Genomic DNA, 57,671 nt, shown 5'->3' with positions numbered 1-57,671 from the left:
TTCTCCTCAAATTCACCTTGAAAAACTGCCAGCAGGTTTTCTCCATAATCATTACTCACTGTTTCCAGGTTTTGTTACAAGCTTATTGCCATCTTCTATAATACCTAAATATGTTGCATTACCGGTTATAATCACCGGGTCCGGTGGAGGGTTTTGGCCTGTAGTATTGGAGAAGAGATCTCTGAAACCCCAAAGGGCCCTTGCATTATAACCATCTGCTTCTACAATATCATGCGCGACATAAAGATAATATCCATCATATCTCAGATACTTACCATAATCATTTAAGTCATTGTATTTATCTGCAAAGTGTCCTTCTATACCGACATATAGTTCCCCTACCCATTTCTGTTCCTCTTCATTCCAGGCCCATCCTGTGGCATCTACATATCCGTTTAATGCAACGAACTGGTTTGCATATGTAAAGGAATCGGTATATACCTCGTTCACATCTTCAGCATTCATAAATTTAAATCCATCTTGTGGAAATAATGGCGACGAATAATAGAGTTGGTTTGGCCGGTCATCACTAGTATAAGATTCTATAATATGCCTGTTTACTCGTATATTGGGTTTGACACTATGTCCAACAGTACCGAAGTTTTTATGAATTGTAGTCCAATTCAAAACATATTCATTATTAACAAAGGAACCCGTAGTTTCTAAGAGTGTCGCTCGTCCTTCTATTCCCCAGGTTGTACCGTCGTCATTGTAATCTTTGTAAATAATAGCTGTCCTTTCATGATATATATCATGGGCGCCACGATCCAGTTTTACAATTTTATAACAAATTTCTACAATAAAATATCCATAATTTTTAGTACCTATTTGCAACGTTTGTATAAGTCTAGGGTTATTCGGGTCACTGTTATCAATTCTAACGTCTTTCTGAGTTTGATCCAAAATACTAGTGAAATCCAAATCCCATGATTCTACTCCTTTATATTGTAAGAAAAATATATTCTTTTCTGTATAATCAGAGAAATTGATATTATTAATACTCTTCTGTGACGGATATGTATGCAAATTTCCGTCAGGACTGATGTAAAAACCTATGTAATCATTTTTCAGATAGTTTATCTTTTTTCCATCTACGGTTTCCACACCTGCAGTTACACCGCCGGGATTATAGTTCATAGCACCTACATAGGCATGCACCGGCATTGGCAACATAGTAAGCATCATAGCTACACACAGCAGCATACATAAAAGTCTTTTCATACTTTTTGATTTCATTTTCTTATCTCCTCTCCTTTCAATATTTTCCCTTTTGCATTTCATTTTCTGTTTCTAATTTGAAAAACTTCTGTGAGCTTGTCCAAGATGTCTGCTACACCTAGTAGAAGATGGAAATCAAGCTCCTAATTGCGGCCAGGTAGATGTCTTTCTCCACTTCAACATATCCAGCGATCCATTCAAAGGGTTTTATCAGGCTGCCCCGCGGCAGGATGGGAATTGGCTTTTCATCGGCTATAAGAAGACAATCTGCATCATTATGAGGTTGTGCAATACCACCGATTTCCCCGATTATTGTAAAATTTTCATCAGGGTAAAGTTTTTTCATTTCCTTTACTGTCCGGTAAGGAAGTTTGATTCCGCTGTGAGGCTCTCGATAAAATTTCAGAGTCTCAGTCTGTGGGTAGATCCGATATAACATCGTAATCACCTCTCATATATTATAAAGAAAAAGTATGGAAAAATATAATAAATTGCGAAAATAACCTTTATTTTGGCGAAATTAGATAGAGAAAAGTACCTGTAAAATTGTAGAAGCCAGCAAAAGCAATTATTGCTTTACTGGCTTCTTATGCTAATAAACCATGTCTTTTGGTCTTTTTACAGACAAACACTTCAGTATACCTATGCTATTTTTAATTGACATAAAAAACCTGCAAATAGTTTGCAGAGTATATAATTATATTAATTCCAGGACAGCCTCTCCACCATTATCTAATATATTAGGAAAAGCCACCATAAGAGTGAAAATCCTCCCGTTATGTTCTGTTTTCATAAATCCACCATTAGATTCTACTATCCTTCTAATATTTTTCATTCCAAATCCATGAGACTTTTCACTTTTTGTTGTGATACAGCTTCCATCTTGAATATTAATAAAGCCATTATAGGAATTCTCAATTTTTATAAGAAATTGGTCATTTATTGCTCTTGCCTCTATGGACACAAACCGTTCTTGCTGACTATCTATCTTATTACATGCTTCCATAGCATTCTCTACCGCATTACCCAAAACAATGCAAAGATCACTGTCGCTTATAGGCAGCCTCTTTGGAATGCTGCAATTACAATTAAACTGAATATGTCCTTTCTTTGCCATTAAAGAGTAATATCCCAAAATAGAATTAGCTACAGCGTTATCGCAGAATACTGGAAGGGGTTCTGTTTCCGTAATTTCATCGTATTCGTGCAAAAAGCGTTTTAATTCATCGTAACGACCATCCTCAGAAAGCATCTTGATTACACCGATAAAGTGGCGGATATCGTATTTTATCTGGCGAATCTCATTCATCTGCTCACTTAATGCATTATAATACTCTTTTTGTATAGCAATCTGACTCTTCGCCTGCATAAGCTGGAAAGACGATACTACATAGTCATTATATATACTCCCTATTCGGAATGCATATACTAAGCATAGTATTATCATGTACACGGAAAGGGATATTATCAGAGCCAGTGACATATTGAAATAAATATTGCCGTTTATATAATAGCAGTCGATAATCAATCCTGAAATAGCAAGGATAGTCCCCCAGTAAACCAAAATACCGTGCTTTTTTAGATTATGCCGTCCATAATATACCTTAAAAAAGCAATGAAACTCTATGGCAAAAGCAGAGACAGGCAGTAGGATAGTCAGATAGCGATTATAGATACCATAAGGAGTAAAATAATACACCAGATATATGATAGTATAATAAAGTAGAAATCCATACTTCTCCTTACGCAAAAAAGCAACTCCAAACTGCTCCTGAACCAAAAAAATCATTAGCAGTTTCAGCAGAAATGTGGCAAGGAACATCAAATCATTGGTAGCTTCATAAGAAAGATTAAAAAATATCTTCTTCTGCCAGAAGCTGTAGAACTCAGTGGTCAACATGAGACGCATGAGTACTAAAAATGCTATAGCGGGAAGCCAAGCTGAATATACTCCTTTACGTGAAAACAGCATGTATATGACAATCAATACAAAAAATGAAAACAAAACTGTTCCAAAAAGAATAAATCTAATGTTGGTTCTGTCACTGTTTTCCTTTATGGTTTGATCATGATCCTTTAAAACTGGAGCCATATAAAGTCCAGAAAATCGTGTGCTTGCCACCTCAATAACCAATTCGTGATCTTCACCTGGTGACAGTGTAACAGGGTAAATCTTAGCTTTTGGAACTGTATTTATTTCTTCAACATCCTTTGATACAGTACCACTCTCAGCAGTCATAATTCCATCAATAAATACGCGATAGGCGCAACCAAAATCCGGCAAGTAAACTGTTATAGGCTTGGGATACTCCAACCCTTTCAAAGTAAGCCGATAACTTCCGAAACCTTCAGCGGGCAGCCATTCTCCGTCAATTCTGTACTTTGACCAATAATCGGGAACTCTTATAAAAAAATCCTGCTTATACTCTTGCTGAAGGTCAGTGACAATCAGACGATTCCAAAAAAATTCCCAGTTCCCGTCAAGAATTATTGCTCTATCAGGAGAAAGCTTTTTTAAATCTATACTTCCGTCAATTGCCTCAGGAGCATCGGTAAAGAAATGATAAAAAACAGTATAAACAACAGGTATATGAGTAAGTAATATTACAAAGACCAGTCCTAAAATCAGATTAGCTTTTATATACTTTGACTCTTTCATTTCAAAAATCCTCTTCCCATATGAGAGAATAAGTAAGCATAGTATTTTTCTTTTGCATCCTTTAAGCGCTTTTTTGATATGCTAATCATAACCTGTCCGATGCTGAAATGTGTCTCGCCCATTTTAGTGATATGAGCAGCATTTACAATAAAACTCTGGTGACACCTTATGAATGCTTCCTCTGGCAACTCTTGTTCTATTTCATCAAGCTTGCCATAGCACTGCACATTACTTCCATCTGACATATGAAACAATATAAGCTTGTCCTGACTTTCTATGAACTGGATATCACGCCAATCAATGCTGTATATGGTGGACTTATATTTGATACTGATTTTATATCTGCTTTGACTATTAATCTCATCTACAGCACGATCTAACACACAATATAGTCTTTTTATGTCTATGGGTTTTAATATATAATTGAAGGCAAATACCTCATATGCCTGCTGAAAATAATCCTTGCTCAATGAAATGAAAATAATCTTGATGTCCTTTTTCATTCTGCTTATTCTCTGAGCAATTTCCACACCATCTACTCCAGGCATATAAATGTCCAAAAAAAGAATATCTACAGATATTTTGGAACCTAGAAAGTCTTTAATCAGCTTTTCCCCTCTTGTATAGATGCTAATCTCAAAGGTATTGTCATAGTTGTAAAGGGCTTTTGTCAGGAGCAGCGCATCCTCTGAGTTATCATCGCAGATGGCAATCTTAATTGCCATAAGACCATCTCCTCATAATATGAGTAATCAACTCTGCAAATTCCCCATATAGTAGCCTGTATTATGGGGAGATTCAGTTGTTATGGTATTAATGATAAATTAAAATAAGCAAAAGTGCTTATTTTAACAATATTGCATAAAATAATGTATCCTTCAATAAAGTATAACAATATAATACTTCTAATATTTACATTATCAAGCAATTAAATGCCAAAATCAAGCATATCTTTAGTCCTATTATTTATGGTTTCAGTATGTTTACTTTCAAAAAACTCCCAAATCAAAAACTAGTTTAACAATGTAATATTGCTCATAATATTAAAGCTCACAAAAATTACAATCTAGTGAAGAATTTTGAAAAAATATCTATAGTATGCTTTTAATAAATTTTTCTGCATTCCTGAAATCTTTATCATTAGGATGTCCTTGTGATAACTTCCCAAAAACATCAAAAATCTTTTTATCGCTAAAGTCGCTTGCTGTAAAGCTTCCCTTGCAAGCAAAGCTTCCCTTGTTTATTGCTCCCTTTGATTCTAACAATCTAATCAATTTACTGTTATAAAGTTTCATTCCAACTCCACTAGTTGAAAACACAAATACATTTTTATCTTTCAAATCCAAGCTTTCAACCAGCTTAAATAATTTTGGTGACAGATTTTCTTTGTATACCCCTGAACCAAAGCCTATAAGATCATAATCACTGACGTTAACATTCACTGCATTTTTTATATCTATTAATTCAAAGCCATATTTTTCAGCAAACATCTGTGCAATCTTTTCAGTATTTTTTCTATATGTGGAATGATAAATGATCAAGGTTTTCATAAATAGCTTTCCTTCCTTTATTTCTATAGTAAATTGAGTCTAAATATTTGTGATTTTAGTAATTGGTTGACTTAAATTACAATAAGCTTCTTACCATATGGTCATATGTTTACTATATTATGTTTTATCACAAAAAATACTTCCAAGCAAATAATCTGTTTATTAAACTATTTACCTTGGAAGTATTATATCAAGATAATTTATTTCTATGATTATTGATCCATACAACCGCCATCTATTACAAGTTGTGTTCCAATAATATAACTACACCAGGATGTACAGAGTTAACATGGATATTATCATAGACATATGTGATGGTGTCTTTCTTTGTCATGACAGTACCGCATCTTTAGCAGCAGTATTGAAAACTTGATCAGTTAGCTTATGATCACCTGTAATATCTGCATTATATATTAACATTCCAATGTGTCTTCATTTCTCATTCACTACCCTTAACATCTGAATACAACTTTCTTCACTTGAAACATCATGCTGGAATGGGTTGTAAATAAAAATCTTTTCTTTGTGAGCGTTTTTAAGTGTTTTCAACTATTAACTAATATTTTTGCGTAACTTTCTTAAGGATCTGCTAAAGCCCAGGTATGGCAAAAATGTAAAAACAAAGCAAGTACTTATGGCTATCAACACTATTGATTCAATAAATCCTAGGTCAATCATTCTCATAATTATAAGCCATGCAGCAAGCAAAATTCCAAAAACACTGGCCCATTTACCGCTCTGCTTTTGATTCCTGAGAAGTACTTCTTCTTCTGAAGCTTTATCACTGAAAATAGGAACTGTTCCTTCCTTTGCTCTGAAAATCTGATAACCAGGTCCAATAACTACAGGATGCCAACCGCTTGCTTCATAATAGGACAGCATATCCTTATCTATTGTCAGCTCCATGTTTAAAGCATAATCATAATCGCATGGATCACCTTTCTCAAAACGATAGAGCAATCCCTTCATTCCAACTAAATGCCATCCTTTTTTACTCATGTCTTTCAAAAGCTTCATATCGTGTTCAGGCATCATTGCTAGACCACTGCACATTTTATATTTAGCCATGATTTTTACCTCCCAACCACTTTTCTGCAATAGATATCAGATTCTTACGATAATCAAAGTTATTCTTTAATATTTTTCTTCCCTCTTCGGTTATCTCATAGATTATCTTTGAATCCTCTTCACCAACATCCATAATCCATCCAGCATCCTTTAGCTTTTTAAGTGTAGTATACATAGTTGCAGGACCAATCACTATAATACCATCTGTCATATCCATAACTTCCTGCATTATCCTATATCCATGTATTGGTTTAAGTGTTGCTAAAAGTATTAGAAAAATACTATCAGTCAATTCTCCCGTTTCATAAGGACTTATCTTTGCCATAATACACCTCTATATATCAATGATTGATATATTTATTATATCAATCATTGATATATAAATCAACAAAAAATAATGCATAAAATGGATATTGTATAGTAGATCCTTTTAGTGCATTATTTTTTAACTAAAATTCAAAGCATCTTATATTTAACACTTACTAACAGTCTAATTTCACTTTTGTATACTCTTAATCCAGCTCAATGGCTCCGGTATAAAGCTGATAATATCTTCCTCCCATCTTAATAAGTTCATCATGAGTACCTTGCTCTATAATTTCCCCATGTTCTAGCACTATAATCTGATCAGCATTTCGAACAGTAGATAACCTATGGGCGATTACAAAGGTAGTTCTGTTTTTCATTAGCTGGTCCATACCACGTTCAATATGCTTTTCTGTCCTTGTGTCTACAGAGCTGGTTGCTTCATCCAGTATCAGAATAGGTGCTTTTGATATAGCTGCACGTGCAATATTCAAAAGCTGACGCTCACCCTGGCTCAAATTAGCGCCATCTCCTTCCAATACAGTATCATATCCCTGGGGCAGTCTTTCGATAAAGGAATGGGCACATGCTATCTTAGCAGCTGTAATAACTTCTTCATCGGTAGCATCTGGGCGCCCATATCTAATATTCTCTCTTACTGTACCAGAGAATAAATGGGTATCCTGAAGTACCATCGCTATATTTCTTCTTAAAGAATCCTTTTTGATATTCTTAATATTGATACCATCTATCAATATTTCTCCCTCTTCAATTTCATAAAACCTGTTTATGAGATTAGTAATGGTTGTCTTTCCTGCACCTGTAGATCCAACAAATGCGATTTTTTGTCCGGGTTTTGCCTTTACATTGATATTTTTTAACACGGTCTTACCAGGAACATAACCAAAGGTAACATTTTTCAACGTCACTTCCCCTTTTATTAATTGTGCTCCTTCCACCCTATTTCCTTCAGCACATATTTCTATTGCATCTTCCTGATCTGATGTTTCAGGAGCCTCATCCATCACTTCAAATACTCTTTCTGCTCCTGCTAACGCAGAGAAAATTGTGTTCATCTGCATTGATAGTTCACTGATAGGTCTTGAAAACTGTCTTGAATAGTTGGTGAAAATTGTAAGACCACCGATATCAAAATTCTTGGTCAGGCACAGAATGCCACCGATGGTTGCAGATAGTGCATAACTTATTTGGCTTAAATTTCCCATGACAGGCCCCATAATACCACCGAAAAATTGTGCTTTCATTTGCTTGTTACGCAAATCATCGCTTAAAAATTCAAATTCGCCCATGGCTGTTTCTTCATGGCAGAATACCTTTATTACCTTCTGGCCTGTAACAGTTTCCTCAATATATCCATTAACTGCACCAAGAGCTTGCTGTTGACCTATAAAATATTTTCGGCTTTGCTTTCCTATCATGCCTCCTGCGTATACCAATAAAGGCACTGTTACAATAGTTACTAACGCCAGTATCCAATTTGTAACAAACATCAGTGTTATAGTACCAATCAAGGTAAGAACACCTGAAAAAATCTGGGACATGGTATTATTGAGCATTTCCCCAACGGAGTCCAGGTCATTTGTAAAACGGCTCATGACATCACCATGGGTATGCGTATCATGATATTTAACAGGAAGCTTCTGAATCTTGCCAAATAAATCTTCCCTGATTTTGATGAGTGCCTTTTGGGATACACCTATCATGATTCTCTGTTGTAGGTAAGAACATAATACTCCTATCATATAAATACATGCCATTATAAGAATACCAACTACAAGATTGTTTATTTTCTCTTCTGCAGTTCTGTCTGCAGCCACCAAATTATTAATTATAGGTCTTAAAACATAACTTCCAGCTAAACTGGCCAAGCTGCTGACTAATACACAAGAGAAAACAAACAGTATCTTAACCTTATCCCGTCCAATATAAGCTAACAATCTATTTATGGTGGCATATGCGTTTTTTGGTTTGCCACCGCCTATGGAGCCACGTGGTCCTCCTGGACCTTTAGATCCCGGCCCTTTAGGTAATCCTGGCCTTCCAATTATATTAGCATTGCTTTCCTTTTTGCTTCCATATCTTCGCAATAACTCTTCTTTTCTTTTTTCACTTATATAACTCATTATGCTGTCACCTTCTTATCCATCTGTGAGTAATAAATCTCATTATATGCTTCACATTTTTGCATCAGGTCTCCGTGAGTACCCACGCCCACAATCTTTCCATCATCTATAACGATAATCTTATCTGCATCAATTACGGAAGAAATTCTTTGTGCAATGATGATTTTGGTTGTATCTTTCAGCTCTGTTTTCAAACTTTCTCTAATTTTTGCTTCTGTTGCCGTATCAACTGCACTGGTGCTATCATCAAGAATCAGAATCTTTGGTTTCTTCAACAGAGTTCTAGCTATACATAGCCTTTGCTTCTGTCCGCCAGAAACATTGACACCGCCTTGGCCAAGCTCTGTCTCATACCCTTCTGCAAAAGAAGAGATAAATCCTTGGGCTTGTGCACTTTCTGCACATTTAAATACCTCATCATCACTGGCATTTTCGTCGCCCCATTTGAGATTATCTTTAATGGTACCGGAAAACAGAACATTTTTCTGGAGCACAATACCTACTCCGTTACGAAGGTTCTTGAGCGCATAATCTTTTACATTGACACCATCAACCAGCACTTCTCCACGGTCTACATCATATAATCGGGGAATTAGCTGCACAAGAGTAGATTTGCCAGATCCTGTTGAACCGATGATGCCAACGGTCTCTCCTGGATTGATCACAAGGTTTACATTCTCCAAAACCCATTTTTCATTGTTTTTGTAGTATTTAAAATACACTTCCTTAAACTCAACTTTTCCATATTGAACAGTAATATCCTTGTGTAAAGCTTTTTCATCTGTAAGGTCAATGTCCGTGCAAAGAACTTCATTGATACGTTTTGCAGATGCAAGAGCTCTGGAACTGTTTAAAATTATCATTGAAACCATTATAAGAGATATGAGAATCTGTGCAACGTAGTTTATAAATGCAGTGAGAACACCGGTAGTCATATTGCCTGCAACTACCTGATTTCCACCAAACCACACTACAGCCAGTGTTGTCACATTCATGGCAAACATCATAAGAGGCATAGTAAATATGACAACCTTCATTGCATTTACAGTGCTTTCTTTTAAATCCTTATTGGCTTTTGAAAACTTATCTTGTTCATAGTCCTCTCTAACAAATGATTTTACAACCCTGATGTTAATTAAATTTTCCTGCGTGACAGTATTAAGCGCATCCAGCTTCTTCTGCATTGTTTTAAATCTAGGAAAAGCTACTTTCAAAATGAAGTAAATCGCAAGAGCTAACAAAGGTATTACACACAAAATAACCAATGCCAGTTTTGAATTGAGTGAAAAGGCCATAATAAGGGCACCGATAAGCATTCCAGGTGCTCTTAAGGCCAACCTTAACATCATTTGAATCATGTTTTGCACTTGAGTGATATCATTTGTCAAACGTGTAATCAAAGAACCTGTATTATATTGGTCAATATTGGTAAAGGAAAATTCCTGGATTTTATTGAACAAATCTTTTCTCAAATCGTTTGCAAATCCAGAAGATGCCTTGATGGCAAAATATGCTCCTCCAACACCACCTGCCATCATGCCCAGTGCTGTTATTACCATGGTTACACCCATTGCTATTATATAATAAATACCTCTGCCACCATTTACTCCATAATCTATGATATTGCTCAATAAAAGAGGCATCACAACTTCACCGATAACCTCTACAATCATAAGAATGGGACCTATGATAAATGCAGACAAATATGGTTTTGCGTATTTCCAATAACGTCTCATTGCATTATTTCCTTTCTTTTTTCGATTTTAATTCATCTTCCATACTATTCAAGTTGTCATTCAGCTTTTGCAAAAGAAGAAACAATGTAAGCTTCTCCTCTTCCGTAAATCCCTCAAATACCCTTCCGTCTACCGAATCAAAGATTTGTTTGCTTTGTTCCACAACCTTCTTTCCTTTCTCAGTGATGGTAATCTTGTTGAGCCGGTTATCAACTTCATCCATTTCTTTCTTGATGTATCCTCCCTTTTCTAATTTTTTCAAGGATACAGCTATGGTTGCTGCAGATACATCCATTGACTTAACAATATGGTTTTGTGAGGCATTCTGGTTATGAAATATTTCCATCAATAAACGATGCTGGGCCTGGTAGACACCGGTCTCATCAAGATAATTTTGCATTATTTTCTTGTGCTTAATAGCAAAATTAATTAGTTGATATATAATTTTCCTATCCTCGATATTATTCATACAGTCATTATCCATATTTTCACCGCCTTTATATTTATATTTTTATTAGCTCATTAATCATTAACATCATAATTATTAGCTAGTTAAATATTTTCCATTATATCACTTTATATTAACGAATGTCAATGCTGGTTATGCTCTATCCTTGCAGAATAAAAACAATGAATAAATGAGAAAAATATAGAGAGATTTAAAGCTCAATATTTGCTTTATAATCTCCCTGTACATGAAATTATTATATTATGATTTGGCAATAAGTATGATGTAAAAACTTGTACCGATACAATCAATCAATGTTGCTATACTTTAAATCTGGCTACCAAGGCGCTTAATTTCTCAGCCATTTCCGCCTGAGACTGAGCTGTACTAGCCACTTCCTCCAAGGCCTTAGTTGATTCTAGCGAGCTGTCGCTTATCTCTGCAGAAGATGCGGTTGCCTCCTCAACAGTTGCAGATACTTCTTCAATTGCTCTTCCTATTTCTTCAATTGAGGCAGCAATCTGAGAAGCAACAGCAGCGAATTCATTAGTCAAGCTTTTTACAAAAAGAGCGTCTTCAGCATACTGTTCACCAGTTTTCTCCAGCATGTCATAGTCAGGTGTGACCTTCTCATCGATAAACTTCAGTATCTCCTCAGTATTGGCAGAAAGCTTCAAAACAGCAGCATTAACTTGCTTTATTACCTTATGAATTTCTCCTGCAGTGCTAACGGAGTGTTCGGCCAACTTTCGAACTTCATCGGCAACTACTGCAAAACCACGTCCATGCTCACCAGCACGAGCCGCCTCTATGGCAGCATTTAAAGCCAATAGGTTGGTTTGCTCTGCTATTTCCGTAATGACATCCGCCATTTTATTAATTTCCCCTACAACCCCTACCTCATCAATAGCCAGTTTAATTTCCCGCTCTTTTATATTATAGATGTTAATGGCTGTTTCCTTGGATAAACGAGCCGAATCCTTCATCTCTTCTGCCCTTTTCATAATTTCTTCTACTTTTTTCTCTCCATCAATGGCTTCTTCCTCCATCTTACTGGCCTTTTTTCTGATACTAGAACTAGCTGTTGCTACCTCTTCTACAGAAGCACTTATTTCTTCCATTCCTGATGCAACTTGCTGGATCGAGCTAGTTATGTTTTCACCTTGTGCACTGACTTCTTCCACAGTAGCAGAGAGTTCTTCGCTTGATGCGCTGGTTTCCTCTACTGATTTTGATACATCTATAAGCATAGCATGAATTCTGTAGCTCATTTCATTAAAAGCCTTGGCCAACATTCCCATTTCATCTTTACGATGTAATATCTTATCTGCTATTTCATGAGTAAAATCACCTTCTGCCATAAGGTGAGCTTCTGCTACTAAGACTCTAATTGGTTTAGCAACCATCCTCGTTAATAGAATTGTACAAGTCAAACAAATTATAAAAGCAATAATTAGCAATAGAACAGCTGTATTTCTTGAACTATTGAATTTTGCCAAATTAGAAGCCATTATATCCACAGCAGCCTGATCATTTACTTCTTTCATCTGAGTCAAAATACTGGCAATTTCTTCTCGCATATCCATTGCTCTCTGATCATTTATCTCCACAGCCAAATCAAAGTTGCTATTTCTTGAAGCTTCTATAATCTCATCTCTTACAGTACGATAATTAGTATTGACTGCTGTCAACTTGTTTAGAAGCTCCTGTTCCTTTGGCAAAAGATCGAGTTCCATATATTGCTTAACATATACACTATTCTCTTCCAGTAATTTATTCAGATCTTCCACTGCTTCATCAACTACAGCTTCATCCTGTAGAACTGCTGTCTTATAGATAATTCTTTGAATTTCCGTTGTTGCTTTTTCATGATTTACTTGAATCTTGCCCAATATCATATTGGCATGAAAGTAATTATCATAAAAATCCTCTAAGCTTTTATGCAGCTCATTGGCAGTATACAGTCCATTAATGCCTACTATTATTGTAATGATTAGGATTACAGCAAATGAAGATAAAAGCTTGGTTCTGGTTTTTAGATTGTTAATAAAACCCATTTCCACATCTCCTTTTAAACATTTCTTTTGAGCCCAGCTTTTTCTTAACCTGACTTAAGGATCTAAAAAAAAGAAACCTCTATGCATTAGTCTCATAGAGGTTTCATGCTGCCGATTGTATAGAATATGTAACTTAAGCCTTTGTCATAAAATTCTAGGCTTTTGTCAAGCTTTCTATTTTATATTTATCTTTATTTGCATTATAACCTATTTCCATCTTTACCACAACATTTTTCGCTAATTTTTCCTTACTTTTTACATTTTGTAATATTTTTAATTCTGATTCCATTCCTTTACTTGCTGTCTGAGCCAACCTACCCAATCATCCATTCCTTCACCTGTCTTAGCTGAAAGGGGGAATATCTTCAGCTTAGGGTTACGCATATATGCATATTCCTTAACCTTGTCTATATCAAAATCAAAATAAGGCATTACATCAATTTTATTTATAATAAGAACATCGCAAACGGTAAAAATCAGCGGATATTTCAGGGGTTTATCATGTCCCTCAGGAACTGATAGAATCATGGCATTCTTCACCGCACCAGTATCGAACTCAGCAGGGCACACCAAATTACCCACATTTTCCAACAAAACCAGGTCTAAATCCTTTGTGCCTATTTCCCTCAATCCCTGTTGAGTCATGCCAGCATCCAAATGGCACATACCACCAGTATGGAGTTGAATGGACTTGACTCCAGTGGTGGCAATTTTCTCTGCATCTACAGCGGAGTCAATATCAGCCTCCATAACACCAATTCTCATATCATCCTTAAGTGCTTCTATGGTACGTATTAGTACTGAGGTTTTTCCACTTCCAGGCGATGACATAAGGTTAAGGAGAAAAGTTTTCTCCTTCTTTAGTTCTTCTCGGAGACGATCCGCTTCCTTGTTGTTATCTGCAAAAATACTTTCCTTAACTTCAATGATTCTGACTTTTTCCATATGTTATCCCTCCACTTAACAGGCAACTATTTCTTTAAGGTTAATTTCATTTCCCTGCACAAGATAAGTCCGCTCACTGCCACAATGGGGACAGATTCGACCATGTTGCACAGTTTCATATATATTTTCACAGCTTTCACAATAAGTCAATGCAGTTATCTTTTCGATAAGAAGCTCTGCATCTTTCATTAGTTCTTTCTTCTTAACTGCCCATTTCCAACAGTCAGCAAGCTCCTTGGGTATCACACCGGATACCTCTCCCAACTCTAAAGATACTTTAGAAACTGAAGTGACTTTATTGTCTTCAGCAACCCTTTCCACGACTTTAATTATATAAAAGGCGATTCCCAACTCATGCATTTTTCTTTCCTTTCTTTCTGCTGAACTTAATCTTCAATCCTCGTTTAATCATATATGGCAGAATCACTTTCAGCTTATCTTCACTTCTAACCATTTTGCTGCACTCTGGACGCTCACGATAAAGGTGGATGGCGTCAAAAACACATTTTGTAGTACATATACCACAGCCTATGCATTTGTTTGGATCGACCACTGATGCGCCACAACCAAGGCAACGGGCTGTTTCTTTTTTCACCTGTTCTTCCGTGAAGCCAATACGATCATCTCGGAAGGTCTTTGCTAAAGCTTCGTTATAACCGATTCGCTGTCTTGGCGAATTGTCAAAATTGGCAGTATCTATCACAATATTATTCTTATCCAGCTCAATAAACTGACGACGATTGCGGCCAATTGTCAAGCTGGTATTGGGCTGTACAAAGCGGTGCAAGGATATGGCACCTTCCTTGCCGGCAGCAATGGCATCTATGGCGAATTTTGGTCCTGTATAGGCATCTCCTCCGACAAAGATGTCCGGCTCAGCAGTCTGATAAGTCACAGGATCGGCCTTGATGGTTCCGTTGGGATTAAACTCAACCTTCGTACCATCTAGCAATTTACCCCAATCTGCTTTCTGACCGATACAGTAGAAAACCATATCGCATTCCACAGTTTCGGTGATGTTTTCATCGAAAGAAGGAGCAAATCTTCCATCTTTATCTTTCACAGACAAGCACTTTTTAAATGTAATACCTGTTGTTTTGCCGTTATTGGATAGAATTTCAACAGGCCCCCATCCAGCCCGAATGATGATGCCTTCTTTCTCACATTCAGTACGGTCTTCCTCACCGCATGGCATCTCATCATAAGCCTCAAGGCAATACATGCTGACGCTTTCAGCGTTGCATCGGAGGGCAGTCCGAGCTACATCACAGGCAACATTGCCACCTCCTATGACAACAACTTTGCCACTAAGTTTAGTATTACCTTCTAAATTGACCTTTCGCATGAAATCTATACCCGATACAACTCCTTCACTATTTGAACCAGGAATGTTTAGTTTGCCACCGCTCTGAAGCCCAACAGCTATGTAGAAACCTTTATAACCTTGACGACGCAACTCGTCAATGGTGATATCCTTGCCAACTTCAACGCCGCATTTAAACTCAACGCCCATTTCACGAAGAATATCAATTTCTGCTTCAACCACGTCTTTCTCCAATCGGAATGACGGTATTCCGTTCATAAGCATGCCGCCTGGTCTGGATTCCTTCTCAAACACCGTAGGTTTATAGCCCTTTTCTGCAAGGAAGAATGCACAGGTCATACCTGCAGGACCTCCTCCAATAATGGCGATTTTTTCTTCAAAACTGCCTCCAACCTTAGGTATGATAGGCTCAGGTATATATCGAGTCTTGGCATCCAAATCTTGCTGAGCAATAAATCGTTTTACTTCATCGATGGCAACAGCCTGATCTACCGTACCGCGGGTACATGCATCCTCACATCGTCTGTTGCAGATTCGACCACAAACTGCTGGGAAAGGATTTTCTCTCTTTATCAGTTGCAATGCATCACGGTATCTACCCTGTGCCGCCAGTTTCAGATAGCCTTGAACTGCAATATGGGCTGGGCAAGCAGTCTTGCAGGGAGATGTACCTGTATCATAACAATTGATGCGGTTTTTATCTCTATAATCGATACTCCATTTTTCCGGTCCCCATGGCGTATCATCTGGAAGCTCAACTCGTGGGTATTCAATAGGACCATCCTTTGTGCAGAGTTTCTGTCCGAGTTTTACGGCACCGGCAGGACAATGCTCCACACAACGACCACAAGCTACACACTTCTCACTCTCAACTCTTGCAACATAAGCACTGCGGCTCAAATTGGGAGTATTAAAAAGCTGGGAAGTACGCAAAGCGTTGCATACATTAACATTGCAATTGCATATGGCAAAAATCTTGTTTTCTCCGTCTATGTTGGTAATCTGATGGACAAAACCGTTATCCTCCGCCTGTTTGAGGATATCTAACACTTCATCATAAGTTATGTACTGACCACGGTCTGTCTCCACTATGTAGTCCGCCATATCCCCAACAGCAATACACCAGCTTTCTACATCGTCACCACAGCCTTCACCCAGCTTGGCTCGGCTTGCACGACAGGAACACATGCTTTTAGCGTACTTGCCCTCATACTTCTTCAACCAGTAGGAAATATGTTCCACGCTTACGGATTGGTTTTCCGTCTCAATGGCTTTTTCCACCGGTATGACATGCATTCCGATGCCAGCACCTCCTGGAGGTACCATTGGCGTAACCTTCTCCAAGGGAAGGAATGTCATGCGTTCAAAAAAAGCAGTAACCTCAGGATGCTCTTCAATTTGTGATTTGCGCATATTAAAAAATTCTGCACTGCCAGGAACAAATCGTGGAAGCACATACTGCTTTTCATGCCTAGGATTTTCCCAATTGTACTCTATAAGGCCAATGTACGCCATTTCTTGCAGTATCTTCTCCAAATATTCTTCATCCTTGCCTGTCAGCTTTACAAGTTCCTTCAGTGTTTTAGGCTTACGTACTCCCATTTTTAAAGCAACATCTGCCATCTCATCGGTAACCAAACCGGCAAGACCCCAGTACTCCGGGTCATCTCCTGTGACGCCTTTCAACTTTGCAGGAAGGCGATCAGTGATCATTTTTCCCAGCTTAATTATCTTTTCTCGAGGCGCATCAGTACGTGGAATCTCAAAGGACAGTTTGCTCTCATCCAATGGCATGTTAGACTTGGTCTGCTTACTCACAATTACCCACCCTTTCTTTAAGTTATCTATATTACAGACGCATTGTTGCGTCAGGAAATCAATTTTATGTGATCATCTTTCAAATAGAATTTACATTGTTTGCTTTTCAAGGTTAGCCAGATAGTCATCAATACCCGTAGCCAACAAATTATATGCGCCTTCGCAATCACGGGCCTCGATGAATCCTATGAACCGTTCCAATCGCTCAATGGCAAAGGAAGTACCATACATCCTTAGATACTTGACCCAAAACGCGATGGAAACATCGTGAACAGTATTCATGAACAGCGTAAGTACACTTTTTCCACTTAAAATACATATTTCACGATGCCAGAGAAAAAAGCGTTCTGCCAACTCTTCCACTCCCATATTATCAGAACAATCCCTGATGTCTTCAGTAATAGATCTCAAGTGTGCAATATCATCTTCACTTCTGCAAAGGCATAATGCCCGTAATGCCATTCCTTCAATGGCAAGGCGAAGATCCAGAATAGCTTCCACAACATCCCGGCCTAATTCATCTCCGTTAAGGTTAACAATAGCATTAAGAGTTTCAATATTTCCTGTTTTCATATAATCAGCTACAAAAATGCCTGATTTCGGCTTGATATAAACCAATCCCATGGCAGCCAATTGTTCAAAACCGTTATGGACTACCGTTTTTCCCATTCCCATTTCAGCTGCCAATTCACGCTCTGATGGCAGTTTATCACCTGGATTCCATTTTCCAGAAAGGATTTCTCTGGTGATCCTTTTTACAAAAACTTCTTTATGTGTAGGCACAGGCTTTTTTTTAACAGATTTCATAAAACCCTTCCTCTTTAGTTTATTTAAATCTTCATCTGGTCCGACCAGTTTTGATATAATTTTAACAATTTTCATTTTAATATGTCAATACCATATAGGGTTCTTATGAAAGCATTTTTAGCAATCAAGGAAGTCTTTCTTGAAATGCTTTTAACGGAGAGGCTGTTGCACAACTGATAAATAGTTAGTTGGGCAGCAGCCTTCTTAATTTATCCAAAAACAAAAAACACGAGTCCCGAAGAACCCGTAAATTCAATATAATTAATTTATGCTACCCACAAAACTATACAATAAAAATTATGCAGAATTTAATAAGTGTTATCAATTGTTTTACCATTAAACTTTGAAATGCTTATTCCTGAGGATGATTCAGTACGACTGCTAAGCCACATATTGGAGGGATTAAATTACGATAAGTTATACAGGGCATACTCATCCATCAGAAGAAATTCCGCAGTTGAACCTAAAATCCTATTCAAAGTTCTAACCTATGCATACATGAACAACATCTATTCCAACAGAAAAATTGAAAACTCCTTCAAAATAGACATTAACTTTATGTGGCTCTTAGCTGGTCGTAAGGCTCCAGATCACTCTACAATTGCAAGATCTCACAATGTTTTGAAATAACATTATGCTTTGTAATGGAAGCTTAAACATTTTTTTTGCAGGGTATATAATAACCAAAAGTAAAGGTGTTCTTTCCATCTTCTTTAACATTTGCATACTTATGGAATGAGTAGTATTCCATTGAAATCCCAACAATTGAATAATCCGGCACATACCCATTGGCTCTCATTATCTTCTCTGTCTTAACATGGGCTCCTTTATGCAATTCAGGAGTATTTCCTTCAATCCAACCAATTCCCATTAAGCAATCGGGAATGTCACGATAAGAAAATCCATCTGGAACATTAGCATTAGGCTCGGCAAATATCCCCGCAATATAAACAAACTCTTTTGTCTGTGGATTGTAGTCACCCATCCATCCAATGGTATCTCCCAATGGGGATACTCTCTGAGGAAGATTTTGAAGAAAATCATTTGTACCATCGGTCAACATCCTTTCCCATAAATCTGGAACAGGATTCTTCCTTCCTACAATTACTTCTTTGCCTATAAACCTAACTGCTTTAAAATTTTGCACTTCAAAACTAATTTTTTCACTCACAGCCAATCCTCCTTTTTATACAAGTTCAATAAATCACTAAGAACACAAAGGCTTGTTTTATTAAGCTTCATTATTTTTTCAATCCCAACTCAACCAGTTTGATATAGTGTGGAATATCATCCTTTATCGGAGTAAAATAAAAGGGAGCATTGCAACAACCACATCTCCAATAGGTATTGCCATCAATTGTATACTCCTGCCCGAATTTGCATGTGCCATTAAGCTTATTCTTGCATCCGTTGTCTCCTCTTAGAAATATTTGCTTCACTGTATCAGGACAATGTTTGAGGTACTCTAAACACGCTGAAGCATTTCTTATACGAAGATATAGAATAAGCTTTGTCTTCCATGACAGCATCAAATAATGATATGGACCATTGTTTCTCATTACACTTTCCTTATCATAATAAGCATACCCAGGCCCTTCATTCCATATTTTAGGTTGTGCATAATATCCAATTTCTCTCAGTATAGCATCCATTTCATATATGAATTCCTGTTCTTTCTTGGTATGCATTTTATCAGCAACTATATCTATACCGACTCCGTAATTTGCAGTATTCATATCATCCTGAAACAGCTTATAGTGGCAGGAAAAAAAATCATTAAGTCTGTTGGTTATACGAGCTTTATCTGCCATGAGTTTTAAAACAGGCATGACATTTTTATTATCAGGGTAGAACATTGAAATGTTTTGATTTGACAATTTATAATTTTTCAATCCCTCAAAAAAGAATCCATAATCATTAAATCTTTCAAAAAGGACATTAGTATTTTTTACCTTATTAACTGCTTTAAAGTCATTTATATCTATAATAAATTCTCCATTATTAAAACTTCCTGAAATCAACAGGTTATATAACAGATTAAATGGGCGATATGGAGCATTTCTTGATTCTCTTGCTTGTACAGTAAAGTTATTGTAATTATCTATTTCATAAAGCGGCACTCCAAAGATTTGTGGAGCCTTGGCAATATCCCCATATATACTGATATACATGTTCCATATTTCTCTAAATGAAGTTTCAAAGTCCATCTTTGAAATATCTTCTAAAAAACTTTCATGAACCTTAAAGCTCTCAGGCAATCGAACAACCTCATCCTGCCTTACCTTTGCCCATTCCTCCACCCAAAAAATATTCTCCATTTATTTATCTGCCCCTTTATTAAAATAATTCCATACCGTTAGTTTAAGTCAATGATACTCCTATTACACAAAATAAAATCATTAGTAATTCATTACTTTTTAAAAAATTTCCTCTTATTATAATATAATACTTATATTACCACAAGAGGTATACTTAAGCAATAAAATATAATGCCAAGGGTAGTTCATGAGCACAATCATGATAAAATACTCTTATATAATTTCTACAATCTTTATAATCTTTGCTTAGCAGACAAAACCTTGTCGTATAGATTCTATATCTGGAGACATTTCTCTTGACATTAGTCATTTAACAGCCCAACTTATGCTCAATCTCTATAATAGAAACCTCATTGTCTCCTATTATTTCAACTGAAACCCTATCAATTATAGTTGCAAATGATGCATTCATATTCTTTACTTCATCATATGCCATATCTAATTCCTGCTTAGTTTGAAATTTTCCTACCGTCATGTGGGGTATGTAAGGATAATCAAACTTTTTCATAGCTATAAGCATTTCTTGTATCTGTTTTATATCATCCATGCCTTTAACTATGTTTAAGAACAAATAATTGCCAAACTTATCTTCTTGTTTTGTAAACCCCTGCAATTGAACCTCAAAGGGCTTAACATTTTTCAAAGCAGTATCTAACCATTTTTCTATTTCATTAGTACCAAAATCACTTTTAAAAGGAAAAATTAAAGTTATATGAGGTAACACTTTATCTGCCAAAGGATCATACTTTGTCCTTATTTCATTTATGATATCAATATTACTGAATTTAGGAAAAAGCATAATTGTCCTTTCTTTCATAATAATCACTCCATGTCTAAATCAACTTACAAGGATGATATACTTCACCACAGGTAGGACATTTATATTCCGTATTTTGTTTTTTATAAGAATACCTAGGAACCAATATGGCTTTGTTGCATTTGGGACAAACCACTTCCTGAGATCTAATCAGTTTTATTGCAAGTTCCCTTGTCAAATTTGTATTATTGGACATTTTACTATCACCCTATCTCAAAAAATATTTAATCATCTTAAGCCCATTCTTCACATTAGGATATCTCAGTGGAATATCAAAACGGGTTGTCTGTTTCAAAATGCTCTTCTTATGAGAAAAAGCATCAAAGCTTCCCTTTCCATGATAAGATCCTATACCACTGTTTCCTATTCCTCCAAAGGGTAAATAGGGAGATACTAAATGATATACTGTATCGTTGATACAACCTCCTCCAAAGGAAACATTTTTCAAAATCTCTTTTTCCAATGTGGGACTTTCTGTAAATAAATACAGCGCCAATGGGTTCGGATGATTTTGAATACCGTTAATAACATCATAAATATTAACATATTCAAGTATAGGAAGAATTGGCCCGAATATTTCTTCCTTCATGATGGCATTTTTCCAAGTAATTTTTGTCATAACTGTTGGCTCTATCACCAGATGTTCCCTATCACTTGCTCCACCAATTAAAATCTCCCCCTCATCCAGAAAAGCAGCCAACCTATTGAAATGCTTCTCACTTACTATGTGAGTATAATTTTGATTGTTCATCGGATTCTCTCCATAAAGTTCTCTAATAGCTTCCTTTAACTCCTTCAAAAACTCATCTCGAATATTACTATGCAAATAGACATAATCCGGCGCTACACAGGTTTGACCCGCATTTAAAAACTTTCCCCATGCAATTCGCTTAGCAGCCAGCTTAATATTCGCATCTTCATGCACAATACAAGGACTCTTGCCCCCAAGTTCTAATGTAACAGGAGTTAAATGCTTTGCAGCTGCTTCCATTACTATTTTCCCAACAGATATGCCTCCGGTAAAAAAGATAGTATCATATTCTTCCTTCAAAAGAGCCTGGCTTGCTTCAACACCGCCTTGAACTACCACAATATATTCTTCAGGATAAAGTTCATTAATTAACTTCCCCAAAGCTTCAGAAGTTCTAGGGGTTAACTCTGACGGTTTAAGTATGGCACAATTTCCTGCAGCAATTGCTCCTATAAGAGGAGCAATCACCAGTTGAAATGGATAATTCCAAGGGGCAATAATCAATGCCACTCCATAAGGCTCGGGATAAATGTAGCCTGATGAACCAAAAAGCTTAAGAGGTGTTGTCACACGTTGAGGTCTAATCCACGATTTAATATGCTTTAAAGCAAAGCGAATTTCCTCTAAGACAACACCTATTTCAGTGGAATAAGCTTCGAACTCAGACTTATTTAAATCTGCTTTAAGGGCATCAATAAACATGCCTTCATTTTTCATAATTCCAGCCCTTAGTTCCTTCAATGCATTTATGCGATAATTTACATCTTTAGTTTTTCCCGTATAAAAGAAATTTTTTTGCTTAGTGACAAGAGCATGATAATTTTCCATAGTTACTCCTCCTAGATCTGCGAATATCATATATCTGCTCATTTTTGCTCTAGCTCAACTAGTTTGATATAGCGGGAACATTTTTTATCTTACAAAAATATGTTAAATCACATCAAATTCATTAGTAGCCAGTTATTTTTCACAAAAAATTTCCTTATGATAATATCATCCTTATATTATCATAAGGAATATGGCTGAGCAATATTTTATAGCGTCAACATAAGCATAGTTAAGCACTTATTCATGATAATATCCTCTTATGTAATCTATATTAGTAAAGCTATACATTCGAATAACAGAAAAACTCCAAGCTATGCCTTCACAAATCAGTTGAAGAACATCACCTTTTCAAGAAAAACATGAAAATGCTCCATATTACTCAAGTAAATATCACTGACCCTTTTAATCTCCTCAATATCATCTATGCTGGAAGCATCATATACTCCAACGGTTCTAAAGCCTGCACTTTTTGCAGTCTGGATTGCATACAGCGCATCTTCAAAAACCCATATATCCTTTGGCAGTATTCCCATATATTCTGCTGCAGCAAGATAAATATCTGGTTTTACTTTACCGACACCTATTTCCGTAGATGTAAATATTTTTTGAAAATAGCTCATTACATTAAGCCTATCCAGCGCTGTTTCAAATACCATTCTGTCACAGGATGTTGCTGCTACTATTTTTATGCCATACTGATGCATGCCCTTTAGAAACTGCTTTACCCCTTCCTTAAGTTTGACTTGATGAGAATAGAAATCCATGATGGTATGGTTCACAGCTTCAACAATTTCATCTTCATTCATATCCAAACAGTACCTATCCTTCATATATTTAGCGCCTTCTGACATGCTCATGCTAAATAGAATCTTATCAACTCCAGATTCTGCTTGTATACCTAAACTGTTCAAAAACATTTCCCCCGCCTTTTCCCATACGATCATAGAATCCAATATAACTCCATCCAAATCAAAAATTGCACCTTTAATCATATCTTCACCTATTTTCATTGCAAATCTTTATGCGCTTTTGGAGCATAGAGTTTCCATGCCCTTACCAGATCGTCCGCTGCCTGTTTAGGATCATCAGCCTCAGCCACAGCTGACACCACGAAGAATCCATCTACTCCTGTTTTTGCAAGTTGAGGTATATCGATAAGTTTTACTCCACCACCTACTACAACGGGAATTGGGCTAAGTTTAGCAATCTTTGAAATTTCCTCAAAACTTCGGGTGATTACTTTCCCATCTAAGTCAAGACCGCAATCTGGTTTCGTACTTGTTTCATGCAAAGGTCCGATTCCAAAATAATCTATCTGAGAAACATCCACTGTTTTGATATATTCAAGCATTTCATGGGTTCTTGCTGATAATCCGACAATTGAATTTTCTCCTAAATACTCTCGGCATACTTCTACCGGAATATCCTCTTGCCCAACGTGTATTCCATCTACTTTTATCCCCTGTTTTCTGGCGGCCAAAACAACATCGAGACGGTCGTTTACCAGCAGTGTTACTTCTTCAGACTTTCCTGCTCCCGCAATTGCTTCAGAAGCTTGTTGGGTAAGTTTAATCATTTCCTTAGCAGAAGCAACTTTGGAACGAATTTGAATACATGTAAATCCAACTTCAATGGCATCTTTAATGATTGTCATAACAGGTCTTCCTTTAGTATTCTCGGGACCCACAACCAGGTATGCCGATATATCCAATTTTTCTCTGATGCTCATTATTTTTCCCTCCTCGAGTAGTTTATGCTCGGTTTAAGCTTCTTCTATTTCAAATGGATTGTTAGCGATATCCTCTGCACTTGCTTTATATAGCTCGTTCAAGAAGTGAACCTGGAAACTTCCGGGACCCTCAACCTTTTTTTCAGCTCGGCTTCCTGCCAAATTAAACACCGCAGTACCAGTTAGGGCTGCAATAAAAGGGGATGCAGCAGTCGCATAGACCGCTATGACTCCACCTAATGCACAGCCTGCCCCGGTTATTTTCTCCATAAAGTGAGAACCTCCATGAGATAAGACTACAACAGAACCATCAGTAATTAAATCCGTTTCGCCTGACACAGCAACAGCTCCACCTGTCCATCTAGCCAGTGCAATAGCCGCATTCCTTGCAGCGCTTACTGAATCCATAGAATCAACACCACGTACATTGGATAGTTTCGTACCACCATCTAATCCCCACAAACCAGCCAATGCTAAAATTTCCGAAGCGTTTCCTCTGATTACAGTGGGTTTATATTCTTTAAACTGTCTTAACAATTGAGTTCTAAGAGAACCAATACCCACTGCCACTGGGTCCAGTACCCATGGTTTCTTCATTTCTTGCAATATTTTTGCGGTATGGGGTAAAGTGTCCTCATAAACAGGTAATAGTGTACCCACATTTATATAGGTTGCTCCACCGTTTTTAGCCAGAAATTCACCTTCATCAGGCAGATAAACCATAGCGGCAGAACCTCCAACAGCAAGCTGTGCATTAGCCACAAAGTTTATAGTTACTGTGTTTGTTATGGATCCTGCCATCGGGTTTTCTTTTCTCACTGTTTCAACTGCCTGAATCATACTGTTTTGAATGTCCATTTTGCTAATCATCTAACGTTCATCCTTTCATTGATATTTCAGGACCTTCCTAAAGGTTAGGTTTTGCCTTTGACACAATAAAAGCTCTTTCTCAACCTGTCCGTTTTTTGACAAAAAAAGCACTCTCCCCTGATAAGGAAAGCGCTTGTTTATTATTCCAGATAAAATTATTATTCTGATAATAAAATTACTCTTGATAATAAAAATTGCTTCCCTACACCAGTGTTAACTGACAGGTTCAAAGGGTTAGGTTTTACCTTCTCAACTCTCGCGAGTTCCCCCACAATTTTACTTATAAGTTACCATTTATAACCTTTTGTGTCAAGTGCTATCTGAGCATTTATTTTTTCATCTTCTTCTCATTAAATAGCTGACTGAGTAATTATGCTAAAGCATATTATTTCCTACAAGTTAATAAATCTTTTATAAGCTTGTTTCCTTTTTTAGCCTATACGATGCCCATAAAAAACTCATAAGGCACATGACTGCAAGAAAAAGAATTACAAAGATAATATGCCACTTATCAATGTTTCCTTGTATAATCAGAGCTCGTAAGACATTGATAATATGGGAGAAGGGATTTAGATTCACTACCATTGATAAAACTCCGTATAATGTATTTGCCGGAAACAATGCAGTGCTCAGAAAAAAGATTGGTAGTACAATGGCATTCATCACAGTTTCATAAATCACTTCATTTGGAAGGCATAGGCTAATTCCATAGGTCAATCCGGCCAGAAAAAAGGCTGTCATAAAAACAATCAGAACTGCAAAAAACAATCCTATAAATCCCGAAGCAATTTTTACCGAAAAGAACAGGCTGACAATACACATAATTGCAACTTCAAGAAAAGTGCATAAAACACCTTCCAATATTTGGCCCAGCACAATGGAGCTTCTTTGAACAGGAGCTATCAATAACCTATAAAAGCTTCCATCCATCTTCATAATATAATTCATAATGCCACTGCTGCTGCAAGCTCCGAAGCTTACCAGTACAATAAGCCCCGGTAGAATAAATGCCGTATAGTTTTCAATTCCTATGTCCCGCATTGCCTGTCCTGCAACGGCACTGTATAAGATCAACCAAAGCATTGGCTGTAAAATCGTAATCACAATGGTAATGGCATTATGAAATCGCCACTTTATATTGCGCTTAAGTATAGTAAAAATGCTCATTGACAGACCTCCCTTTCATTTTCCCTTGTTAACCTGATGAAAACATCTTCCAAAGTTGGCTGTATCATTTCTATGCCCAGAAAAGAAATACCGTTATCCAATAGCCAACGGTTTACCCTTTCTAAATCTGCATAGCTATTTTTTGAATCAGTTATGATCTTATCATTATATAAATCTGCTTCTTTTAGGGAAATGACATTTTTTAATCTCCCAAAGCAACTTTTTGCTTCTTCTTTTGACCCAAAACTGATTTTAAGCTTATTCTGTTGTAAATATTCCCTGAGATCATGAGGTATGCCTTGAATGACCTCTTTTCCGTTTTTTATTATGCATATGGTATCGCTTAACCGGTCAGCTTCCTCTAGATAGTGGGTCGTCAAAAAAACTGTTGTTCCAAAATCCTCTCTTATTTTTCTAATCATATCCCACATGGCCATTCGTGATTGAACATCCATGCCAATAGTAGGTTCATCTAAAAACAGTACTTTCGGATTTGACATCATGTATAGCGCAATATCAAGGCGCCTTTTTATTCCACCGGAATAAGATGAAACAGGGTATTTTAAATATTGCTCCAATCCGAAGCAGAAAATCAATGCTTCCATGCGTTTTTTCGCTTCCTCTTTTGGCACTTTGTAGAGGTTGCTTTGAAACATCATGTTCTCTGTAAGGGATAAGCGTGTATCAATGGACGTCCGCTGTGCTACCCAGGAAATCAGAGTACGGATTTCAGTCGCTTCATGGCAGGCATCTTTTCCAAAAATGATTACACTGCCGGATGTTGGGCGAAGATATGTAGTCAACACATTGATAAGAGTTGATTTTCCCGCGCCGTTCTGGCCTAAGAGAGAGAATATTTCTCCCTTGTTTACAGTTAAACTTAGACCATCTAACGCCTGCACACCATTTCTATACCTTTTTACGAGTTTTTCAACATGAATGGCCACCGTTTCATATTTCATTATGTTAAGCCTCCTTTTCTCTTTTCATAGCAATCCATACTTGAGAGTGTCCTTTTTTTGCTCTTTCCTTATTTATGGGATAGACTTCAATATCCGGCAGCTCAGCATAAGTATACCCGGAAAAAGGGAGCCATTCTGTAAGAAAGCGCTTGAAAATACTTTGTACAGACTCTTTGAAAGACCCATCAGACTCAAAGATTACCCATGTGGATGCCGGAATTTCAAATTCAAACATTTCTTCAGGAACAGATTTATCTGTTGCAGCTGCAATATAATAATAGATTTCACCTGGACCTTGGTATGCTGTAATTCCCAATATGCCTTCCGGAGATTGATTTGACATGTTGCATATTTCTGTAAATTTGCTGCTTTGTACTGTGCTGTTCCAAAAATGCGGAACAAGCTTTTGATTCTCTTCCATATTCTCCGTTAGGGGGATACGTATGCCAACAAATCGCATTGCCTTCCTTTCTTCAATTCGATATGACATAGCATTACCTCCTGTAACTGTGACTAAAAATTTAATAGGGGGATAAGCATTTAACACAACTCCTTGCAATTTTGCAGAAGCAGGAGGAACTCCATGAATACTCTGAAACGCTCTGTTAAATGATGTAGGAGAGGTATAGCCATATTTTAATGCAACATCCAAAACCTTTGTATTGGTGGATTGCAATTCAAAGGCAGCTTGTGTCATTCTACGGCGACGAATATATTCAGACAATGAAATGCCGGCCACATAAGAAAACATCCTTTGAAAATAATAGGTTGAGCAACATGCAATCTCAGCAGCTTTTTCATAGGAAATCTCACCATCTAAGTTGCTTTCAATATAATCTATGGCTTTACTTAAATTCCTCAACCACTCCATTTATCCACCTCCTTGTATAAATCATAGGATAAATAATTAATTTATTCCTCGCTTTTGTTGTTCTCTTTTGTAAACTTCACTTTACTCCAATATAATTTTTATATCAACAAGGTATAATAGCTATATACGGATGCCATAGTGAAAATCACTATGAATCAAATAAGAAAGACTTCCTTTGGAAGCATTTAAAACAACCAGTGAAGCCTTTCTTGAAAACCATTACAAAAGTTCATATTAAGTTGAAATTGTACTTACTATTTTCCCCTCAAAAATACTAATAAAATTTCTTTAAAATATGCTTGACTTTAATTAGCTGGTCTATGGGTTACAAAAAGGACTTAATCCTCGCGATTAAATCCCTTTTACATCTATAACTTTATATGCATTACTCATATTATGTTGTTTTATTGTTTTTTCGCCTTTTTTGCCGTCCTGCCTATTACTACACCATTTTCATCTTTAAAAAATTGAATGACGGCTTGCTCCATGTCATCCTCATCTACCCCTACTGTTTTCCATGTGCCCGTCTCTCCATCTTTGAACAGAAAATCCAATGATACTTCCATCTTGATGCCATTGTACTCATAACAAGCCAATCCATTATTGTTATATGTTACTTCCTTTATGGATTCCGGTATTACAGTGACGTCAGCAAAATCGTTATCCGTGTTCATAAGGGCTTCACTACTTGTTCTGGACTTAGGCACAGGATTTAATACTTCCTTTAGATATTGCTCAGCTTTCTCATGGTCTGCTTTTTTCGCATCAAGGGGCAATTCAAAAAGCGCACTGGCTTCTTTATTATTTGGATTCAGTGTGATTTCACCGGTTTCTTCATTGTAGCTTACAGTTTCATTGTTGATGAAACCTCCAGCGCCTACATAGAGATAAACCCCTCTGTCGGCAAACATCTCAATGCTGTCACATTCAGTTATTGTGTAAATAACTCCGTCAACGACACTCTGGTAGGCTCCTCCATTCATGGTGAATATATTCACCAACCATGGTTTTTGCCCTTTTATAAGAGGAGAGACAAGAAATGATGGTTCATTGTAGTTTTCATCACTCATTTTAGGTATTGGGCTTCCATCTTTTCTTTCAATTGAAACCACAACATAGGTTCTGTCAGGTTGGATATCACGTGCAGAATTTTTAAAATCGCTTAAGTTTTTGCCTGAAGTGATCCCCAACAATGTAAAGGTATAATCTCCAGATGTTATAGATTTATTTATATGAACTGCATTCTCACTATCGAAAGCTTTTGCAAGTGTCTTGTCTCCGAGATTTTCGGCAACCTGTTTAGGAGTAAGAAGCTTCCAAGCAGCGAAAGCTGAGCCTGACATTATGAATATAACGGCAGCAACAAGGGCAACTGTTATTCTTTTACGTACTGGTTTCATAGTTTTACTCTCCTTTATTCTATACTTAATCTCCTGATTTAAAGCTTCACTAGGTTCATCTGTGGAAGAAAGAGCCTGCTTTAACAATTGATCTATTTCTTCATATTTATTCATATGGATTACCCTCCAAGACATTTCTTAAATTTTTTCGGGCCTTATGGAGTCTGCTTTTTACAGTGCCCTTGGGAATTCTAAGGGCCAATGCTATATCTTCAATTGACATTTCAGCTGTATAGTACATGTAAAGTGGTATCCTAAGCTTGTCATCAAGTTTATCCGCTGCATTTCGTATTAGTGCACAGTGTTCTCTTAAAATGACAACTTCCTCTGGTGTTGATGTATTTGTGCTCATGATGCTGTTGACCATTTCTTCATTCAATTCTCCCTCAGGAGCTATTCTTTGCCGTCTGGCATATTTACGGCGATTGTTTTTCCACAATCCAACTGCAACGGAAATGAGAAATCCTTTCGGATTATTGCTTTTATCAATTTTATTACACATTTCCATAGCCTTTAAAAAAGTTTCCTGATACAGGTCATCAGCGTTATGCTTGTCTTTCGCAAGCCTAAGGCAGAATCCATAAACAGCTTTCCCATACAGCGTCACAAGGCTATCAATATCTATATTGTCCAATGTTTTTCTCCTCTCCGCATGGCGCAAGCTTTATAGCATTTATTATGCAATATTGCATATCCTCTCAATTACTTAGAATAGCTATTCCATTAATATATTGTCGCTTATTGGCCATCTGGTTCATTTTGGTATCAAAAATATCTATACTCATTTTAGATGCTTACCAAAACTGCTTTTTACACTCAATAGACATACATGGTTTACAAGAGTTTTGCTTTACCACAAAAAATCGACCTCCATATGTTTCTATAGACATATTTGAAGGTTAAAATTAAGTTATCTGACTTTTTCTAGATTTATATGCAATTATGATTTTTAAAGCTTCTATATGCAAATGGCAATAATGCCATACTTGCTAAAACAGCAAAAGATAGGATGAGTACATAAGGTTGTATGATCAGTCCAAGGAATTCTATAGAAAATATATTTATTATATTCTCAAGTTTAAACATCCTTGCAGGAACAAGATTGGATAAATGGTATATCCACGGTACATCTTCAGATATGTTCACAAATCCAGGTAAAACAGTAATTACCGTCATAATTACAACAACCATAAATGGAGATCTAAACTTTGCTGATAACAGCATTGTCAATGCAGATGACAATATGCTTGCAAATAAAATTAAAATTGAATACATCAACGCAATCTTTCCCATGGTATATGGAACTATTGACAATGGCAAAAAAAGCTGAATTGGAGAATTGCTGCCATCCCATCCGAAAAAAATCATCGTTGTAACAAAAGATACTATTGTAAGCACTATGCATAATAAAACAGTAAAGGATATGCCTGTAAATAATTTTGCATGTATGATTTTATTTTTGCCATATTTTGATGATAATATAAGACTATCCGCCCTATCTGTGTATTCACCTGCAAACAACGGTGCAATGCAGACTGAGCAAATAAAACAGATTATTAAAGCCGTTACATACATTTGTGAAAAAAGCCTTGTATATCCGCCTGCATAGGAATAAATAAACGGAGTTTTAACTTTTCTGCTCAAATTTAAAGAGTTCGCTTTTTCTGCAGAGTTCATTGCAGTATTATTTATAATTTTTTCAACCATGCTTTGTCGTACTGTGTAGAAATCATCAAGGCTTTCTTTGCTTATTGAGAACATTTCCCTAAAATTATCTATATTATATACTTTTCTAATCATATATTGAATTTCGCTATATGGGCGGGCATATTGCTGATACTCATCAGTATCCGTAAATCTTCCCTCAACGATTGGTATGTGGGAATATGCTTCTATTGTTTCTGAAAGCAAATCGCTATTTATTTCTCTGCCAGACAACCCTCTTGCATATTCCCTGTCTTTCTTCATACCCTCATAATTGCTTTCGTAAACCTCTCCTCTTATGTAGTAGTTTCCCATTAAAGGTCCAACACAACTAAAGGCCGTTAACAAAATACCCAGTATCAATATAATGACAGTACTGCGTTTTTTTAAAATTTTTCTGTATTCAAACTTCACTAATTCGCAAAAACTATTCATCCCTGTTTACCCCCTCATTAAAATAATATAGATATAAATCTTCTAGCACTGCCGGCACAGCCACTGCACCTTCACATGGTGACTTGTCTGCTACTAGACGCAAAAATGTTTTATCCGACTCTTCTCGTATATTGATAATAGGATAATTGGCAATCAGATAATCTGTCATCTTACTGTCCACTGAACATTCATACACTTTCCCTTCTATTACACTAATGATTTCATCAAGGCTACCCTGATGAATGATCTGTCCGTCTTTCATTATCAAAATAGTTGATGCAATATATTCGACATCTGAAACAATATGGGTAGACAGCAACACAATTCTGTCCTTACCTAATCTGGAAATTAAATTTCTGAAGCGTATGCGCTCTTTTGGATCGAGACCTGCCGTTGGTTCATCCAAAATCAATATTTTGGGGTTGTTTAGCATTGCCTGCGCTATGCCTAATCGCTGTTTCATCCCTCCTGAAAATGTCTTGATTTTTTTTTTTGCCACATCTAAAAGTCCCACCAACTCCAGCCACTCACTTGCCTTATCCTTTGCTCTATGCTTAGTGAGCCCCTTTAAGCTTGCCATGTAGAGCAAAAAATCATAGGCTGAGAATTCAGGATAATATCCAAAGTCCTGTGGCAAATAGCCTAATGAATCTCTATATTCTTCTTCATTTACATCTATACCGTTAAACTTTACCTCACCACTGGTGGGTTTTAAGACTCCGCATATCATTCTCATCAAGGATGTCTTTCCTGAACCATTTGGCCCCAATAGCCCATAAACACCTTCTTTAAGTGTTAATGAGATACGATCCACTGCAATCTTATTCTCATATTGCTTTGTTAAGCGGTCAATGATAAGTTCCATTGCAACTCCTCCATTTTCCTGATTAGTTTAACAATCTCTCTAGCGCTTAATAAAAGTAAAATAATAAATGACATAGGCCAGAAAAGCCAATACATTTCTGTATATATTTCATTTATCTGTATTGTAAGCAGAGTATTTAAAACACTGACAAAAGCTGTAACACCACAACAAACATACATTATCATCCTGGTCTTTAAACGATTGATAACATATAGGGAACCATAGCAGTTGAGCAAATATGGTGTTGTTATATAAAGTCCCAATCTAATAAAGCTATAATCTGTTTTGCCCACGAATAAAATCAAAATCCCAATCAAAAGCATGAAGTTTGTAGCTCCAAGTACCCCTAATCGAACAAGGCATATCTGTAAGAAGTTATACTTACAACTCATTTCAAGCTCCTTCATATTATATGTGGTACTTTTGACTATTTCGCTTATGCTTGATAGAGATATAAAAGGCAAAATAGATGATACAACCCAGATAAAAGAATTTGAAACTTTATAAAAATATAACCCGTCAAGAATGCCTATAAATAACAACATAGACAAAATCCAAGTACGTTTTCTTATATACCCCAACTGAGATATAATAAAATCCATTCTACTTGTTTTTGGATAATTTAATTGGCTTAAAAACTGATTCTTTCTTGTAGGTGGCGGAACATCAAAAACTGATTTCAATTCTTTTTTTAGATTGTTTCTCACAAAAAATCCTCCTCTCTCAGGATATTTTTTAATATATCAAGTGCTTTATTTAATTTTCGATAAACTGAAAATCGAGATATCTCCATAATATTAGCTATTTCATTAATACCAAGCTCATTTGCAAAACGAAGCAATAGTATTTCCTGTAAATCCGCCGGTAATGCGGATACTGCCTGTTTTATGGCAAAGTTGGTTTCAAATGTAGAAACATCATCGGCACCAAACAATTCATCTTTAAGATCTTCCTCTCTATTGCTTTTTCTATAAAAATCAATACATAAATTTTTAGCTATGGTATAGAGATATGCAAGGGGCTTTCCTCTGTTTATGTAGGATGTATGATTGAAGTATTTCAGGAAAGTTTCTTGCGTCAGATCTTCAGCTATATCCTTATTTTTTACTTTAGAATAACAGTATCTGTATATTTTGTCGTATTGATCTTCCAAGCTTATAGACATAAGAAACCCCCTTCCACCATGTATAACGTATCACAATGATTAGATGTGCGGACTATTTTTTATAATTATCAGTATTTTTGATAAAAATAAAAATATAGTTAACACAGTTCAATTTGAAAATATCAGAAAAGCTTATCATGGAAGGCTCAACATAAGAGAAAAACACAGAAAAGATGTTCATCGTGATAATATTTACAAGCTCTCTTGCTTTTAGATATTAAACTTAAAGATACAATAAATATAAGCCTCAGTAACTTTAATTTCCTAGGAAATAAGTTGGTGCGGCTGTAATGTAGGTTTATAGGCTCCTGCCACTGTACGTAATCTATGAGCTACTGCAACCACCGTCTTACCTTCTATAAGCTTTGAAATGGCACGCTGGACCAATACTTCGTTTTCCGGATTAAGGGGCTATCACGGCAACATATACCCCTTTGAAACGACAATTCATTTGTAGCATATTTTATATTATCTTCGTAGCTTAGCTTGCAAAAACCAAACTGATTGGGAGATCTTCCATATGTCACCAGTTCTCCAATAGTGGGTCCGCTATGCAAACCATAACCGCAGAAAGATGGCTCTTAAAGAGACTTGTAATCAACAAAAAACATAAGTAAGTATTTTTGACTCCCTGTGGACTTGAGCATGCGAAGCTTACTTCAAACAAACACCAGATAATCAGGAAATTTCTAATCGAAGTATTGAAGGTTGATGAGGAAATCGCAGATAAAGATGCCTGTTCCAGAACATATAATTAGCTGGGATTCGATCCATGCAATGCAAGAGTTTATGAAAAAGAAAATTAAAAAATAGGATCATCTACTTTTAATAGAGAATATCTATCATAATTGAGTGTGCTTTCCTTTTTTGTCATATTTGAAATAGACTAATAACAAGAGTTTATTGCATATAAAATTCAAAAATAATTACTTGTATTAATAAAAAATTTATATTAAAATTGATGTACAAATCTAATATCAATAAAGGAGGACTTATAATGACAAAAGCTGCAATTTTCCCTACAAAATACGTACAAGGTAACGGAGAATTAAAGAGGATTAAATCTTATGTTGAACATCTTGGAAACTCCTTTTTTGTTCTCATTAGCGAATCAGGATATAAGAGATTTGGAAGCATATTAAAAGAGAGCTTTGGAGACTCTGTTAAAGTTGATTTTGCTATATTTAATGGTGAATGTTCAAAAACTGAAATTAACAGACTTCGGGAAGAGTTTAAAGCTAAAGGTTCTGATGTTATTATAGCTGTAGGTGGAGGAAAAATTCACGATACTTGCAAAGCTATCGGATATTACGAAAAAGCACCAGTAGTTATAGTACCAACTATAGCAAGCACTGATGCTCCTTGCAGTGCCGTATCAGTAATATACACTGATGATGGTGTTGTTGAAGAGTACTTATTTGTTCCAAAAAATCCAGACTTGGTACTGGTAGATACAGAAATAGTTGCCAATGCCCCTGCAAGATTGCTTGTAGCAGGTATGGGAGATGCTCTAGCAACTTATTTCGAAGCAAGAGCATCCGTAAGATCTCATTCTAAAACCATGGCTGGAGGATACACAACAGATACTGCCTTTGCATTAGCAAAATTATGCTATGACACTTTAATAAATGAAGGATATAAAGCAAAATTAGCTGTAGAAAACAAAGTAGTAACACAAGCAGTGGAAAAAATAATAGAAGCAAATACACTACTAAGTGGTATCGGATTTGAAAGCGGCGGTCTTGGCGCTGCCCACTCTGTCCACAATGGTTTTACAGCTCTTGAAGAAACTCATAGCCTATATCATGGAGAAAAAGTTGCCTTTGGTGTTCTAGTTCAATTAGTACTTGAAAATGCTCCTATGGAAGAAATTGAAGAAGTTCTGTACTTCTGCAATGAGGTTGGATTGCCAACTACATTAAGAGAATTGAATGTAACAGACAAATCAAAAGAAAAATTAATGAAGGTAGCAGAATTAAGCTGTGCAGAAACCGAAACTATCCACTGCATGCCATTCGAAGTTACACCGGAAGATGTTTACGCTGCAATACTAACAGCTGATGCGCTAGGTGAAAACTACAAAAAATAATAATACAATATAAAAACAGGGCTTCTGTACAACTGACAAACAGTTAGTTGTGCAAAAGCCCTCTTAATTTGCTCTAAGCTGTTAAACCATATACTCTTATTTTGCTACTTCAGGGGTATCTGACAGCAGACCTACTTTATCCCACCACCAATCGCTTACTACATTCATATCCCAGCTGCTAACTCTATTGTTTAAAGCCGTTAATTTAATTCTATAAAATGTAGGCGCTGCTACAACTTGATCTCTAACATAGGCTTGCCAATCATGATATGCCTTTATCAAATATTCTTCATCTAAGGAACCATCTTCACCGAAAGCCTTTTCTGATGCGATGGCAGCTAACAGTCTATCATTTTCTTCACTTGCAAACCTTATATAGTTGAACATCGCATATCTTCCATACAAACCTGACGGATCTGGATTTGAACCTGTAATCCATCCTGCCATATACAAATCGATCTCTGGATTATCTTGCTCAACCATATCATAGAAAGCATTCATTTCTACCAATCTTCCGTTTTGCAGTACAACATCAAGCCCAATATCACGCCAGCATTGGATATAGTATTGTGCCAATGGTTCAGCAATTTCTCCGCCTGCCATTGATAAGAAGTTGATTTTAAGTTTATTTCCTTTTGGATCTTCTCTAAATCCGTCACCATCAACATCAACATATCCTGCCTCGTCTAAAATTTGCTTTGCCTTTTCTGGATTGTAATCATAGCCTTCTTGTTCTGCATTCCAGAAAGTAGTATGTGATGGGTCAATTAATGTGTTAGCAGGTATTCTAAGATTGTGATAAAATATTTCTGCCACTTCTTTATTATTCATGGCATAAGCAATGGCCTGTCTTAATCTCACATCGGCTAATTTTGCATTTGGATTCGGTATAACTTGGCCTTTTTCAGCATCCCACTTGCCTAGTTTGAATCCTATATAGTTATATGATGTTGATACATTGGATAATAGCGTAATATTGCTTAAATCTTTGTATCTGTCATAGCTATTAACATTAATATCCTCAACAACATCAAAAGCACCGGAAGCCAAGGCCTCTACTATAGTATCAGGATTTGTCCTTTTTATAATCATCTTATCAACTTTAGGCTTTTCTCCGCACCAATGAGGATTTGGAACATATTCCACTGACTCTCCCAGCACTATATTGGATATCATAAATGGACCACATGATAGTGGTTTTAATCTTATTTTTTCATGGGATTCCATCTCTTTTAACGGTATATCCTTTAAATAATGCTTTGGTTCAGGATCGTAAGGTATACCTGCTCCCCACAATATACTCGGATAAAATTCTTTAAAAGTCACTTCCAAAGTTTTGTCATCAATCTTTTTAAGTCCGGATATGGTGTCTGCTTTACCCGCATGATATTCCTCCATACCTACTACATTCATATAGTCGCTATCATATCTTACACCTGTGTAATCCTTATGTCCTATACACTCATATACGAAGATTAAATCATCAGCAGTTACAGGAACCCCGTCTGACCAAGTTAAGTTGGGATGAATCTTTAATGTAGCTTTTTTGTTATTTTTGTCGAACTTAATAGAACAATAGCCATCATTCATTTCATGGTTTGGTCCTGATTTGAAAAAGTTTGATAACATTGGCTTCAATAGTTGATAATCTACATCATTTTCATATAAAAATGTGTTAAATAAGCCTTCAAAAGGAGTAGATGTCACCAATGCAACATTAAGGGTTCCTCCAACTGTTTCTCCATCCTTTTCTATTAATGTGGGATAAGGCAATTCAATATTACCCACTTTTCCATAGGATTGCTCCCGTTTTTCCTCTTGTTCAGTTTCTTTTGGCGCGTTTACTTCTTCAGCATTCTTACCACAAGCTGATAACACCAGTGATAACACCAACACTAAAGCAATAAGTCTCCAACTTTTTCTCAATTCACATTCCCCCTTTTTTATTAAACTAATCTTTGTTTTGTGTCAGACGCCCTTTTAACGGCGCCCCACATAATTTATACACAACATCATCACCAATATCAGCAATGATGTAGGTAACCATAATGTTCTCCGCATTGTTTTTGCATTCCAGCACTGAAAACCAATATAGATATAAAACAAAATTTTCACTATAATACAGTAAGTCTAATGTCCATGACTGCTTGGCAGAATCAGCGTAAAACTGATATCGAAGAAATTTGCATAGCAAAAAATAAGTAATTTTATTCTGACTATACGGATACGGAACTATAAATATGGTGGGTATGTTTTGATGTACGAAATAAATTTCAATAAAGTTTGCAACAGCAAATACGGAACGTATCTTTTGATTTTTTATTTTGCATGATTTGATAGGCTTCTATTGGTGCCTGATGGAATGTATAGAATAATGATTATTAGTATTGTTATAAAAAGAATGATATTGAGATTTGTTTCTAAATAATCATGAAGTATATATATTGTTTATTGCTATCATAATAATGACTATGAATTATTAGTATATATGCAATTATAAACGTCATTGCTATTTGTAGATTTTAAAATGTGATCTTTATTTCATATATTTTGATCACATTTTACACCATCCATTTCTTCCATGCTACTTACAATAAACTATTCTGGTTTTAATCAAAGCATTGTGCATAAAGTCATCTAATATAATAATATCGTCATCTATTAAATATAACAAAGTAGCATAAGAAATCAATATATACATGACAAGATGCAGACTTTTAAGGACAAGATGCACAATTCACAAAATAACATATAACAAAAGCTCTATAATTTCAGTACATATATATATCACAATCCTACCACACTACAAGCCGGCCGAAGTTTTCATCATGTGATATTTTATCGTTCCTGATTTCTTAGTTTAGCTATACTTCAACTGCTTTTCTTTTATTCATTGAACTTCATTTTTTATAAGATATGACTATTATACTTTAAGAACCATCTTTGTAATATTCCTTTGAACATAACCCATATTTTTTGCATATTTCTAACTGAGAGCAACCGCCTGAAAATTCACTTTTTCGTCCAAAAAAATATACTCCTCCTTATAATAGAGGCAGTTTTAATTATTCAAACTGTCTACCATAAGGTGAGCATATCAATTAAGTAATAAAGAAGCTTTTTTTGATTTACTCATATCATCGATCAGCTTCTTATCATCTTCTGCTTCTCTCTTTTTCTTTAATCTTTCAAACTCCTTCAGTCTTTTGTAATTAGAGCTGAACCAAAATAAGCCCAAAAACCAATCCATGAATTCCATTCTCTAACCTCTGATATAGGTTTAACCAGCAATACCCTCCGCCTTTTTGAAATGCCTTTCTTGGCATATCCAATGAGTTATCATAGGAGTACTTCATATGTCTGGATACCAGTTTTTCAGCAAAATCTAACATTTCCCACCCATTAAGCCCTGATTTCTGACATTGAATAACAGCATCCTCAATTGTCATATTTTCATCACTAAATGTAATACTTAAGTAACCATTTCCATTTGTAAAAAAATCTGTAAAGCATAAAAACATGATTAAGACTTACATATCCAACCTAAGCCACAATGCAGGACGAACACCGCCTGTGCATCTTCCATCGCTGGCATTGCCTTTCAAAATATTATTTCCTTGAATACCAACATTGCCATCACCATGTATGTAAGCTGCTCTTACATTAAATCGACCCGGGGATCGAAGCCACCACCACCATACCCCTACCGTAGACTCAAGTCTGGCTATACGCTTACTGTTATTTACATCTTTTTTATGAAACCAATATCGTTGACTTTTATTTGGATTATACAGATTAGAGCTGCTATCACCGAAATATTTACACACTACTTCCTCAATGCTTAATAAAAATACCTTATCAAGTGTATCTTCTCCACCTTTCGTTCCATACCACTGATTGTCAAGATTCTTATTCATTACTGGGATTATTCTTGATTTTTCGGCTTCGCTAAATCGATTATAAAAATCACCATTTAGATATTTACGCAATGCGCAGTCAGCCCATGTTATATCTTTATAGGCATCATGATAAGATCTTTGATCTATAATGTGTTCTGTTATAATCAAAGCAGCATTGCCTTTTATGTCAAGAACACGCCAATTATAGCCAGCAAAGGATATCAATGAGTTGATTTTAATATCATCCATTCTTACACTTCCTTTTCTTTTATATTAGACATAGGCAGTCACTGTGCTTAATCTATCCATAGGTTGATTGCCTATTTTGTCATATCTTGTAATTGTTTTTAATATAATCATACATTACATTCCATGATACTTCCAGTATTTTGCATACATATCATAATAATATTTGACAATGTTTTAGATATATTGTTCTTTCATATGAATCTTTTAGAAATAAAATAAAAAATAGAACTTCCAACTTGAAGCTCTATTTTTTATAAAAACCATATTTAATCTAAATGTTTTATAAGTTCTATTTCATCCCTGATTGGTATGCCATCATTGCCGATTAATGGTATCTGTGGCTTTATCTTTCTTGCTTTTTCAACCGCATTGTTGAAAATTTTGGACAGAACGAAGCCTCGTTTTTGATAAAACTTTAATGCTAGCAAATTATCGTTTGTTGTTATTAGTTTAACGCGTCTGCACCTTTTCTTAATTGCAAGATTTTCTACTTCTTTAATCAATGTTGTACCAATTCCTTTTCCTTCTTCTATACTATCTAAGGAAATTATTTCACATTCATCATCTTTGATTATGTATGTAATCAAACCGATGATTTCATCCTCTTCATTTAAAACAGCAAAGCCATCCAACTCACTGCAATCATAAACTCCGCTGGAAACAACCATTTGTGTACTTCCCCAATGCAACTCAAAAAACTCAACTATTTTATTTTTCGGCAAATTATCAATTGCATAGATTTTCATTTTGACCTCCTTAATAAAACAAGCGTGTTTTTATCTATTTTTTTATATCTCATTTTTTTGCATGATCATAATTTTGCTAGACTATATATTGGTATTAATACTATCCTAAGGGTAAAAATCAACAATCTCTCAACTTTTTTATTTCAATCTTTTTACATATACGTCATATTCATTCTTTGCCTTGCATCCGGGAACTTTGACATAACCATGTTTTAAATAAAAGCGCTCTGCCGTATCTGTGGTTAATATAGTGCTGTATATGCCTTGGTCATAAAAATACTTTTCGGCAAGCTCCAGCAATTCAGAACCATGTCTTTTATTTCTGTATTTTTGTGCCACCCAAAATTCACGAATAAAGCCATAGGTTTCCTCAAAAAAACAACTTGTAAACACTATTGGCTTGAATTGAATAAATCCAATGATCTCTTCATTTTCATCCCGTCTGACAAAGGCCAAATTTCCTCCCTCGTCATTCATCTCCTTGAAAATCTGGTCCCAATCATCTACGGTAAAATCCAACTCTGAAAAATACAGTTTAAATGCATTTTGAAACATAGGATCTAAAAAATCAGATATTAGCACATCGGAATAACAGCCTATGTCATTCCCAATCTTTTCAAAATGATATATAAGGTTTAGACAATTTGGTAAATCATCATCAATATATCCTGTATCTTTAAAGCCTATTTTTTTTAATACATGAAGGGCAGGTGCATTAGATTTGCTAACACATGCTTCCACACAATTGAATTTACCTTCATTTTGAAGCCGTGAAATAATCAATCTCAAAGCTTCTGTACCAAAGCCTTTGTTTTGAAAACGCCTGTCGATCATAAACTGCTGCAAATCGTAACAAGCAGGCTCTTCATTCAAATCTTTTACCAATGCAATACCTATAATCTGATTATCATTAGAAATACCAATGACATTGGCATTTGAAAAACGGTAAACATAGCCTCTAGCCATAATACCGGTTGGAGTGTCAAGAAATACTTGCTGGTCACTGTCAACGGACAATTTTCTGGCATCTAACCAGTTTTTCTCATTAATATCAATTAGTTTAAGCAAAATTAATACCTCCAATATTATTTATTGGAGGGTCAACTTTCGCGGGCCCTCCTTACGCGATTCATTTTCATATTGGATCACCCCTTTCTATTTTTTGCATAATTACACTTTTAGTAGAAATTGATGCGTTTCATTTTTTAATTTTCAACAACTCTTTTATTGTGTAATCATCTATAAAATATTATATATGTAAATTATCAACAAGTATACCCTATATTACCACAAATTAATCTATATATACATACGCCCCTTAATATAGTCAGATTTGCACATATATGATATTCTATCAATAAATAGTGTCACTAACTATTTAAACACTTTTCTCCAGTTCATGGGGCTGTTCATCAATAGTCTTTTCATCTGAATCACCTTCTAGGCCTTCACAGTTTTGCCATTGGGAACATGAATTTTTTTATACCTCCATCATCACTAATACATGGTCATATATGAGAAATGTAAATTATTGTGTATACTCATTCTTAGACATAATATTTATTTAAATCTATAATAATAATGTTAGATTTTGAAGGAGGTTGCCATGAAACGCAAGACAGATCTTTTATTTGGGATATTATTTGCTGTTGCAACCATAGCATTAATTGCACTGTTTCTCACTAATGAAGAATTTTTTTATTGGGCATTTTCGAGACATCATAATATACTAAGCTGGTATGTTAGACCTTTATTTATTATACCAATGGTTATGTTTGCATTTAAGAGAAGTTATTCTGGCATATTTGCTACGATATTTGCCCTATTTACAAGCATGTTCTGGTTTCCTGTTCCAGCTACAAGCAATCCTCATGTTATAGAATTCTTAACTTTTGAAATGGATTACCTTAAAGGTGCTTGGACTACTCCTAAGATAATAATGAGTCTTGCAGTTCCCTTATTTTTCTTCATGCTTCTTGCATCAGCATGGAAAAGAAACTGGAAATGGCTTCTAGGTGTTATCATAGGAGCGGCTGTTTTAAAAATTATATGGAGTATTGCATTTAGCGGTAAAGCAGGCATGTCCATTTTGAAACCTGCACTACTTGGCTTGATAATCTGTATATGCGGAATAGGTTATGTTTTAAAAAAACATAACCTATAGATAACAATTAAAAGTTAACTGCTGCATTCTGCTCTGCCATACTTATCATACCATCCATTTCACCTTGAAATAATTTAAAATCATTCTAGATAACTTTTAATTGTTATATTAGTTCTCTTATCACAAACCACAAGTTTGAAAATACAGCATCAGAAGAAAATGTTGGTTTATACTCGAACTTAAGCAGTTCCCCAATCATGTTTTTAAATGCCATTATTCCTTTATCTGTTATTTAGTAAATGGTTTTTTCCGGCCTGCTGCCTGGCTTTTCATTGGTTGCATTCAGTAAACCATCTGCTGCCATCTTATTAAGATGGTAATAAATGGTAGGAAGTTTAATTTGCGTAAAGTCAGCAAGCTGTTTTGTTATTATTTTTTAATCTGATAACCATGTTTTGGACCAAATCTTTGAAGTAATCCAAGAATATAAAATGGTATCATCTAAACTAACCTTGCTATATAACAAATTAGTCAGTACTGAGTATAATTATACTCAGTACTGACTCAATAGGGCCTCTATTTTACTTTAATATTATTTCTTCTTTCTTTAGCACACATTTATAACATGTTTAAACTTGCCACTTTGAAGATGTTGCCTAGGTTCTTCATTAGAATGAGGAATCTCTAAAATAATTAATGCCATGTGAAGCAAGAGTATGTGTTATCAAATCTTACAACAGACCAATGCCATCGATCCATTCAACAAGTTCCTCCTTAGACGGCTTGCCGTTTAAAATCCTGTCTTCCTTAATTTCTACGTCTGTTGAAACACTTTTTTCAGCTTCTCCACAGTTTTGCCAAAGCCGCTTCCTTCGGAAGTAACGAACAGTATTATAGTCTTTTCCGAAAAATCATAGCTTTCCAAAGCTGATCCCCTCATACTGTGGCCAAATAATATGTACCAAATTGAGAATATAAAATCATATCTTCTTATTATCATAATATTATTTTTTACATATTGACTTCTTTGGTTCTATTTTAACAATTTTGCAGTTAAGAAAAAGATACATCATGAGAGATTAAACATAATTGCTGTGATTATTCTCTAATTACTTTGCCTATTCCGGAACGCAAATAAATGGCTTATTATAGTCATTATTATCAATAACCATATCACAAAGCTTTTTGGGGTTGTATTTTTGCAAATATAATTTTTGTGCTGGGATATAGCGTTCTTTGTACTTGTCCAGAAATTCAACTCCGTATTTAGGTACATCTCGTATGTTTGCCCTATTTAGAACTTCGTCAAAACTTATATCCAGAAAAATTTTATAGTCAATCAGGTTGCTGATTGGAGGACGATATAACAATACTCCTTCTAAAATAATAATTGTATTTCGCGTGGTTTTTATATGTAACTTTTTTGTATATGTATCCAAATCAAAATCTAAAACATGAAAATCTTTATCGACATCATTTCCTTTTATTTCAGTAATTATAGATTCTAACTTATTCAAATCAAACGCATAATTAATATATCCCTGAGGTGAAGTATCCTTATATCGCATTTCTTTCGGATTGTGGAAATCATCCATATGCATCAATTGTGTCTGATAACCTCTGTGTTGCAAATATATGCTCAAAGCCTCGGCAAAAACCGTCTTTCCTGATGTGTCAACACCGTTTACGCCCAATACTATCGGTTTTTTTAGATTTGCAACTTCTTTTTCTATTTTTGAATAGATAAAGGTTTTATATATTTCCGTTCCGATTTTCTCAACATTATCAATCATAACTGCCATGTCTTTAATTTTATCGCTGCCATACCCATAGCTAACACCGATAAACGGCATGTCATTTTCTTGTGCTGCTGCAAAATCAGTTGCACTATCACCAATCATTATGCAATTTTCAGTAGAAAGCTGTTGAGTAACCAAAAAATCCTTCAATACCTGCCCTTTTGTTTTGCCGTCTATCCTGCTCAAAATAACATCAAAATAATGTCTTATCTCACATTTGTCCACCACAGCATCAATATATTCTTTGCTGCCCATTCCACAAACAGCAAGCAAAAAGCCTTCCGCTTTAAGTTTTGATAGCATTTCTTTAGCTCCGTCAAATAAACATCCATTCTTTTTGACTTCTTCAATCTCTCGCCACTTTATTTCTTGCTGAAACTTGAGCTTTTCCTCTTCGGGCATATCAGGTGCAACTTTCTCCAGAAATGCTTCTGTAGTTGTACACAGTAAAAGAGCCTCGTCCTCTTTTGACAGCTTAATTCCGTATTCTTCACACAATGCATACAGCGGTGGCAAAGCAGTTTCGTGAGTTCGATATAATGTACCATCCAAATCGAAGATAATCATTTGTCTTTTCAAACAATATTCCCTCCTTAACCTTGCCAATAAAAATAATCCCTAATTAGTAACTACTAATAAACACTAAATTTCAAACTATTCCGACTTAAATCCAAAAACATAAAGAAGGCTTATATTATGCCTTCCCAGTAACCATGCTATAATTTATTGCTTTCAGTGCTACACACAAGGAAATCAAGATAATGACATAAATGTAGGTTACAGCATCTAACCATCATTACTAAAATTTGATTACCTTTGGCTCTTCAGTAAATGAATAGAAGGTAGCTGTAGCATCCTCAAAATAGAGAACTTCTGTATTATCATCTTCCGCTGAATACATAGATTTAAGCTCCGGATAATTATCAAGCATATGCTTTTTAGCCTCTACTCTGTCATCCCTTATAAGCTTACCTGCAACTCTAAGCCACTTTCCATCAGCACAAGCGCAAATCTCTGCCTTTGGATTTGTCTGAAGCTGTTTAGACACGTCTTTTACCTTTCCTGTCTGGATATAAAGTTTACCTTCAAAAATATCCACTGTACCGAAAGGCCTAACTCTGGGCTGATCTCCTTCTACTGTGGCCAAATAATATGTACCACATTTCTTTAAAAACTCATATACTTCCTGCATTTTATTTTCCTCCCGTCTATGTTTAAAATATTTTTTATATTACTATTTATTCAGTTTTTCTATGATATAACCGCTTCATCATCATACATATTGCTACATATTTCATGTAAAACACTCTGTTTATATTTTAACATTTTGCAGTTTACAAGAAAATATATTATTAAAATAAAATAGTTATAAACCATGATATATTAATTATTTAAACATTACACATATCAATCTTCCATAAGATTCTTTTCAATCTGAATAATTTGCTCCCGTCTTTTATCAGGTAGCTCGCTAATATACCTCTTGAGATATAATCGTATCTTATGTTCTTTTTCTGATATATCCACAGCTTGAATATCCGAGTAAAAAGGATGTCTCCTAATCATTACTGCTATCTCAATATCTTCCAGAGTGTTAAACAAGGAAATGTATTCCTCTAATTTTCTATATTCTTCATCATCCATTTTAACACCGGATTCAAAATGGATTTTAGATTCTAAATCTGGATTAACCGAGTTTATGAACACTTTATTCAGGGTATTCAGCTTTAGTCCAATTTCAATATTAGATGCAATTTTGGGCAAGCTTCTCTCAATATATTTTTTAAGTGAAGTGTCTCTTATATCCAACTCTTCGTATATGTTCTTTATAGCCTTTTGGATGCTTAGCATAAGACCTTGTTTATCATATCCTTGTAATTTTTCATATATACATTGAATATCTTCCTGAGAAATTTTTAACTCTCTAATGCTTCCACCAGCAAGAGCACATCCTAAAGATACCGTCAATACTTGTTCAAACACATTTATCAATAAGTCCTCATACCTTCTATCATACCCATAAAGTAGCCGATGAATGTTTTTGGGTGAAAAATTCATGCAAAACTCATTCTCAAGATATAAATTCTCAAGGTATTTATGGATAAATTCTATTCCTATCAAATCATCAACAGGATTACAAAGTTGATAATCAATAGAAGCAGGAATATCATGAGCATCATATTCTAAATCGTAGGTATTAAAGAAAGTCCCAATACCTTCTTCACCAAGTGTGGAAACGTAAGAATGATTCGGTGTATCCAGCTTATTCTTTTGAACCATATGATATATAATCTTAGCTGTATTAAATCTACTATCGATTAATTTCCTGCCCCTCTCATATAGCTCATAAATCTTTACTGTTTTTAGCTCATATACAGCATAGTCCGGGTCGGGCAATGTCTTTAAGTATAATCCTATTGTATAAAGATTGGATTTCATAATTCTTTCAGCAATCTCAATTCTTATAGAACTGCTTACACCCATATTGTATCTCTCACATTTATTTGCCAGGAGACTAATACATTGCAGTTGCATATTTTCTATATCATACTCATTTAAAAGACCATTGGCATACGCCTCTTGCAGAATAGAGTTAAAATAGAATTGGCCGCTCAAATTATGGCTGTCAATGATGAGTCTCTTTTCAATATTCGCAATCTTCATCATCTTCCCCTTCATTATCACCTGAGCAATCAGGTGCATATCGCAAGTTATGAGCCATTTTATCAAGCTCTCTTTCTGACAACAATTCTATCGACCCTTGGCATTTCCCATCAAAGGAGCTTTTCATAAATTTAATGAGTTCATCATCACTTATTAAATCAAGAGTTTCATTTTTATAAAAATAAAAAATCTCAATTAACTCATGGAGTGTTTCTACATAGTTGTGCATAGAAATATAAGGAGAATCGCAAAACTCCCTGATTATTTTATCAATTATACCGCCGCCAAATTCAATACGCCCATATTTCTTAAGTGACAAGTTTCTTGTTTCAACTAGTTCAATAACATCCTGCCGAGATAAAGTTAACCCAAACCTAGAAGTAAAACCATTGCATTTTTCTATTTCATCAACAGCTTGTTTTGGAATCGAGGGTAAAAATGCACTCATAAGCTCTAATGACAATAGATTTCGCCTCCAAAAAATAAATTCAATTGTTGTTCAATTTATTACTTGACATTTTATTTAAAATATGTTATATTTATTTTGGGTATTTGTTTGTATATGTGGAGTTTTATTTTGCCATCTAATTTTAGAAAAATCAATAATATAAAATATATTAATTGGTGATTACAAAAATGCCGCTATTGAGAAGATTAATTCTCAACAAGCGGCTATTTTAGTTTATGGTATTACAATCTATTCTTCTATTTACAACATGTATTTAAACTTTGCCACTCTTGCATCATATTTTCTTTGATAACAGGTACTAAAACAGTTACAACAGAACCACCACATATAGTTTATGTCCGAATATGCCTTTTTTACATAAAAAGACACTCTGCATTATTACAGAGTGTTTATTCACGGATATTATTTTTATGAGTTTATCATGGTGCAATTATATACCTTTTCCTCTGTGTCAAACTTTCCAACTTCAATGTTGTTGGTCCAGAATGTAAATTGTTTAATCATCTTAATAAATTCTTCCGCATCAACTTCTGATTCTGTACTCAATATATCAAAGGTTCCGCTATGGTCTTTCAAGTAATATCCTGTATCTATGAATCCATTTCTAAAATAAAAATCCCTTCTTTTAAGACGCTGCTCTAAATTATCACATTCTTCCCGCACAGTCTCCATTATCAGTGAAACAGACTTTTTCTCTTGTTTAATCCATGTCAGTATCTTACTTCCATAACCCCTAGATCTTAAATCGCTTCTGACTGCAAAGTAATATATCAATGTTTTATCCTTATAATTAACAAGATATAAAATTCCGCAAAAAACATCATTGTCATAAACAGAAAGAAATTCTATATTGGGCTTCATAGCAAATAACTTCAATAATACAATAGGAAATCTTTCTATTTTGGGGAATGCATTGTTATATAAATCTCTGATCAACTTATAATCCTTGTCAATAAATTTCACTTCTTTTACCCTTAATCCTATGTAAATCTCCATATTAATCACGTCCCTCTGTCCATTGTTAATACTTTGTACAAACAACCAATAGACACACTATTATCTATTATAACATTATTTTAACATAATATGTGATGATGGCCAAAATAACAATGCCATCAATACAGGTGTCTCTTCATGAATTAGCTATATGAATGAATATCAAATATTATTGCAAAATCAAAAATTATGTAGTATATTATACTATCGTTATCAATATAAGGGGGTGCTTATGAAGCCATTAAGCAGTCCATGTTGAATCATTTATTCTTTACACACTTTTTCAAAATTTCATGGTATTGTATTGTAAACATGACGATATGATAGATATGTACCGCCGAGAGGTGATATAAATGGCTAATTTTACAAAAAAAGCAATCAAAGATACTTTTATTGAACTATTAAGCGAGCGTCCTCTTTCTCAAATTACAGTCAAGGACATTGTTGAAGCATGCGGCATCAACCGAAATTCTTTTTATTATCACTTTCACGATATTCCGTCATTGATTGAAGAAATTGTTAAAGAAGAAGCTGATCGCATCATTGAAAAATACCCTACGCTTGATTCTCTGGAAATGGGTTTTACAGCAGCAATTGACTTTGCGGAAAAAAACCGCCGTGCAATATTGCATATTTTCAAATCCGTAAACCGTGACATTTTTGAGCAACATCTCTGGAAGGTATGCGATTATGTTGTGGTATCATTCTGTAAAACCGCTTTTGCAGATCAACCAGTTTCGGAAGACGACCGTGATATCATTATTCAGTTTTATAAAGCCCAGTGCTTCGGTATGGTAATTGACTGGCTTAGAAGTGGAATGAAGGAAGATGTTCATCATAAAATTCACCGCATCTGTGAATTGCAAAAAGGTATGATCGAGGAAATGATTCGCAGAAGCATCGAAAGTAAGTAAAATTTTTAATACCGACGGTGACATGCCTGATTTTTAGGCAAAATCCCATCGGTGCTCAATTTTTAGTCATAGGTTTTGCCCGTGTCCATTTTTCGGTCACGGGTATTTTTCTGTCTATTTATGTCAACTAAATCAGGCCCTATAATACTGTTATCGATGGGAAAGGAGGGTTGAACTGTGAAAGCGCGCTCCATTACACCAATGAGGATAGCAAAAATCGGCTACATCGTTATGTCAGTCGTTCTCTTTTCATTAGGGACATTATTTATAGCCCTTCCTGACATATCGATGCGAATAATCGGAAAAACGCTGGGAGCAACTTTGATTTTTTTTGGTTGTGTCAAGCTTGTGGGCTATTTTTCAAAAGATTTGTTCAGGTTGGCATTTCAATACGACTTACAGTTCGGAATACTTGTTTTTATTCTCGGGCTCGTGATTCTTTTGAAGCCGTCTGAAGTTATTAACCTGTTATTTGCAGCTATGGGAATAGACTTACTTGCAGACAGCCTTTTCAAAATTCAAATAGCACTTGATTCTCGAAAGTTCGGCATCGGAAAATGGTGGGGAATTCTTGCCTTAGCCATTCTTGCAGGAATTATCTCGTTTGCTCTTGTTTTCAAGCCGTCTGAAAGTGCCAAGTATCTGACAGTTCTTCTCGGTGCAACACTTATTGTAGAAGGAGCCTTAAATCTGTTTGTAGCAATTACAACAGTAAAAATCATTAAACATCAATATCCCGATTTTATCGAGGATGATTACTTTGAAACGGAGGATGAAAACAGATGAAATTCGGAAAAGCAGTTGTAAAGTTCCGCGTGCCTATTCTGGTATTGACATTAATTTTGATGATTCCGTCGATATTGGGATATATAGGTACAAGAGTAAATTATGATATGCTGGATTATCTTCCAGAGAATATGGATACGGTTATCGGGCAGAATGAACTCATGAAAGATTTCGGCAAAGGGGCTTTTTCTTTTATCATTGTGGAAGATATGCCCACCAAAGATGTTGCAGCTTTGAAAGCAAAAATTGCGGAAGTGGATCATGTAGCCACAGTCATTTGGTATGACTCTTTTGCCAATTTGTCAGTACCGATGGAAATGCTTCCAGGTGAACTTTATTCCGCATTTAATACAGAAAATGCAACAATGATGGCTGTATTCTTTGATTCACCAACCTCTGCCGACGTTACACTTGATGCAATAAGAGAAATACGCTCAATATGCGGTAAGCAATGCTTTGTGTCAGGGTTATCGGCATTGGTAACAGACTTGAAAGATTTATGCGAGAAGGAAGAACCAATTTATGTTGGTATAGCAGTAATTCTTGCATGTGTGGCAATGGTTCTGTTCCTTGACAGCTGGCTTATTCCTTTTGTGTTCCTAGCTTCCATCGGTACAATGATTCTGTTGAATCTTGGGAGCAATTTCTTCCTAGGAGAAATATCCTATATAACGAAAGCCCTTTCTGCGGTTTTACAACTTGCTGTCACAATGGATTACTCTATTTTCCTGTGGCACAGTTATAACGAACAATGTGAAAAATATACAGATAAAAATGAAGCAATGGCAGTTGCAATCAAGGAAACAATGTTAAGTGTTGTAGGAAGTTCAACCACCACCATCGCAGGCTTTATAGCTCTTTGCTTCATGTCCTTCACCTTAGGAAGAGATATGGGTATTGTCATGGCAAAAGGGGTATTTCTTGGGGTCATAGGATGTGTGACAGTACTTCCTGCTCTTATACTAGTGTTGGACAAGCCACTTCAAAAAACAAGACACCGTTCCCTTATTCCAAATTTAGAAAAGCTGGAAAAAGGGTTGGTAAAGATATTTCCTGTATTTCTTGTGATTTTTGTACTTCTTATTCCACCTGCATATTATGGTTATAAAAAAACCAACGATGAAGTTTATTACGATATGGGTGAATGTCTACCAGAGGATATTGAATATGTTATTGCTAACTCAAAACTTCGTGAAAGCTTTGACATCGGTTCTACACACATGCTCCTGTTGGACTCTTCAGTCCCATCAAAAGATGTTCGTTCCATGATAAAAGAAATGGAACAGGTGGACGGGGTAAAGTATGTGTTGGGGCTCGAATCGATTATCGGTTCTCGTGTACCGGAAGAAATTTTGCCGGAGTCGGTTAAATCGATTCTAGAAAGCAACAAATGGAAACTGATGCTAGTAAACTCTGAATACAAAGTTGCCAGCGACCAGGTAAACAAACAAATTGACGATCTTAATGCTATATTAAAAAAATATGACGAAGGTGGAATGCTAATTGGTGAAGCCCCCTGTATGAAAGACATGATCGAAACAACTGATCATGACTTCAAGGTTGTCAATACAGTTTCAATATTGGCAATATTCGCCATCATTGCATTAGTTACAGGAAGCATTTCCCTTCCTTTCATACTCATTGCCGTCATCGAGCTTGCCATATTTATCAATCTCGGACTGCCACATTATTTCGGTCAAAGTCTGCCCTTTATAGCACCTATATGTATCAGTACTATTCAGCTGGGCGCAACAGTAGACTATGCAATCTTGATGACAACAAGATATAAGTTGGAACGTATGGATGGAAACAGTAAAAAAACATCAGTACAAACAGCCCTTGTAGCATCAGTGCCGTCCGTAATTGTGTCCGGTATGGGATTGTTTGCTGCAACCATCGGTGTTGCCCTTTATTCTGATATTGACATAATTAGCTCCATGTGTATGCTTATGGCGCGCGGTGCCGTCATCAGCATGCTGCTGGTTATCTTCATTCTACCGGCATTATTACTTCTTTGTGACAAGTTAATATGTAGAACTACCCTTAATATGACAAAAATCATTAACAAATCGGAGGTCGTTTACCAATGAAAAACAAAATAATGAAAATTATCTCTCTCTGCTTATGTATTGCTATACTTGCCGGCGGGGCAGTTTATGCAATTTCCTCAAGTAAAGATTATAAAAAAGACAAGACCATACAAAGAATAGCAGAGAATCAACAGGAAAAAGTTATTTCAAAAAAGGACTCTTTCAAAGATGAAACAGTATATGTCATTGCAAATGCAGATGGTACGATACAGAAAATCATCGTCAGTGACTGGATAAAAAACATGCTTACAAATGAAAAAAGTAATAGCGTAGAAGGGTATGAACTCGTCGGCAAAAACTCCATTGTATGGGATGCTGATGGAAGCAACATTTATTATCAGGGCACAATAGAAAAAGAGTTGCCTGTAGATATCTCCGTTTCCTATAAACTTGACGGCAAAACCGTATCTCCCGACGAACTTGCGGGCAAAAGCGGCAAAGTAACCATTCGCTTTGATTACAAAAATAACCAATATGAAACTATGAAAATAAACGGGAAAAATGAAAAAATCTATGTTCCCTTTGCAATGTTGACAGGAATGCTCCTTGATAACAACACCTTTGCAAATATTGAGGTTTCAAATGGAAAAATCATTAACGACGGAGACAGAACCGCAGTTATCGGGCTTGCTTTACCGGGGCTTCAAGAGAATCTTGCCATAGATAGGGAGCAATTAGAGATTCCGTCTTATGTAGAAATAACAGCTGATGTTACAAACTTTTCTATGGGAATCACTGTTACCGTAGCAAGCAATACATTATTCAATGATATTGATATGGAAAAAATTGATTCCGGTTCAGATCTAAGCAACTCAATGGCTAAGCTGAATGATGCTATGTTAAAGCTTCTTGACGGTTCTTCTTCTCTTTATGATGGACTTAGTACCCTCCTTGACAAATCAACAGAGTTAGTTACAGGAATCGATCAACTGGCAGATGGTGCTGCAAAACTTAAAGACGGAGCATATTCCCTGGACGGTGGCGCAAAAAAACTATCTGACGGAGCATCAGACCTATCACAAGGACTTGATACTCTGTCATCAAATAATGACAAATTAGTCGTTGGCGCAAAAAAAGTTTTTGAAACACTTCTTTCCACTGCTGAAACACAATTAAAAGCATCTGGACTTTCGATACCAACATTGACTATCGATAATTACGCTACTGTGCTAAATGGGCTCATTGAATCAATAGACAATGCAAAAACATACAATCAAGGCCATGAGCAAGTTACCTCCGCAGATAAATCTAAACAGGATTATATAAAATCACAAATTGCTTCCCTCAAGGCCTCACTAGATGACTATAATGCATTCTATGTCGGGCTCATGAACTATACAGCAGGTGTTGCACAAGCTGCAAGCGGTGCTTCTGATTTGAAAAGTGGAGCAAGACAATTAAAAAACGGAACAGATACATTATATAATAGCATTTGCCTTCTTTATGATGGAGTGCTGACAATGAAAAATGGTGCCCCGGCACTAGTAAATGGTGTAGCACAGTTAAAAGACGGAGCTATGCAGCTTTCCAAAGGACTTTCTCAGTTCAATGAAGAAGGTGTTCAAAAACTTCTCCATACAGTTGATGATGCGGAAATTCTTATGGATAGACTGAAGGCAACCGCAACTGTATCAAAAAATTATAAATCCTTTGCCGAGATAAGCGACAGCACAAATAGTAATGTGAAATTTGTATATCGAACAGACGAAATAAAATAATGCAAGCAATTTTTTATAACTTTGCCCTGATTTATAAATAAAATGCTTTTATGTAGGGTACTCTTTTCGTAATAATTAAAGAGTACCCTTTTTTGACCATGAAGAACCTTGTGCATATAATTAAGAAGTATCCCTCAATAAGAGTATTTTATGTTTTTTAGTTATTTTGCTACAGCAGAATCCATTCTGTTATGTGGAATTATCTGCATTGCTGGATTCACAGTTAAAGTTCTATTTCATGTAATTTCCACAATCCTATCTCATGTTTCTGCCTACACCATTTTGGAACTTATGAGAAAACGTGTAGCGTAAAAGCTGCTGAAAACCTCAAAATACATTGCCCCATGGCTTAATCTACTTAATAAATCACTTTTCCTTAACAGTTGAACACAACTTAACATAATATTGTTGATTGCTTCATTGTCTACAACATCGGTTCAACATGTTTCTGTATAAACTGCACACGATCAAATATTCTTGGTTTAAAAGTTCCTGCAACTCCTACTGCTATTTTCCTCTTTGGATTAACGTATATTACATTTCCACCGTCTCCAATAGCAGCATAAATCCTTTCCTTTTCATCAACAATCCACCAGAGAAATCCATAAGACATGTTGCCATATCTGTCACACAACCTTTGATATGGTTTTGATATTGCATCAATCCATTCATTTGAAACAATGCGCTTTCCTTGGTACTCACCACCATTAAGGCAAAGAAGTCCAATCTTTGCCATATCGGTAGCCGATAAAGCAAGACCCCACCCTGCTGTATTCACTCCTTGTGGATCAGCATACCAAACGTCACCTTTTGGAAGTTTTGACATCAAAAAGTCAAACTGGTCTTCTTTTGATATATCTTCTTTGTTTCGATGCCTGGGAATTCCCAATGGTTCAAATAGATATTTATTTGCAAAATCAATAGTTTTCATTCCACTGGCGGCGGCAATAATTCCATTGACTATCTGAATTCCTAAAGTTGAATATTTGAACTCTCCGGTGATTCCTTTTCTACCTCCCAATATATCCAATGCTGCTGTAGTCCAGTCATTACTGGTACATACTTTTTTCCATGGTTCTGATCTGTATTTATAAGGTGCGGTCATAGTGATAAGATGCCTGATGGTTACATCATAAATAGTTTTCTCGCCACGCTTTGGCACATAATCAGTGAAAAAATCCAACACCTTCTGATCTACATTTTTTATTAACCCTTGATCAATGGCTATTCCTACTAAAAGTGCTACTACACTCTTGGTTACAGACATAACATTAAGAGTATCTCCTGGCTCATATCCATTCCAGTAGTCCTCAAGCACAATTTCTCCGTTTTTTATCACCGTAATTTCACATATGTTCTTTTCATTGTTTTCGACATACTCATGTAATTGATCATTTCTAATCATACTTACCATCCTTTTTTCTTTAACTTGCCTTTAACCGGTTAAAGAGTATTTCAGTACTGCCAAAACAATACTAAACCTATTAAAAATCATTTTCAATAGATTTTAAAACTTTTTCTAGTTTTTAAGAATCATATAATGGTTTTACCCAAAATAGCATATAAAATAAACACACTGCTATATGAATCCCAAAATCACATACTTTTCAAATTTTAATAAATAAGTCATTCAGGATAGTTGCTTTATTAAATTAAACACAGATTGTAAGAAGACAACTTAAATTATTTTCAATAGACGCTAAGAGGCAGCTGAATCATCAGCAAAAAGTTCATGATTCAACTGCCTCTTAACATTCTTATCCAATGATTTATTTATAGTTATTGTAGTTTAAACTTATTAACTTCACCGAGGAGTTCCTGTGCCACATATTCTAATTGGCTTGCAGATTGGGCAATGGTCTCCATCGAAGCCAATTGCTCTTCAGATGAAGCTGATATTTCCTCCATGCTAGCCGATGCTTCTTCTACCACAGCAGAAATATTGGTAGCTTGTTTAGTCACTTCATCGCTCTGCTTATTTACTTCATCTAATGCTGCTGAAACCTCATAGGCGATTTGTGCCAACTCTGCAATGGAACCAAGTATCTTGTCAAAGCTTTCTTTTGTATCTTCTGCCGAAGATTCCACAACAAGTACGCTTTCCTTTGCCTGATTCATATTTCTAACGGTTTCATCAACTCTATCATTAATGCCATTGACAATCTCTTCTATCTTTTTTGTAGAATCGCTGGATTGTTCAGCCAGCTTGCGAATCTCTTCTGCTACTACAGCAAAGCCTCTTCCTGCCTCTCCTGCTCGGGCTGCTTCGATGGAAGCATTCAATGCAAGGAGGTTGGTTTGCTCTGCTATACTGTTTATTGCACCTATGATATTTCGTATCTCATCAGCCATTGTTGCCAGATGATGTATCGATTCACCAACTGCATTGGTATACTTGTTGTTTTCTTCGATTTTCTGGCTTTGGCGTTCCAGGGCCATTTGACCCTCTCTGGCAAGCTCCAAGGATTCCTTTGCCTTATCCGCTGCAACTTCTGTCCTTCCCGCTGCCTCTGATACGATTTCATTAACCTTGGCAATGGCATTTGTTGAGTCTTGGACCATTTCAGCTTGATCGCTGTTGCCTTGAGCCATTTCATTAATTGTTGTAACTACCTGGGTTAGGCTCTGAGTGGTTTCCTCTGTTGTTGAAGACAATTGCAAAGAATGAGAGGCTAAATTCGAAGCAACGGATTGAATATTGCTTACCAAGCCTCTTAAGTTTTCAGTCATAGTCTTCAGGCTGTGATAAAGTTCTCCTATTTCATCCTTTGTATTTACTTTAACTTCAAAATCTTTCAAATCCCCATCGGCTATTGTTTTTATTATTGAGGACACATCCACCAGTGGCTTTGTAAATCGTCTTGAGAAGTAGAAACCCAATAATCCAACAATTATAGCAGCTGCAATAAGCATAGCAACACATACATTCAAAAGTTTATAGGAAGAAGACATAGCCATCGCAACAGGTGTCTCTACGGCAATTAACCAACCTGCCTGTTGGTTCAATGCATGGCTTACAATGACTTCTTCACCTTCGATGTTTGCAGTCTTCAGAGTAGCATTTTGTCCCGCAAGACCTGCTTGTATAAATTCCAATGAATTGAAATCTTCCTGGTTTTGAACATATTCCATATTAGGATGGGCCAATACGGTACCTTGCCTTGAGAGAACATAGACATCTGTACT

53 protein-coding genes, 2 pseudogenes and 1 riboswitch (1 of these 56 running past the window's edge) are annotated in these 57,671 nt (G+C 35.8%); of the genes and pseudogenes, 8 read left to right on the top strand and 47 right to left on the bottom strand.

Annotation, left to right across the window (positions count from 1 at the left end):
• From BUB48_RS04735 to BUB48_RS04660, 17 genes are all read right to left on the bottom strand, one after another.
• Positions 1–59, bottom strand: the 5' portion of a protein-coding gene (locus BUB48_RS04735; protein ID WP_073025105.1) for an S-layer homology domain-containing protein. It extends 4,933 nt beyond the left edge of the window; only the first 59 of its 4,992 coding nucleotides appear in the window; its start codon is at positions 57–59; its stop codon lies off the left edge, out of view.
• Positions 52–1,236 carry a hypothetical protein gene (locus BUB48_RS04730; RefSeq protein WP_073025104.1) on the bottom strand — a complete coding sequence of 395 codons (1,185 nt, stop codon included), beginning with the start codon at positions 1,234–1,236 and terminating at the stop codon, positions 52–54. Before BUB48_RS04730 ends, BUB48_RS04735 begins: the two co-directional genes overlap by 8 nt.
• A 100-nt stretch (positions 1,237–1,336) precedes the next feature.
• Positions 1,337–1,657, bottom strand: coding sequence for a hypothetical protein (locus BUB48_RS04725; protein WP_073025103.1), 321 nt, complete (start codon positions 1,655–1,657; stop codon positions 1,337–1,339).
• 258 nt (positions 1,658–1,915) lie between these two features.
• Positions 1,916–3,877 carry an ATP-binding protein gene (locus BUB48_RS04720; protein WP_073025102.1) on the bottom strand — a complete coding sequence of 654 codons (1,962 nt, stop codon included), beginning with the start codon at positions 3,875–3,877 and terminating at the stop codon, positions 1,916–1,918.
• On the bottom strand, positions 3,874–4,602 hold the full coding sequence (locus tag BUB48_RS04715) for a LytR/AlgR family response regulator transcription factor (RefSeq protein WP_073025101.1): 729 nt from the start codon (positions 4,600–4,602) through the stop codon (positions 3,874–3,876). The genes BUB48_RS04720 and BUB48_RS04715 overlap by 4 nt, the downstream gene beginning before the upstream one ends.
• A 366-nt stretch (positions 4,603–4,968) precedes the next feature.
• The gene (locus tag BUB48_RS04710; RefSeq protein WP_073025100.1) at positions 4,969–5,427 is read right to left on the bottom strand and encodes a flavodoxin domain-containing protein; all 459 of its coding nucleotides are present in this window, start codon (positions 5,425–5,427) and stop codon (positions 4,969–4,971) included.
• A 552-nt stretch (positions 5,428–5,979) separates the two neighbouring features.
• Positions 5,980–6,495, bottom strand: a complete 516-nt coding sequence (locus BUB48_RS04705) for a DUF2812 domain-containing protein (protein ID WP_073025099.1) — start codon at positions 6,493–6,495, stop codon at positions 5,980–5,982.
• On the bottom strand, positions 6,488–6,820 hold the full coding sequence (locus BUB48_RS04700; protein ID WP_073025098.1) for a PadR family transcriptional regulator: 333 nt from the start codon (positions 6,818–6,820) through the stop codon (positions 6,488–6,490). Before BUB48_RS04700 ends, BUB48_RS04705 begins: the two co-directional genes overlap by 8 nt.
• Before the next feature lie 187 nt (positions 6,821–7,007).
• Complete coding sequence (locus tag BUB48_RS04695; RefSeq protein ID WP_073025097.1) at positions 7,008–8,945, bottom strand: ABC transporter ATP-binding protein; 1,938 nt, start codon at positions 8,943–8,945, stop codon at positions 7,008–7,010.
• The gene (locus BUB48_RS04690) at positions 8,945–10,681 is read right to left on the bottom strand and encodes an ABC transporter ATP-binding protein (protein WP_073025096.1); all 1,737 of its coding nucleotides are present in this window, start codon (positions 10,679–10,681) and stop codon (positions 8,945–8,947) included. Before BUB48_RS04690 ends, BUB48_RS04695 begins: the two co-directional genes overlap by 1 nt.
• Before the next feature lie 4 nt (positions 10,682–10,685).
• Positions 10,686–11,165 carry a MarR family winged helix-turn-helix transcriptional regulator gene (locus BUB48_RS04685; RefSeq protein WP_073025095.1) on the bottom strand — a complete coding sequence of 160 codons (480 nt, stop codon included), beginning with the start codon at positions 11,163–11,165 and terminating at the stop codon, positions 10,686–10,688.
• Positions 11,166–11,449: 284 nt separating this feature from the next.
• Positions 11,450–13,186, bottom strand: coding sequence for a methyl-accepting chemotaxis protein (locus tag BUB48_RS04680; RefSeq protein ID WP_073025094.1), 1,737 nt, complete (start codon positions 13,184–13,186; stop codon positions 11,450–11,452).
• A 154-nt stretch (positions 13,187–13,340) separates the two neighbouring features.
• Positions 13,341–13,475 (bottom strand): hypothetical protein, encoded by a 135-nt coding sequence (locus BUB48_RS18810; protein WP_278308945.1) that lies wholly within the window; start codon positions 13,473–13,475, stop codon positions 13,341–13,343.
• Positions 13,460–14,131, bottom strand: a complete 672-nt coding sequence (gene hypB / locus BUB48_RS04675) for a hydrogenase nickel incorporation protein HypB (protein WP_073025093.1) — start codon at positions 14,129–14,131, stop codon at positions 13,460–13,462. Before hypB ends, BUB48_RS18810 begins: the two co-directional genes overlap by 16 nt.
• A 15-nt stretch (positions 14,132–14,146) precedes the next feature.
• Positions 14,147–14,491, bottom strand: coding sequence for a hydrogenase maturation nickel metallochaperone HypA (locus tag BUB48_RS04670; RefSeq protein ID WP_073025092.1), 345 nt, complete (start codon positions 14,489–14,491; stop codon positions 14,147–14,149).
• Positions 14,484–17,249, bottom strand: a complete 2,766-nt coding sequence (locus BUB48_RS04665) for an FAD-dependent oxidoreductase (RefSeq protein WP_073025258.1) — start codon at positions 17,247–17,249, stop codon at positions 14,484–14,486. Before BUB48_RS04665 ends, BUB48_RS04670 begins: the two co-directional genes overlap by 8 nt.
• Before the next feature lie 114 nt (positions 17,250–17,363).
• Positions 17,364–18,080, bottom strand: coding sequence for a FadR/GntR family transcriptional regulator (locus BUB48_RS04660; RefSeq protein ID WP_073025091.1), 717 nt, complete (start codon positions 18,078–18,080; stop codon positions 17,364–17,366).
• Between the two features lie 268 nt (positions 18,081–18,348).
• On the opposite strand from BUB48_RS04660, the pseudogene BUB48_RS04655 reads away from it, so the two are divergent.
• Positions 18,349–18,689 (top strand): annotated as a pseudogene (locus BUB48_RS04655) (transposase); the annotation flags it as partial.
• A gap of 43 nt (positions 18,690–18,732) precedes the next feature.
• Here BUB48_RS04655 and BUB48_RS04650 read toward each other — a convergent pair.
• From BUB48_RS04650 to BUB48_RS04570, 16 genes are all read right to left on the bottom strand, one after another.
• Positions 18,733–19,251, bottom strand: coding sequence for a GyrI-like domain-containing protein (locus tag BUB48_RS04650; RefSeq protein ID WP_073025090.1), 519 nt, complete (start codon positions 19,249–19,251; stop codon positions 18,733–18,735).
• A 70-nt stretch (positions 19,252–19,321) separates the two neighbouring features.
• Entirely contained in the window at positions 19,322–20,398 is a 1,077-nt protein-coding gene (locus tag BUB48_RS04645; protein ID WP_073025089.1) for a hypothetical protein, read from the bottom strand.
• 310 nt (positions 20,399–20,708) lie between these two features.
• Complete coding sequence (locus tag BUB48_RS04640) at positions 20,709–21,215, bottom strand: 2'-5' RNA ligase family protein (protein ID WP_073025088.1); 507 nt, start codon at positions 21,213–21,215, stop codon at positions 20,709–20,711.
• Between the two features lie 208 nt (positions 21,216–21,423).
• Entirely contained in the window at positions 21,424–22,794 is a 1,371-nt protein-coding gene (locus BUB48_RS04630) for an aldehyde dehydrogenase (protein WP_073025086.1), read from the bottom strand.
• 326 nt (positions 22,795–23,120) lie between these two features.
• Complete coding sequence (locus BUB48_RS04625; protein ID WP_242944165.1) at positions 23,121–23,804, bottom strand: HAD family hydrolase; 684 nt, start codon at positions 23,802–23,804, stop codon at positions 23,121–23,123.
• Positions 23,801–24,523 (bottom strand): thiamine phosphate synthase, encoded by a 723-nt coding sequence (locus BUB48_RS04620; protein ID WP_073025085.1) that lies wholly within the window; start codon positions 24,521–24,523, stop codon positions 23,801–23,803. Before BUB48_RS04620 ends, BUB48_RS04625 begins: the two co-directional genes overlap by 4 nt.
• A 33-nt stretch (positions 24,524–24,556) precedes the next feature.
• Positions 24,557–25,393 (bottom strand): hydroxyethylthiazole kinase, encoded by an 837-nt coding sequence (gene thiM / locus BUB48_RS04615; protein WP_073025084.1) that lies wholly within the window; start codon positions 25,391–25,393, stop codon positions 24,557–24,559.
• A 181-nt stretch (positions 25,394–25,574) separates the two neighbouring features.
• A riboswitch (TPP riboswitch) is annotated at positions 25,575–25,673 on the bottom strand.
• Positions 25,674–25,804: 131 nt separating this feature from the next.
• A complete protein-coding gene (locus BUB48_RS04610) occupies positions 25,805–26,560 on the bottom strand; it encodes an ABC transporter permease (protein ID WP_073025083.1) in 756 nt (251 codons plus the stop codon).
• Positions 26,557–27,522 carry an ABC transporter ATP-binding protein gene (locus BUB48_RS04605; protein ID WP_073025082.1) on the bottom strand — a complete coding sequence of 322 codons (966 nt, stop codon included), beginning with the start codon at positions 27,520–27,522 and terminating at the stop codon, positions 26,557–26,559. The genes BUB48_RS04610 and BUB48_RS04605 overlap by 4 nt, the downstream gene beginning before the upstream one ends.
• Before the next feature lie 4 nt (positions 27,523–27,526).
• Positions 27,527–28,393 carry an AraC family transcriptional regulator gene (locus tag BUB48_RS04600; protein ID WP_073025081.1) on the bottom strand — a complete coding sequence of 289 codons (867 nt, stop codon included), beginning with the start codon at positions 28,391–28,393 and terminating at the stop codon, positions 27,527–27,529.
• A gap of 404 nt (positions 28,394–28,797) precedes the next feature.
• Positions 28,798–29,907, bottom strand: coding sequence for a hypothetical protein (locus BUB48_RS04595; protein ID WP_073025080.1), 1,110 nt, complete (start codon positions 29,905–29,907; stop codon positions 28,798–28,800).
• Positions 29,900–30,427, bottom strand: coding sequence for an RNA polymerase sigma factor (locus BUB48_RS04590; protein WP_073025079.1), 528 nt, complete (start codon positions 30,425–30,427; stop codon positions 29,900–29,902). Before BUB48_RS04590 ends, BUB48_RS04595 begins: the two co-directional genes overlap by 8 nt.
• A 296-nt stretch (positions 30,428–30,723) precedes the next feature.
• Positions 30,724–31,932, bottom strand: a complete 1,209-nt coding sequence (locus BUB48_RS04585; RefSeq protein WP_073025078.1) for an ABC transporter permease subunit — start codon at positions 31,930–31,932, stop codon at positions 30,724–30,726.
• Positions 31,925–32,797 carry an ABC transporter ATP-binding protein gene (locus BUB48_RS04580; RefSeq protein WP_073025077.1) on the bottom strand — a complete coding sequence of 291 codons (873 nt, stop codon included), beginning with the start codon at positions 32,795–32,797 and terminating at the stop codon, positions 31,925–31,927. Before BUB48_RS04580 ends, BUB48_RS04585 begins: the two co-directional genes overlap by 8 nt.
• Positions 32,773–33,504, bottom strand: coding sequence for a hypothetical protein (locus tag BUB48_RS04575; protein WP_073025076.1), 732 nt, complete (start codon positions 33,502–33,504; stop codon positions 32,773–32,775). Before BUB48_RS04575 ends, BUB48_RS04580 begins: the two co-directional genes overlap by 25 nt.
• A complete protein-coding gene (locus tag BUB48_RS04570) occupies positions 33,501–33,962 on the bottom strand; it encodes an RNA polymerase sigma factor (RefSeq protein ID WP_073025075.1) in 462 nt (153 codons plus the stop codon). Before BUB48_RS04570 ends, BUB48_RS04575 begins: the two co-directional genes overlap by 4 nt.
• Before the next feature lie 623 nt (positions 33,963–34,585).
• Between BUB48_RS04570 and BUB48_RS19065 the strand changes: the two genes are divergently transcribed.
• Together BUB48_RS19065 and BUB48_RS04560 are read left to right on the top strand one after the other, a co-directional pair.
• Positions 34,586–34,720, top strand: coding sequence for an iron dependent repressor, metal binding and dimerization domain protein (locus BUB48_RS19065; RefSeq protein WP_242944164.1), 135 nt, complete (start codon positions 34,586–34,588; stop codon positions 34,718–34,720).
• Positions 34,721–34,959: 239 nt separating this feature from the next.
• Positions 34,960–36,051 carry a glycerol dehydrogenase gene (locus tag BUB48_RS04560; protein ID WP_073025074.1) on the top strand — a complete coding sequence of 364 codons (1,092 nt, stop codon included), beginning with the start codon at positions 34,960–34,962 and terminating at the stop codon, positions 36,049–36,051.
• A gap of 96 nt (positions 36,052–36,147) precedes the next feature.
• On the opposite strand, the gene BUB48_RS04555 is transcribed toward BUB48_RS04560, so the two are convergent.
• The 6 genes and pseudogenes from BUB48_RS04555 to BUB48_RS04535 all read right to left on the bottom strand — a co-directional run bounded on the left by BUB48_RS04555 (position 36,148) and on the right by BUB48_RS04535 (position 42,013).
• Positions 36,148–37,977: an oligopeptide ABC transporter substrate-binding protein gene (locus BUB48_RS04555; protein ID WP_073025073.1), complete on the bottom strand. Its 1,830-nt coding sequence runs from the start codon at positions 37,975–37,977 to the stop codon at positions 36,148–36,150.
• A 20-nt stretch (positions 37,978–37,997) separates the two neighbouring features.
• A pseudogene (locus tag BUB48_RS19060) lies at positions 37,998–38,100 on the bottom strand (ABC transporter permease); the annotation flags it as partial.
• 1,048 nt (positions 38,101–39,148) lie between these two features.
• Positions 39,149–39,310, bottom strand: a complete 162-nt coding sequence (locus BUB48_RS17990; RefSeq protein ID WP_175548363.1) for a hypothetical protein — start codon at positions 39,308–39,310, stop codon at positions 39,149–39,151.
• 271 nt (positions 39,311–39,581) lie between these two features.
• Positions 39,582–40,199 carry a DUF6273 domain-containing protein gene (locus BUB48_RS04545; RefSeq protein WP_073025071.1) on the bottom strand — a complete coding sequence of 206 codons (618 nt, stop codon included), beginning with the start codon at positions 40,197–40,199 and terminating at the stop codon, positions 39,582–39,584.
• 266 nt (positions 40,200–40,465) lie between these two features.
• On the bottom strand, positions 40,466–40,945 hold the full coding sequence (locus BUB48_RS04540; protein WP_073025070.1) for a GNAT family N-acetyltransferase: 480 nt from the start codon (positions 40,943–40,945) through the stop codon (positions 40,466–40,468).
• Positions 40,946–41,083: 138 nt separating this feature from the next.
• Positions 41,084–42,013: a GNAT family N-acetyltransferase gene (locus BUB48_RS04535; protein WP_073025069.1), complete on the bottom strand. Its 930-nt coding sequence runs from the start codon at positions 42,011–42,013 to the stop codon at positions 41,084–41,086.
• Between the two features lie 538 nt (positions 42,014–42,551).
• Between BUB48_RS04535 and BUB48_RS04530 the strand changes: the two genes are divergently transcribed.
• On the top strand, positions 42,552–43,109 hold the full coding sequence (locus tag BUB48_RS04530) for a hypothetical protein (protein ID WP_073025068.1): 558 nt from the start codon (positions 42,552–42,554) through the stop codon (positions 43,107–43,109).
• 754 nt (positions 43,110–43,863) lie between these two features.
• Here BUB48_RS04530 and BUB48_RS18805 read toward each other — a convergent pair.
• From BUB48_RS18805 to BUB48_RS04500, 6 genes are all read right to left on the bottom strand, one after another.
• Positions 43,864–44,049 (bottom strand): flavodoxin, encoded by a 186-nt coding sequence (locus tag BUB48_RS18805; RefSeq protein ID WP_073025066.1) that lies wholly within the window; start codon positions 44,047–44,049, stop codon positions 43,864–43,866.
• Positions 44,050–44,167: 118 nt separating this feature from the next.
• Complete coding sequence (locus BUB48_RS04520; protein WP_073025064.1) at positions 44,168–45,427, bottom strand: HAD hydrolase-like protein; 1,260 nt, start codon at positions 45,425–45,427, stop codon at positions 44,168–44,170.
• Between the two features lie 220 nt (positions 45,428–45,647).
• Positions 45,648–46,040, bottom strand: a complete 393-nt coding sequence (locus BUB48_RS04515) for a pyridoxamine 5'-phosphate oxidase family protein (RefSeq protein ID WP_073025062.1) — start codon at positions 46,038–46,040, stop codon at positions 45,648–45,650.
• Positions 46,041–46,255: 215 nt separating this feature from the next.
• A complete protein-coding gene (locus BUB48_RS04510) occupies positions 46,256–47,515 on the bottom strand; it encodes a DUF6179 domain-containing protein (protein WP_242944162.1) in 1,260 nt (419 codons plus the stop codon).
• Entirely contained in the window at positions 47,493–47,975 is a 483-nt protein-coding gene (locus BUB48_RS04505; RefSeq protein ID WP_073025060.1) for a DUF6323 family protein, read from the bottom strand. Before BUB48_RS04505 ends, BUB48_RS04510 begins: the two co-directional genes overlap by 23 nt.
• Positions 47,976–48,389: 414 nt before the next feature.
• Positions 48,390–48,977, bottom strand: coding sequence for a GNAT family N-acetyltransferase (locus BUB48_RS04500; protein ID WP_073025057.1), 588 nt, complete (start codon positions 48,975–48,977; stop codon positions 48,390–48,392).
• A gap of 353 nt (positions 48,978–49,330) precedes the next feature.
• On the opposite strand from BUB48_RS04500, the gene BUB48_RS04495 reads away from it, so the two are divergent.
• The 4 genes from BUB48_RS04495 (at position 49,331) to BUB48_RS04480 (ending at position 54,485) form a co-directional block, all read left to right on the top strand.
• Positions 49,331–49,891 carry a TetR/AcrR family transcriptional regulator gene (locus BUB48_RS04495; RefSeq protein ID WP_073025055.1) on the top strand — a complete coding sequence of 187 codons (561 nt, stop codon included), beginning with the start codon at positions 49,331–49,333 and terminating at the stop codon, positions 49,889–49,891.
• Between the two features lie 177 nt (positions 49,892–50,068).
• Positions 50,069–50,677, top strand: a complete 609-nt coding sequence (locus BUB48_RS04490) for an HdeD family acid-resistance protein (protein WP_084524370.1) — start codon at positions 50,069–50,071, stop codon at positions 50,675–50,677.
• Positions 50,674–52,767: an efflux RND transporter permease subunit gene (locus BUB48_RS04485; RefSeq protein ID WP_073025053.1), complete on the top strand. Its 2,094-nt coding sequence runs from the start codon at positions 50,674–50,676 to the stop codon at positions 52,765–52,767. Before BUB48_RS04490 ends, BUB48_RS04485 begins: the two co-directional genes overlap by 4 nt.
• Positions 52,764–54,485 (top strand): hypothetical protein, encoded by a 1,722-nt coding sequence (locus tag BUB48_RS04480; protein WP_073025051.1) that lies wholly within the window; start codon positions 52,764–52,766, stop codon positions 54,483–54,485. The genes BUB48_RS04485 and BUB48_RS04480 overlap by 4 nt, the downstream gene beginning before the upstream one ends.
• A gap of 424 nt (positions 54,486–54,909) precedes the next feature.
• Here BUB48_RS04480 and BUB48_RS04475 read toward each other — a convergent pair whose 3' ends face one another.
• Together BUB48_RS04475 and BUB48_RS04470 are read right to left on the bottom strand one after the other, a co-directional pair.
• On the bottom strand, positions 54,910–55,890 hold the full coding sequence (locus BUB48_RS04475) for a serine hydrolase domain-containing protein (protein WP_073025049.1): 981 nt from the start codon (positions 55,888–55,890) through the stop codon (positions 54,910–54,912).
• A 374-nt stretch (positions 55,891–56,264) separates the two neighbouring features.
• Positions 56,265–57,671, bottom strand: a 1,407-nt coding sequence (locus BUB48_RS04470) for a methyl-accepting chemotaxis protein (RefSeq protein WP_073025047.1), incomplete at its 5' end; no start/stop codon positions are given.

Source organism: Lutispora thermophila DSM 19022, from assembly GCF_900142105.1.
Classification (GTDB): Bacteria; Bacillota; Clostridia; order Lutisporales; family Lutisporaceae; genus Lutispora; species Lutispora thermophila.
The sequence above is the reverse complement of the archived record's forward strand: the minus strand, read 5'-3'. Positions and strand labels throughout refer to the sequence as shown.

What these genes read in the sequence shown, in the direction of transcription:
- BUB48_RS04730 (WP_073025104.1), bottom strand. Translation starts at nt 1,236, where the DNA reads ATGAAATCAAAAAGTATGAAAAGACTTTTATGTATGCTGCTGTGTGTA.
- BUB48_RS04725 (WP_073025103.1), bottom strand. Translation starts at nt 1,657, where the DNA reads ATGTTATATCGGATCTACCCACAGACTGAGACTCTGAAATTTTATCGA.
- BUB48_RS04720 (WP_073025102.1), bottom strand. Translation starts at nt 3,877, where the DNA reads ATGAAAGAGTCAAAGTATATAAAAGCTAATCTGATTTTAGGACTGGTC.
- BUB48_RS04715 (WP_073025101.1), bottom strand. Translation starts at nt 4,602, where the DNA reads ATGGCAATTAAGATTGCCATCTGCGATGATAACTCAGAGGATGCGCTG.
- BUB48_RS04710 (WP_073025100.1), bottom strand. Translation starts at nt 5,427, where the DNA reads ATGAAAACCTTGATCATTTATCATTCCACATATAGAAAAAATACTGAA.
- BUB48_RS04705 (WP_073025099.1), bottom strand. Translation starts at nt 6,495, where the DNA reads ATGGCTAAATATAAAATGTGCAGTGGTCTAGCAATGATGCCTGAACAC.
- BUB48_RS04700 (WP_073025098.1), bottom strand. Translation starts at nt 6,820, where the DNA reads ATGGCAAAGATAAGTCCTTATGAAACGGGAGAATTGACTGATAGTATT.
- BUB48_RS04695 (WP_073025097.1), bottom strand. Translation starts at nt 8,945, where the DNA reads ATGAGTTATATAAGTGAAAAAAGAAAAGAAGAGTTATTGCGAAGATAT.
- BUB48_RS04690 (WP_073025096.1), bottom strand. Translation starts at nt 10,681, where the DNA reads ATGAGACGTTATTGGAAATACGCAAAACCATATTTGTCTGCATTTATC.
- BUB48_RS04685 (WP_073025095.1), bottom strand. Translation starts at nt 11,165, where the DNA reads ATGGATAATGACTGTATGAATAATATCGAGGATAGGAAAATTATATAT.
- BUB48_RS04680 (WP_073025094.1), bottom strand. Translation starts at nt 13,186, where the DNA reads ATGGGTTTTATTAACAATCTAAAAACCAGAACCAAGCTTTTATCTTCA.
- BUB48_RS18810 (WP_278308945.1), bottom strand. Translation starts at nt 13,475, where the DNA reads ATGGAATCAGAATTAAAAATATTACAAAATGTAAAAAGTAAGGAAAAA.
- hypB (WP_073025093.1), bottom strand. Translation starts at nt 14,131, where the DNA reads ATGGAAAAAGTCAGAATCATTGAAGTTAAGGAAAGTATTTTTGCAGAT.
- BUB48_RS04670 (WP_073025092.1), bottom strand. Translation starts at nt 14,491, where the DNA reads ATGCATGAGTTGGGAATCGCCTTTTATATAATTAAAGTCGTGGAAAGG.
- BUB48_RS04665 (WP_073025258.1), bottom strand. Translation starts at nt 17,249, where the DNA reads ATGCCATTGGATGAGAGCAAACTGTCCTTTGAGATTCCACGTACTGAT.
- BUB48_RS04660 (WP_073025091.1), bottom strand. Translation starts at nt 18,080, where the DNA reads ATGAAATCTGTTAAAAAAAAGCCTGTGCCTACACATAAAGAAGTTTTT.
- BUB48_RS04645 (WP_073025089.1), bottom strand. Translation starts at nt 20,398, where the DNA reads ATGGAGAATATTTTTTGGGTGGAGGAATGGGCAAAGGTAAGGCAGGAT.
- BUB48_RS04640 (WP_073025088.1), bottom strand. Translation starts at nt 21,215, where the DNA reads ATGAAAGAAAGGACAATTATGCTTTTTCCTAAATTCAGTAATATTGAT.
- BUB48_RS04630 (WP_073025086.1), bottom strand. Translation starts at nt 22,794, where the DNA reads ATGGAAAATTATCATGCTCTTGTCACTAAGCAAAAAAATTTCTTTTAT.
- BUB48_RS04625 (WP_242944165.1), bottom strand. Translation starts at nt 23,804, where the DNA reads ATGAAAATAGGTGAAGATATGATTAAAGGTGCAATTTTTGATTTGGAT.
- BUB48_RS04620 (WP_073025085.1), bottom strand. Translation starts at nt 24,523, where the DNA reads ATGAGCATCAGAGAAAAATTGGATATATCGGCATACCTGGTTGTGGGT.
- thiM (WP_073025084.1), bottom strand. Translation starts at nt 25,393, where the DNA reads ATGATTAGCAAAATGGACATTCAAAACAGTATGATTCAGGCAGTTGAA.
- BUB48_RS04610 (WP_073025083.1), bottom strand. Translation starts at nt 26,560, where the DNA reads ATGAGCATTTTTACTATACTTAAGCGCAATATAAAGTGGCGATTTCAT.
- BUB48_RS04605 (WP_073025082.1), bottom strand. Translation starts at nt 27,522, where the DNA reads ATGAAATATGAAACGGTGGCCATTCATGTTGAAAAACTCGTAAAAAGG.
- BUB48_RS04600 (WP_073025081.1), bottom strand. Translation starts at nt 28,393, where the DNA reads ATGGAGTGGTTGAGGAATTTAAGTAAAGCCATAGATTATATTGAAAGC.
- BUB48_RS04595 (WP_073025080.1), bottom strand. Translation starts at nt 29,907, where the DNA reads ATGAATAAATATGAAGAAATAGATCAATTGTTAAAGCAGGCTCTTTCT.
- BUB48_RS04585 (WP_073025078.1), bottom strand. Translation starts at nt 31,932, where the DNA reads ATGAATAGTTTTTGCGAATTAGTGAAGTTTGAATACAGAAAAATTTTA.
- BUB48_RS04580 (WP_073025077.1), bottom strand. Translation starts at nt 32,797, where the DNA reads ATGGAACTTATCATTGACCGCTTAACAAAGCAATATGAGAATAAGATT.
- BUB48_RS04570 (WP_073025075.1), bottom strand. Translation starts at nt 33,962, where the DNA reads ATGTCTATAAGCTTGGAAGATCAATACGACAAAATATACAGATACTGT.
- BUB48_RS04560 (WP_073025074.1), top strand. Translation starts at nt 34,960, where the DNA reads ATGACAAAAGCTGCAATTTTCCCTACAAAATACGTACAAGGTAACGGA.
- BUB48_RS17990 (WP_175548363.1), bottom strand. Translation starts at nt 39,310, where the DNA reads ATGGAATTCATGGATTGGTTTTTGGGCTTATTTTGGTTCAGCTCTAAT.
- BUB48_RS04545 (WP_073025071.1), bottom strand. Translation starts at nt 40,199, where the DNA reads ATGGATGATATTAAAATCAACTCATTGATATCCTTTGCTGGCTATAAT.
- BUB48_RS04540 (WP_073025070.1), bottom strand. Translation starts at nt 40,945, where the DNA reads ATGAAAATCTATGCAATTGATAATTTGCCGAAAAATAAAATAGTTGAG.
- BUB48_RS04530 (WP_073025068.1), top strand. Translation starts at nt 42,552, where the DNA reads ATGAAACGCAAGACAGATCTTTTATTTGGGATATTATTTGCTGTTGCA.
- BUB48_RS18805 (WP_073025066.1), bottom strand. Translation starts at nt 44,049, where the DNA reads ATGATAATAAGAAGATATGATTTTATATTCTCAATTTGGTACATATTA.
- BUB48_RS04515 (WP_073025062.1), bottom strand. Translation starts at nt 46,040, where the DNA reads ATGCAGGAAGTATATGAGTTTTTAAAGAAATGTGGTACATATTATTTG.
- BUB48_RS04510 (WP_242944162.1), bottom strand. Translation starts at nt 47,515, where the DNA reads ATGATGAAGATTGCGAATATTGAAAAGAGACTCATCATTGACAGCCAT.
- BUB48_RS04500 (WP_073025057.1), bottom strand. Translation starts at nt 48,977, where the DNA reads ATGGAGATTTACATAGGATTAAGGGTAAAAGAAGTGAAATTTATTGAC.
- BUB48_RS04495 (WP_073025055.1), top strand. Translation starts at nt 49,331, where the DNA reads ATGGCTAATTTTACAAAAAAAGCAATCAAAGATACTTTTATTGAACTA.
- BUB48_RS04485 (WP_073025053.1), top strand. Translation starts at nt 50,674, where the DNA reads ATGAAATTCGGAAAAGCAGTTGTAAAGTTCCGCGTGCCTATTCTGGTA.
- BUB48_RS04480 (WP_073025051.1), top strand. Translation starts at nt 52,764, where the DNA reads ATGAAAAACAAAATAATGAAAATTATCTCTCTCTGCTTATGTATTGCT.
- BUB48_RS04475 (WP_073025049.1), bottom strand. Translation starts at nt 55,890, where the DNA reads ATGATTAGAAATGATCAATTACATGAGTATGTCGAAAACAATGAAAAG.